This window comes from Streptomyces sp. NPDC031474 (assembly GCF_055581185.1).
The window spans coordinates 111,812-169,482 of sequence record NZ_JBVIJX010000014.1 but is presented as its reverse complement, the minus strand read 5'-3'; the positions used below and the strand labels follow the sequence as shown (position 1 = coordinate 169,482).

Here is a 57,671-nt window from a genome sequence, read left to right as displayed (position 1 = left end):
AAAGCTGGCAGCACGGCCCCGGTCCCCCTGCGCCTCACCCCTGGACCAGGACGACGACTCCCCCCACCAGCAGGAACAGCCCGCCCACGAGGGCGACCCCGGCGAGCACCGCGAGGACGGCCGGCCGCAGGATCAGCACGGAGGAGGCCGTGGCGGCCGCGCTCAACTGCCGACGGCGTAGGCCGAGCGCCCGGATTCCGGCGAGCACTCCGATGAAACCCACGATCAGATACGACATGACGTCAGCCCTCCAGGCCGTTCAGCAGGTCCGCGAGCGCGGCGATCACGGTGGCGGGGTCCCCCTCACAGAGGGGCTCGGCGGCATCAGGTGTCCAGAGCCGAAACCGCCCCGGTGCCTGAAACGCCACCGACGCGAGGATCCTGGAGTCGAACGCGTTCGGCATGAAGAGGAAGTTGTGCCCCAGCCCCGGGAAGAACCTGCTGACCGTCGGGTCGCCCGAGGCCAGTTCGACGACCTCCCGGTACAGCTCCGAGGGGTGACTGCGGACGATCCGCCATTGCGTCGCCAAGGCGTCGCCCCGCTCGTAGGCCAGTTGCAGTTCCGAGAACTCCACGAACGGCCAGCGGGCAGCCATCTCCTCAAGCCCGGTACCGGCGATCCAGGCCTGGGCGGCCCGGGCCACCGCGCCCTTGTCCCGGGTCGCTCCGTGCGCCCACCCCCGGTCGCCCCGGACGAACGTGAGGATGTAGGTCTCGTTGGCGGTGAGCACTGGCACCCGTGACCGGCCGTCGGTGACGGAGACGGGGCCACGTTCCGGACGTTCCCGGGATGTGGTGAACAGGTACGCGGAATCCGCGCCGAGTTCGGCGTTCAGCGCCGCGACCAGTTCGGCGCCGAACGCTGCGTCGGGAAATCCCGTCATGGGGTGTAGTCCTTCATCTGTTCCGTGATGTCCGTGCCGCGCATGAACCACTGAATACCGGACCAGGGGTGGGCCTCGTCGATCCACACGTGGTAGAAGATCCGCCACATCTCCCATTCGGTGCCGCGCACCTTTTCCGGATGGCGTGCGGCCCGCCCGTTTTTCACTGCGTTCTGGAACACGCGAAGCTGACCTGAAGCGAGCCGAGCCCGGCCGGCCGCCCCGCTCAGCCCAGGCGGAGGCGGGCCGCCCGGGCGGCGAGGGCCTGGGCGGCGTCGGTCGGCGACCGCACGGCAGCCGCCAGGTCTTCAGCTGCCGACGGGGCCGGTGTAGGTGCCGGGATGCGTGGCGCCATCCTGGAGCAGGACGCTGCCGCCGGGCCAGGCCAGGGTGGTCGAGGTGGTCTCGTTCGGCGGGGTGATGACGACGGAGGTGGCCTTGAACTCGGTGCCGCTGCCCTGGGTCCACGGCAGGAAGGTGATGGTGAACGTCGCGCTGCCGCCGGCGGCCAGGGTGATCTTCTTGGACGTCGCACTGCTGCGGGTCAGTGACCAGCTTCCCCCGGAGGACTTCAGGTCGACCCCGGGGAAGCCCTGGATGGTGCACGCGGCGGACGTCTTGTTCTTCAGCACCACAGGCAGTTGCTGCTGGTCATCCGAGCTGCTGACCTTGCCGTCGCCGGAGCCGAACGAGAAGCCCAGCCCGGCGGTGTGGCAGCGGTCCGCGCCGGTGCCGTCACCGCTGGCGCCCGTACCGCCGCCGGTGCTGCTGCCCGCGGCACTGCTGCCACTACCGGTGCTGTTGCCACTACCGGTGCTGCTGTCCGCGTCCTTGGTGGCACCCGCGTTCTCGGCCGTGTTGCTGCCGGCGGCAGTGGCCGAGGACGCGGACGTGGATGCGGACGGCTGCCCGCCCGAGGTGTCGTTGCCACTGCCGTTTCCGCAGGCGGTGAGCGTCAGGGCGAGCGCTGACGTGGCGGCGAGTGCGGTGGCAGAGTGGAGCAGACGCATCGTGGTGTTTCTCCGTTGCATAAGGTGCGCTGACGAGCGCGGTGTTGATCACCACAGTATGAGTGAAATCTCAACAGGCCTGTAACCGCAGTGTTCTGATGTCACATCAGATGGTGGCCGCGTACCGGCGGACGAACCTCACCCTGCGGCAGCTCGCCCCGCTGTTCGGTGACAGTGCCCTCGGCACGTGGACCGAGTGAGGGAGAGTGCACGGCTCACGAGGACCGCGTCAGCGATTCCGCCTCGGATGCGGAGGCCGGACAGCCGCCCGGCCTCGCGGATCTGGTCGGGCGTCATGGACCGGGCCAGTTTGATCGCCTGGTGGACTCCGTCGCCGTTGTTCCGGTCGAGCATGGTGAGGAACCATCTGACGGCCTGTACGGGATCCGCCGCGCATCCGATGCCGTCCCGGTATCTGCCGGCCGCGGCGAACATCGCGGGCGCATGTCCCGACTCGGCAGCCTTGACGTACCAGGCGAGGCTCTCTGCGTCGCTGCCCTTTCTGGCCAGTTGGTCGCCGAGCACGGCGCAGGCCTCCGGGATTCCCAGCTCGGCGGCGACCCGCAGCCAGCGGGAGAACTCCCGGAAGTTCCGCATGCCGCCGACGCCCTGATAGCAATTGACGGAGAGATTGAAAGCGGCGTAACCGTCCCCGGCCTCGGCCGCTTTCCGGAACAGGGCATTGGCCCGCACCGGATCGCGTGCCACACCGACGCCGTTGGTCAGCATGAATCCCCATTCACGCATGGCCTCCACCACACCCGCGTCGGCTGCCTCACCGAAGAGACGCGCGGCCCGGCCCAGGTCGCTCCCTCGGTCAAGGAGAACGGCGGCAAGCAGCGCCTTCGCATCAGCGTCGCCGTGGGCGACAGCCGACTCCAACTCGGGGACGAGGGCCGCGATCCGGTCCGCCGCACCCGTGGCTCCACGGCGTTTCGCGTGGAAATACCAGTTCCCCGCACCCACCGAGTCGCCCCGGGCACGAGCCTCTTCCGCCCGCTCGATCAACTCCGCGACGGGGACGCCGGCCGGGTACACACGCCAGTTCAATGCGCTCTCGCCTTTCAGCGGGCCCGACAGTCGAACGAATGCCACAGGCCATCCGGCGCGTGACCACGTGAATCACGGCCCGATCGGAGCCGACTGTCGGTACGCCGGGTGGCGGGGCTCGACTCCGGAACCAGGGTATGCCGTCAGGTTGTGGAGGTCGGCCGCGCTGGGGGTCACGGGGGACGGTCCGTGACGCGGGCGGCCCTGCACGTACCGGTGGGGCGGGGCGTTGGCGGGCGGCGCGGGCGGCGTGAGGGAGACCTCCTCGCCGCCGTCGGGGCCGACGCGGCGGCTCGTTGCCGTACCGCCTCCCCGATTCGCCGTCCGCCTGGAGGAACCGCCGTTCGGTACCGCGTGCAGCCGGTCGGCAGGCTCCGGGGACGGGCCCCCGGACACGTCCGGCTTTGCTCAATGCTGGGTCGCCGCTGGGCAATCCATGGACTGCCGTTCCGGCAACATTCAGTCCATCGTTGCTGCTTGCGTTTTGTGAATTCCCTAGGGTCCCTGAAGGCGCGATCGCCTTCCTTCGAAAAAGGGGACCCATGGACACCCTCCGTTCCGTCCGGGCTCGCGGGATCACCAAATGCTTCGGAGACGTCGTCGCGCTCGACGGCATCGATCTGGATGTGGCGCAGGGTCAGATACACGGTCTGGTCGGGCCGAACGGCGCCGGCAAGACGACGCTGCTCGGCCTCCTGCTGGGCCTGGCCGTCGCCGACGGCGGCCGGCTGGAGATCCTGGGCACGCCCGTCGGGCGGGGCCTCGACGCTCCCGACGGCGTCGCCGGCTTCGTGGACGGGCCCGGCCTCTACCCCTCGCTGACCGCCCGGCAGAACCTCGCCGCGCTGGCCGCGCTGCGCGGCGGCGACGCGCGCACGGCGGGCATCGACGACGTGCTCGACGAGGTCGGGCTCACCGATGTCGCCGACGACCGGACCCGCGGTTTCTCCCTCGGCATGCGCCAGCGGCTCGGGCTCGCCGCCGCCCTGCTCACCAGGCCCCGGCTGCTCGTGCTCGACGAACCCGCCAACGGCCTCGACCCGGCCGGGAAACGACACGTGCACGGTGTCCTCACCCGGCTCGCGGCGGACGGCACCGGCGTGGTGCTCTCCAGCCACCGCATGGACGACCTGGAGGCACTGTGCTCCGAGGTCACCATCCTCGCGACCGGACGGGTCGTCTTCTCGGGCCCGCTCGGCAAGCTGGCCGCCGAAAGCCGTGAACTCGACTACCGGTTGGTGACCTCCGACGCCCGGGCCGCCCACCGGGAGGCCGTCGACACGGCCGGGATCCACGTCGTGGACGACGCCGGGGCCCGGCGCGGCGTCGAGGGGCTCGTCGTGCGCGCGCTGGTGCCCGCCCTCGACGACCTCGTCGTACGGCTCGTCCGCGCGGGCATCGCGGTGCGTGAGCTGACCCCCGTGGTCTCACCGCTGGAGGCCGCGTTCCTCGCCCTCACCGATCAGCAGGAGGCCGGCAGATGACCGCGACCACAGCCGACGAGCGCGTGGACGAGCGCGTCGACGACCGTGCTGCCGCTGCGGGCCGGGCGGTGCGCGTCTCCGTGCCGCGCGTCTACCGCTTCGAGTTGGTCAAGCTGGTCTCCCAGTGGCGGATCCGTCTGCTGGTCCTCGCCTGCTGGATCGCACCGGCGCTCTTCGTCGCCGCGGTGAGCCGGCAGAGCACGCTTCCCACCGACACCCTCTTCGGTCGCTGGATGCACGCCACGGGGTGGGCCGGACCGCTGGTGATGCTCGGTTTCGCGGGCACCTGGGCGCTTCCGCTGCTGACCTCGGTGGTCGCCGGTGACGTGTTCGCCGCCGAGGACCGGCTCGGCACCTGGCGCCATCTGCTGGTGGCGGTCCGCTCGCCGCGGCGGATCTTCGCGGCGAAGGCGCTGGCCGGCCTCACTGTCATCCTGCTGCTCGTGGCGGGGCTTGCCGCGTCCAGCGCGGTCGGCGGGGTCGTGGCGGTCGGCAACCAGCCGCTGGTCGGCCTCGACGGCCACCTGCTGGCGCCGGGGGACGCCGCCGGGAAGGTCCTCCTCGCCTGGCTCTGTGTGCTCGCCCCGACCCTGGCCCTCGCCGCGATCGGGCTGCTCGGGTCGGTGTTGCTGGGACGGTCCCCGATGGGCCTGCTGCTGCCCGCGCTCGTCGCGCTGGCGATGCAGCTCGCCCAGATGCTGCCGCTGCCCGTCGCCGTACGCCTCGCCCTGCCCAGCTACGCCTTCATCGCCTGGAACGGCCTGTTCACCAGCCCCACCCAGCTCGGCCCGCTGCTGATCGGCGTCGCGGTCGGCCTGGCGTGGGCGGTCCTCGCGACCGCGCTGGCCTGTCTGCTGTTCCTGCGGCGGGACTTCACCGACCTGACCTACGACGGTTCCGGGCGCCGCGCGGTCACCGCCGGGCTGCTGCCGGCGGCCGCACTGGTCGCGCTCACGGTCGCGGTCGTCGCCGTGGCGACCCCGTCCTCGGGTTCCGGGATCCGGCAGAGCAAGGTGCAGCGGTCGGTCGCCACGGCCTTCGCGCACCTCTACCGCATGCAGACCGAGCAGCTCCACCGCCCGGCCGTCACGGAGGCGGAGCTGCGGGCCACGGCGGCGTGTACCAAGAGCGACGGCCGGGCCGCCCAGGAGGGGGCGGGCAACGACTGGCGTTGCGTCGTGACCTGGCATCTCCCCGGGGTGTCGGTCACGGGGTCCGCCGTCTACCAGCTCGACATCACCTCGGACGGGCGGTTCGTGGCCGACGGCGACGGACCGAAGGAAGTGAACGGCTACTTCCTGGTGCGGACTTCGACAGGGGACGCACCGAACCCGCTTTGGCAGTTCGACGGCAACGTCGAGCTGCTTGACACCACCTCGAAGGGATAGTCCATGCAGGTAACACGGCAGCGCCGGGTGGGCCAGAAGGAGCAGCTCAACCTCCTCGGCAGACGTGTCGGCCGCCGCACCGTGCTGGTGACGGCGGGCATAGCGGTCGCCCTCGGTGTCACGGGCACCGCGGTCGCCTCGACGTACCGGTTCGGCACCCAGCAGGTCGCCCAGACCACCGCCGACGGCCAGGTCATCTCCAGCGACCAGTACATCAAGCCGTACGGCAGCCGCACCGTCGTCAACGACGGCAAGATCATGTCGTCGGCGGTCAGCCCGGACGGCGCCCACCTCGCGGCCGCGGTCGCCGACGGTGACGCCTCGCTGGTCGTCATGGACCTCGCGACGGGGCAGGTGATGCAGAAGGTCGGCACCAACGCGGCCGACGGCCTGCGCATCAAGAACGGCTCCGTCGGCCAGGAGGGCCCGACGTACTCGCCCGACGGCAAGCAGCTGTGGCTGGGCCAGACCGACGGCTACACCAAGTTCACCGTGGGCGCGGACGGCACCCTGTCCACTCCGGTGACCGTCTCCATCCCGGCCGACGGTGCCAAGCACGCGCTCGTGGGCGCCGCGGTGTTCTCGGCCGACGGCTCCACCGTGTACAGCGCGGTCAACGGCCAGAACCGGGTGGTCGCCATCGACGCGGCGACCGGAACCGTCAAGCAGAGCTGGGCCGTCGGCAACGCCCCGCGTGGCCTCGCCCTGGTCGGCGGCAAGCTGTACGTCAGCAACGAGGGCGGGCGTCCGGCCAAGGCCGGCGACACCACGATCAACTCCTACGGCACCGACGTCCCGGCGAACCCGGACACCGGCGCCACCACCACCGGCACGGTCAGCGTCATCGACGTGGCCGCCCCGGCCGCCGCCGTCGCGAGCATCGACGTCGGTCTGCACCCGACCGCGGTGTACGCGAGCAAGGGCGCGGTGTTCGTCACCAACACCGCCGACAACAGCGTGTCGGTCATCGACACCGCCAAGGGCAAGGTCGTACAGACCATCGCCACCCAGCCGTGGCCCGAGGCGTCGGTCGGCTACGAGCCCAACGCGGTGACGCTCACCGGCGACGGCCGTCTGCTGGTGACGCTGGGCCGCGCCAACGCGGTCGCCGTCTACCGCTACACCTCCCCGCAGCAGCCCGCCCGCTACGTCGGGCTGCTCCCCACCGACTACTTCCCCTCGGAGATCACCACCGTCGGCAAGAAGGTGGTCGTCTCCAACACCCGCGGCATCGACGCCCGCCGTCCCACCACCAGCGCCGGGCACGGCACCCACGACACGACGTCGAGCCTGACGCAGTTCACGCTGCCCGCCGACAGCGTCATCAGGTCCCAGACGGCGAAGGTCTTCAGGCAGAACGGCTGGACGCACGGCTCGGTCCTGACCGCCAAGGGCAGGAGTCACGCCAGGGCGCTGCCGGTCCCGGTGCGCCTCGGCGACCCCTCGACGATCAAGCACGTCTTCCTGCTCGTCAAGGAGAACCGGACCTACGACCAGGTCTTCGGCGACATGCCGCAGGGCAACGGCGACTCCTCGCTCACGACGTTCGGCGAGAACGTGACGCCCAACCAGCACGCGCTGGCGGAGCAGTTCGGTCTCTACGACAACTTCTACGACGTCGGCACGAATTCCGCCGAGGGCCACAACTGGCTGATGCAGTCGGACAACCCGGAGTACACGGAGTCCTCGGCGGGCGAGTACCAGCGCAGTTACGACACCGAGAACGACGCCCTCGGCCACCAGAAGTCCGGCTTCATCTGGACCGGTGCGCAGGCGGCCGGCAAGTCCGTCAAGGACTTCGGCGAGTTCCAGTCGCTGGAGACCAAGCCGGCCGGCGCGACCTGGCAGAACCTGTACTGCGACAGCAAGAACATGGCCGCGACCGGGGCGCAGACCCAGTACCCCATCAAGACCGGTTCGGCGATCCCGTCGCTGAACAAGGTGTCGGTGCAGGGCTTCCCGCTGTTCGACCTCGACGTCCCGGACATCTACAAGGAACAGATCTGGCAGCAGGACTTCGAGAAGAACGGTCCGGCGAACCTGAACATGTTCTGGTTCTCCAACGACCACACCGGCGGCCCGGCGAACGCGTCCGCCGAGGTCGCGGACAACGACCTCGCGGTCGGCCGGATGGTCGACCAGATCTCCCACAGCAAGTACTGGAAGGACTCGGCGATCTTCGTCGTCGAGGACGACTCCCAGAACGGCCTCGACCACGTCGACGGCCACCGTGCCCCGGTCCAGGTCATCAGCCCGTACGCCAAGCACGGCGCCGTCGACAACCGCTACTACTCGCAGATCACCATGGTCCGCACCATCGAGCAGATCCTCGGGATGCACCCGATGAACCAGCTCGACAGCGCGGCCACCCCGATGTACGGCGCGTTCACCCCGAAGGCGAACACGACCCCGTTCACCGCGGTGCCCAACCGGACCTCCCTGACCCTCGGTGTCAGCCCCCAGCCCACCTGCGGCTCGGACACCCCGGCGCCCCAGGACAGCAAGGCCGCGGCCGCGCCGACGTCCGCCGCGGTGCCGCAGGCGCAGCAGCAGCTCGCGGCGCAGTGGAAGGCCTGGGCGAAGCAGCAGCGGCTGACCGGTCCGAAGGCCGTGCCCGACTACGCCAACCCCACGCAGATGAACCGCTACACCTGGTACCAGACGCACGACTGGACCAAGCCGTACCCCGGTGACAAGAAGGTCTACGCACCGGCCGACGTGCCGGGCGCCTACCTCCCGTCGCCGGACTCCGACGGCTGACATGGCGTGACCTTTTCAAGGGGCCCCTGGCCGGCGTCACCGTCGGCGAGGGGCCCCTTGCCCGGGAAGCGGTCCGGGCGGGTGAACATCGGGCGCTGCGCCGTCCCACCGGGCAGGGCCGGGGATAACACCAGGAGGGAGCGGCGGTCGGCAAGGGCCGCCGGCACCCCGATCCGGAGGATGAGTCATGCCGTTGAACAGATACGGGGTGCTGGCCGCCCGCGCCGTGGACCGGCGCCGGGAGGGGTCCAGTGACACCCCGCACTACCAGATCCACCTCACCGACGAGGCCGGCACCCACTACCGGGCCGCGGTCAACGTCGAGTCCCAGCAGGCTCCCTCGGAGCTGCTCTACGTGGCCGACGACGACTTCCGACACCCGCTGACGGAGCTGCTGCCACCCGCGGGGAGCGGATGGACCGACCTGCCGTCGCAGCCGGGCACCGCCAGCCTGGACTTCATCCGTGGCAACCTCTTCGACCCCGCCTCGATGCGGACCCTCCCGCCCGATCTCGTGGGCGCCGACAACGACCTGGCCGACCTGCTCGACCACTATGTGCAGCGGGCCATCGCCGACCCCACCGCCGCCGTCTACGCCTTCGGGCAACGGTGGGGGCCCGAGGAGGGCGCGGACGACAAGGTGTTCGGGTTCCGGACCGGCAACGGCGTCCACGACATCCATATGAACCAGGGCAGCAGCGGGCGCTTCCGCTCCGACAACGGAGTCTTTCAGGACGGAGCCCTGCTGCTGCGTCTGCCCGCCGAAAACCGCTGGGTCGCCGTCTTCCTGGCCTTCCAGTCCCAGGCCTGGCACACCGACGACACCACCGGACACCCCATCGTCACCGCGCCGCACCGCCCCGGCCACCACGAGGAGCCGGTGCGGATCATGGCCGCGCTGGTCAATCCCGTCGGCCCCGAGCCGGAGGCCGAGACCATCACCGTCCTCAACGCCTCCCCCGCCCCGGTCGACCTCCGCGGGTGGCTCCTCGCCGACCAGAACCAGCAGACCCTCCCGCTGCCCACCGGCCCGCTCCCGCCCGGCGCCACCCTCACCGTCCCGGCCGGCAACGGATTCCACCTCGGCAACCGCGGCGGCACCATCACCCTCCTCAGCCCCGACGGCCTCAAGGTCCACGGCGTCTCCTACACCGCACAACAGGCCCAGCGCGAGGGCCGATCCATCACCTTCTGACGCCCCGTCGGCGCCCAGCTGGGCGCCGCCCGCGTGTCCTGATCCACCGTGGAGGACCCGCGTCCGGCCGTCCGAGTCCGGCGCGCCGGATCAGCGGCCGGGCAGCGGGCGGACGGTGAGGATCTGCTGCGCGTGCCCCACGGGGCCGCCGATGTCGACCCCGTGGCCGTGGGCCGCTCGTTCGAGGTGCTCATCGACCCTACGAGACCTTCCTCAGCCGGCGCGTCATGACCATCCCGCGGATCAAGAACATCACCTCGCACTTCACGATGAAAGCGGTGAAGACGAGCTGACGGGCCGGACTGGCGGACGGTCTGACGGGTCATGCCAGCGGGTCGAGGAACGTCAGTACGGAGGCGTCCTCCTCGATCAGCGGGACGAGGGCGGCGTTGAACGGGCCGCCGTACGGGGCGTTCAGGTGCGCCTGGAAGGCGTCCTCGTCCCGGTACACCTCGAAGATCCAGAAGGCGCGCGGGTGGGCCGCCTTGGTGTAGACGTCGAAGGCGATGTTGCCCTCTTCCTCGCGCACCTTCAGGGCGTAGTCGCCGATCATGCGGGCGACCTCGTCCTGTGCTCCCTCACGGGCGGTGAACTCGGCGAGCAGGGTCTTCTTCACGGTCTCGTGTCCTTCTCGGTCGTGACGAGCCAGGTCGATGTCATCGTTGACTTGTGTCATCGATGACATCGAGTCGCCCGATGATGGACGCAACCCGGCCGACGCGTCAACGGTTCGGGCGGGACCGCCCGGCTCGAACCGCCCGGCACGAACCGCCCGGCACGAACCGCCCGCCCCGTCAGACGCCGCCGGCGATCGTGAGCTCCTCCAGCTGGTCGCGCCACGGCGGGTTGGGGCCGGCGACGGAGCAGGTCAGGGCCGCGACCCGGGCGCCGAACCGGCAGGCTTCCGCGACGTCGTCGAGGCGCACTTCCGTCAGCCGCCCGCCGAGGAGTCCGCGGGCGCCGAGGCGGTGCAGCAGTCCGGCGGTGAAGGAGTCGCCCGCGCCGACCGTGTCGACGACCCGGGTGGCCACCGCGGGCACCTGCACCCGTTCGCCGTCGAGCGAGGCCAGGGCGCCGTCGGCGCCCCGCGTGATCACGACGAGCCGCGCCCCGGCCGCGTGCCAGCTGTCGCACGCCTCCTCGGGCGAGACGCCCGGCAGCAGCAGCGCCAGGTCGTCCTCGCTCAGCCGCAGGATGTCGGCGAGAGCGCACCAGCGCGCCAGCCGGGCGCGGTAGACCTCGGGGCGCACCAGCAGCGGCCGGACGTTGGGATCGATGCTGACGGTGGCCCCCGGAGCCGCTGCCGCCAGGAACTCCTCCACCACCGGCCCGCCGGGCTCGCGGACCAGCGCCAGGGAACCGGTGTGCACACAGGCCGATTCGGACAGATCCACCCGCGCCAGTTCCTCGGCCGTCCACTGCCAGTCGGCCGTGTTCTGCGCGTGGAACGAGAACTGGGCCTGCCCGTCGGCGTCCAGCTCCGCCACGGCCAGTGTGCTGGGCTCGGCGGCGGCGACGGCGTACGACAGGTCGACGCCGGACGCGTCCAGGTGGGCCCGGAACAGGCGGCCGAAGACGTCGCCGGACAGGCGCGCGAGGAAGCGGGCCGGCGTGCCGAGCCGGGCCAGGGACACCGCCGTGTTCGCAGGTCCGCCGCCCGGCAGCACCCTCAGGGCGAGTTCATTGGAGGCGTCCGCCGGTTCGGTGAAGGCGTCCGCGACGCACTCTCCCAGGACGGTGATCTGACGCGGGCTCATGTGCTGCTCCCTCTCGGAAGGGCTCGGAAGGCTCGGAACGGACCGGGTGCACCGGATGGACGGATGGACCGGATGGGCCGGACAACAGGGCGGCGCGGCGACACCGGCGGTGACCGGCCGCGCGGAGTCGGTGGCTACGGACGTTGCCGATTTGTGACGAGTGGAAGGCATTGACGTTGCCGGGATCCGGAGTCCATCATCCTCGCCAGGCAGTGTCAACGATGACATAAGTCAACGATGACACCCCGGGGCGGCAACGCTCTGATCCCAACCCCGTGCCGCCCGCTATCCCACAGGAGTCGATCATGTCTCGCACCACTCGCCTGTCCTCCTCCCTCCTCAGAGCCGCAGCGGTCACGGGCGTCGCGGCACTCACCCTGACGGCCTGCGGGTCCGGCTCCGGTTCGGGCTCCTCGAGCACCGGCTCGGGCGAGGTCAAGGTCGGTCTGATCACCAAGACCGACACCAACCCGTTCTTCGTGAAGATGAAGGAGGGCGCGGAGAAGGCCGCCAAGGAGAACGGCGTCCAACTCTCCACCGCGGCAGGCAAGTTCGACGGCGACAACGCCGGGCAGGTCACCGCCATCGAGAACATGGTCGCCGCCGGGGTGAAGGGCATCCTGATCACCCCCAGCGACTCCAAGGCGATCGTGCCCGCGATCGAGAAGGCGAAGGCCAAGGGTGTCCTGGTCATCGCCCTGGACACGCCGACCGAGCCGCAGAGCGCGGTCGACGCCCTCTTCGCCACCGACAACCTCAAGGCCGGCGAGCTGATCGGCGAGTACGCCAAGGCCGCCATGAAGGGCAAGACGGCGAAGATAGCCGCTCTCGACCTGGCGCCGGGCGTCTCCGTGGGCGTCCAGCGGCACGACGGTTTCCTGAAGGGCTTCGGCGCCACCGACAAGGACGTCGTCTGCGCCCAGGACACCGGCGGTGACCAGGCCAAGGGTCAGACCGCGATGGAGAACTGTCTTCAGAAGTCGCCCGACATCAACGTCGTCTACACCATCAACGAGCCGGCCGCGCTGGGCGCGTACACCGCGCTGAAGGCCAAGGGCCGGGAGAAGGACGTGCTGATCGTCTCCGTCGACGGCGGCTGCACCGGCACCCAGGCCGTCAAGGACGGCAAGATCGCGGCGACCTCGCAGCAGTATCCCCTGAAGATGGCCGCCGAGGGCGTCAACGCCGTCGTGACGTACGCCAAGAGCGGCAAAAAGGCGTCCGGTTACACCGACACCGGCGTCACGCTGATCACCGACAAGGCGCAGGCCGGGGTCACGTCGAAGGACACCGCCTTCGGCCTGGAGAACTGCTGGGGCTAGGGCCTGTCCGGCGGATCATGCCGCAGACGTGGGGCTTGGCACGCACATCTGCGGCGTTGTCGTCGGTTGCCGACGCTCCGCGTCGACGCCCTCCTCCGCCTTGCAGCTGCACGCACCAAGCCCCACTCGCCAGCGTCGATGAGGCACCGCCCGTTTCCTGCGACCTGATCCGCCGGACAGGCCCAGGGCGTGTTTCGCCCCGGGCGCTCGGCGGGATGTGCCGCGACATGCCGTCGTTCTTCCGCGGCGCCGTCGTGGCCGGTCGCGCCCGCGCGGCGGAGCCGCATGTTCGGCACAGCCCCGCACCCCTACAGGGCGCTGCCGAACCGCCGCCCGACCGCCTTGGACGCCCCCAAGGACCGTACGAAACGTCTCTCCCTCTCAGCGGGGCGGCCGCCCCGACTTCTCCCCGACCCGGGGCCGGCCGCCCCCTTGTCTTCCGACAAGGACTTCGCATGACAGCCACGACCACGCCCCCGAGCACGTCCTCGCCCTATGCCGAGCTCAAAGCGCCGTCCACGGCCCGCAGACTGCTGACCGCGCCGACCACCGGCCCCCTGGTCGCCCTCCTCCTGGCCTGCGCCTTCTTCTCCTTCTCCTCCGACCAGTTCCTGACCGGCGGGAACTTCTCGCTGATCGTGCAGCAGGTCATGGTCGTGGGCACCCTCGCCATCGGACAGACCCTGATCATCCTCACCGCGGGCATCGACCTGTCGTGCGGCGCCGTGATGGCCTTCGGCAGCATCGTGATCGCCAAGATGGCCGCCGAGGGCTCCCTGCCCCCGCTGCTCGCCATCGCCCTGGGCATCGCCGTCTGCGGCGGCTTCGGACTGCTCAACGGGCTGCTGGTGCAGAAGATCCCGCTGCCGCCGTTCATCGTCACCCTCGGCATGCTCAACGTGGCGTTCGCGCTGACCCACATCTACTCCGCGGAGCAGACGGTCACCAGCCTGCCCGGCCCGCTGACGGCCCTCGGGGAGACCTTCCCGCTGGGCCACACGGACATCACCTACGGCTCCCTGGTCACCATCGCCCTGTTCCTCCTCCTCGCCTACACCCTCAGCAGCACCGGCTGGGGCCGGCACGTCTACGCCCTGGGCAACAGCGCCGAGGCCGCCCGCCTCAACGGCATCCGCACCTCCCGCCTCACCATCGGCATCTACACCGTGGCCGGACTGCTGTACGGCATCGCCGCCCTGCTGCTCATCTCCCGCACCGGAGTCGGCGACCCGCAGGCCGGGCAGACCGACAACCTCGACAGCATCACCGCGGTGGTCCTCGGCGGCACCAGCCTCTTCGGCGGCCGCGGCTCGGTCCTGGGCACCTTCATCGGCGTCCTCATCGTCGGCGTGTTCCGCAACGGCCTGCAGTTGATGGGCGTCGCCTCCATCTACCAGACCCTGATCACCGGCGTCCTGGTGATCCTCGCGGTGACCGTCGACCAGATCTCCCGGAAGAAGGCCCGATGACCGCCACCTCCTCCCCCACGCCCGTGCTGCAGGCCCGCGGTCTGGTCAAGCGCTACGGTCACGTCACCGCCATCGACGGCGCCGACTTCGACCTGCTGCCCGGCGAGGTCCTCGCCGTCATCGGCGACAACGGCGCCGGCAAGACCAGCCTGATCAAGGCGCTCACCGGCGCGGTGGTCCCGGACGCCGGCGAGATCCGGCTCAACGGCGAGCCCATCACCTTCTCCGGTCCGCAGAGCGCCCGCGCCCACGGCATCGAGACGGTGTATCAGGACCTCGCCGTGGCCGCCTCCATGGACATCGCCTCCAACGTGTTCCTCGGGCGCGAGCTGCGCCGGCCGGGCGTCCTCGGCAGTGTCTTCCGCATGCTGGACAAGAAGCGCATGCGTCAGGAGGCCGCCGAGCACATGGCCGACCTGAAGATCGGGCTGCGCTCGCTGACGCAGTCGGTGGAGACGCTCTCCGGCGGACAGCGCCAGGCCGTCGCGGTCGCCCGCTCCGTCGCATGGGCCCGCAGCGTCGTCGTCATGGACGAACCGACCGCCGCCCTCGGCGTGAAGGAGTCCGGCCAGGTGCTGGACCTCATCCGCCGCGTCCGCGACCAGGGCATGCCGGTCGTGCTGATCAGCCACAACATGCCCCATGTCTTCGAGATCGCCGACCGGATCCACGTCCACCGGCTGGGCCGGCGCGCCGCCCTGATCAAGCCGTCCGACTACTCCATGGCCGAGGTGGTCGCCATCATGACCGGGGCGCTCAGCATCGACGAGGCCGGAGATACTGTCGTAGCGGATTCGGAGGCCGCGAAGGCCGCCGGAGTCCAGGCCACCTGACAGCACAACCCGACTCTCGCAGTTTCCGGCCGAGGCCGCGGCCGGAACCGAGAGCCCTCAGGAGACGGTTTCCTCCATGGCAGCGAACCGCCGCCCTACCCTGGCCGACGTCGCCCGCGAAGTCGGCGTCAGCGCCAAGACGGTGTCCCGAGTCCTCAACGAGGACGGACCCGCCTCCGCGCAGACGAGGGAACAGGTGCTGGCCGCAGTGGCCAAGCTCGGCTTCCAGCCGAACCTCATGGCCCGCAACATCCGCGTCGGCGGCCCGGACACCACCATCGGCCTGGTCATTCCCGACCTCGCCAACCCCTTCTTCGGGGCCGTGGCCCGCGCCATCGAGGACACCGTCCGCGAACGCGGACTGACCCTGCTGATGGGCTCCTCGGCGGACGACCCGGCACGTGAACGCGCCCTGACGGACAAGTTCCTCGCCCGCCGCGTCAGCATGCTGATGGTCGTCCCGTCCGTCGGCGCCGACCACTCCCACCTGAAGCCCCACCGTACGGCGGGACTTCCCGTGATCTTCCTCGACCGACCCGGGGTCGGTCTCGTCACGGACAGCATCGTCAGCTCCAACCGTGCCGGAGCCCACGACGGCGTCGCCCATCTCGTCGCGCACGGACACCGGCGCATCGGCTTCGTCGGTGATCTGCCCCCGAAGCTGTACACCCGCCGGGAGCGGCTGGCCGGCTACCGCTCGGCGCTCCAGGAGGCCGACATCCCCTACGACCGCTCGCTCGTCACCAACGCCCACGACCAGCAGGGCGCCGAGACCGCGACCGCCCAACTCCTCGGCCTGGCCGATCCGCCGACCGCCCTGTTCGCCGGGAACAACATCATGGCGCTGGGCATAGTCGCCGAACTGGCCCGCAGCAGGCGCAAGCACGTGGCGCTCGTCTCCTTCGACGACGTGTCGCTCGCCGAGGCGCTCGAGCCGGCTCTGACGGTCGTCGCCCAGGACGCGGAGGCACTCGGCAGGGCCGCCGCGACGACCGCGCTGACCCGGCTCGACGGCGACCGCTCCCGCGCCCGTACCCTCACCGTCCCCACCCGTCTGATCGTCCGAGGCTCGGGCGAGCTTCCCGTCCCCGCGCCGCAGGAGGCGCTTCAGGAGGCGCTGACCTGAGCGGCGCAGGGGGCGGCGGTCCACGCGGGCTCCGGGGCTCGCGGTGAAGTCCCGGGGCTCGAGGTGCAGGAGAACCCTGGTTTCCATAGTGTGTTAATCGCAGTTTTTCCGGGGTGTTTGTCTCCCCCGGCGGGGGGTGTGGCGACAGTCACCCGTCACCGCATGAATCACCGCACCGTCAGGAGACGTGATGGCCTCCCTTGACGTGCTCCCTGGCCTAAAGTCCAGGGATTCCGGCCTGAGTCGTCTGTCCCTTCCGGGGGCTTCCTGCTTCAACGCGCTGTGCGGGCACGTGTGCCCGTCTTACCGGCGCTCCACAGGCGTTTGGCGTCTCCACCCGTCCGGTGGCGACGATTCGGCGTCCTTCGAAGAGGACGTTGCGTGCTGCGTTGTGGTCGCGGTCGTGCACGGTGCCGCATACGCTGCACGTCCATTCCCGGACGTGCAGGGGCTTGGGGCCGTCCCTGAATCCGCAGGCCGAGCAGACCTGAGAGGACGGGAAGGCGCGGTCCACCTTGGCGAAGGTGCGGCCGTGCAGAGCCGCCTTGTACTCCAGCATGCCGACGAACGCGGACCATCCCGCATCGTGCACGGACTTGGCGAGCCGGGTACGCCCGAGACCGGACACCGCGAGGCTTTCCACGTACACCGCTTGGTTGTCGCGAATGATCTGTGTGGATGCCTTGTGGTGGAAGTCCCGGCGCCGGTCCGTCACCTTGGCGTGCTGGCGTGCGACCTTGATACGGGCCTTGGCCCGGTTCTTCGATCCCTTGGCCTTGCGCGACAGCTCCCGCTGATTTCGGCGCACCACACTAGTTCTGGAAGAGTACTTCCGGATTGTTCGGCGAGGGGCCGTCCAGCAGCGGACTGTGGATCCTCTTCAGCGTCTGGTCGAAGAACGCTGTCACGTACTCGCGGGTGATCATCACCCCGCGTTCCGGGGAGAGGGGCGGCGTCGGGAACCCGGCCTCCTCCAGAAGCAGGTCCAGGTCGCTGAAGCTGAAGTGGTCGGCGCCGGCGACCGTCAGCCACTTCTTGTAGCCGCCGAGGGCGGCCCAGGTCTGCCCCCACGTGGTGTCGTGGCCGCCGACCGGGTGGTTGTCGGCCGCACCCAGCATGAGGAACGGCCGGTTGATCTGGCCGGGCATCGGGGCCGGGTGGAAGGCGCCGTCCATGTTCACTCCGGCCCGTACTCGCGGGTCGGCGATCATCGTGGCGGCCGCCGCCGCTCCGCCGAGGGAGTGTCCGGCCATGCCGATCTCGTGCTTGTCGATGAGGTGTGCCAGGCGCCACGCGGTATTGCCATGCGTCAACTGGTCGATCACGAAGGACACGTCCAGTGCGCGGCTGGCGGCGACGGAGTCGAAGTCGAGCGCCGGGTCATCGCAGATCGCGCACGGCGGCGTCTGGCCGTTCGCCAGCGTCTCGCCGCTGTCCTCGTAGGTGTGGCCGACGAGCGCGACGACGTAGCCGTGACTGGCCAGGTCGGTCGCGAGTGAGGTGAGCACCATGCGCGGGTCCTCGTACGCGGGTGAGAGGACCGCCAGCGGATACTTGCCCCTCTGCGGCCGCGCGCCGTCGAAGGCGTGAGTGGTGACGCTGGAAAGGTTCTGCGGGGTGACGCCGGAGCTCGCCGGCAACTTCCGGCGCTGGAGGGATCCGGCTGCCTCGGCGAGGGTCATATAAGGGGCCGGAGTCCCGGTCCCGGGGACGGCCGGGTAGACCATCGTGACGGTCAGTTGGCGGGGGCCGGATGACGGCACCCACGGGTCGGGACGGCTCGCGTCGGTGAGGTGGATGACGTCCTCGCCGGCGGCGTAGGGGCCGATCGGCGCGGGGAGCGTGCCTTGGAAGGACCGCGTGTGTGCGGTGGCCGTGGCCGGTGCGGTGTCTGCCGGCGTGCTCACCCGCTGAGCGGATACCAACCCTCCGCGATCGCTTCGGGGCACCGCCCCCGCCGAGGCGGCTCCGGCCGTCACCGTCGTAGCGGCCAGGCCGGCCAGGACCATCCCGGTGCTCAGCCAACGAAACGCGGAACGTGAACTGCGTTCTGGGTATGGGGAATTCATGTCGCCGACGCTACGTACGACCGCACCCGCCTACAGCCCGGTCAGCAGGTGCATCCGCCCTGGGGCAATCCCTACCACCATCCCGGGTGCGCGCCTGACGAACCTCCCGTCAACCCCCGAAGGACTTCCGGAGCCGACCACTAAGGTGCACGTCAGAGCAGCCTTGAGATGCATTCATCCCCGGCGTGAACGACTCCGTTGGGAAAGGCGTGATTCGAGCAGTGCCGTGTCGTTCGTCTTGTCGATGGCACATTCCCCAACGGAGTCGTTCACGCCGGGGCTTTCTGCAAGACTCCCGGTAAAGCCGTCGCTCGGGCTGTCCCGGTGTACGCGTTCGCCGGCATCCGCATCGTCAACGGGGCCGCCGGACTGCTCGCACCCGAACTGCTCATCCGGCGCCTCGACCCCGACCGTGAGCCGCCCAGTCCGGCGGCCGTGTACGCGTTCCGGCTCGGGATCCGTACGATCCTGCTCGGCCTCGATCTGCTGACCCACCGCGACGAGCGGTTGCGGGAGAGCCTGCGCGACGGCGTCCTGATCCACGGCAGTGACACCGCGACGGCGGCCACGCTGGGTCTGAGCGGCCGGGTCGCGCCGCGTACCGCGGCGCTGACCACGCTGATCTCGGCCACCAACACGGTCCTGGCCGGCGTCGCGCTCGCCAACCCGGTGAAGGGGAAGCCGACATGACGGAGAAGCCGCACCACGGCGGGGGCCCGCTCGGCCTGGACAGCGTGTACAGCCGGCTGCTCGTCGGCGGGCTAGGGCCTGTCCGGCGGATCATGCCGCAGACGCGGGGGATGGCACGCCCTCCTGCGACTTGATCCGCCGGACAGGCCCTAAGCGCCCGGACAACGTGGCGGACCGAACGTGGTGCAGGTCCGCGACATCCACGGCGGCCTGACGATGGAGTGACCGTACGTCCGGGTCACGTCCACGCCGCCGGCCTGCCGGTCCGGCCGGTTGTCTCACTCGTCCTCTCCGGCGTTCCTGCTCGGCAGGAACGTCTGGCGTGCCCAGAGGCCGAGCAGCGCCGTCCCGCCGACCCACAGCGGCACGGGGTCGCTGGCAAGAGGCGCCAACGCGTATCCCAGCGCCGTCACCGTGCACACGGTCAGGGGAATGAACGCCGCGGCGCCTTCCATCCCGGACCGCAGCGCCGGCCGGCCGGCGCCCAGGACGCTCGCCCCGCCGGGCACCCAGGCGGCGACTGCGACGATCAGCAGTCCTGCGGTGTCGCAGCCGTCTGCCAGCAGGGACGTCCCCTCGGGGCCGTGCGGTCCGACCATCCACAGTCGCACGGTGTCGCCGATCAGCATGAGGGACAGTCCGACGATCGTCACCCACACCGTGGCCTGCTGGTCGCTCCGTACGAGGCGGCGCAGGGCGAGCAGAAAACTGAGGAACACGACTTCCGCAGTCCACAGGACGCCCACCATCCCCGTCTCGGGCCGCCAGCCGTCACCGGCCCTCCCCAGGAGCACCCATCCCGAAAGGAACACGGCCCCGGTCGTGACGGTCCCGTCCAGCAGGCGCCGCAGCCACGCGTGCCTACCGGTGCCGGCATCGGCCGCGACCACCAGACCGGCCATCCCCAACCCGACGGCGACCGTCACTCCGGTGACCACCGCCAGACCGACCAGGCTTCGTGAGTCCAGCCCCGGTGCCGGTCGATCCGACAGGACGGCGATCGCGCCCCGGTAGACCCCGCCGGCGGCCGCGGAACCCGCCAACAGCAGCAGCCGTGTCCGTACCCGTCCGCACGCGCCCCCGACCCGGATCAGCAGGGAGACCGTCAGCACCCAGCAGCCGACGGACGGTCCGATCGACATCATCCGCACCGCCCGGCGCTCGCCCGCCCACCACCCTGGGCGGCCCTGGTCCAACGGCAGCCACTCGTCCGGACTCCGAGCAGGTCCGGCGCCTTCCCCAACCTCAGCATGACGCCGACCGTACGAGACTCACCACCGCCGCCGAGCGGAAAGCCGGATGATTCACTCGGGCTGTGGATGTCGGCCGCGGGAAGGTTTGCCTTTCCACCGGGCGGAGCAGGTGTGTGCGGTCCGTCGGGTCGAATCGGCGCCGCGCGGCTCTCCGATCGGCCGGTGACAGCGTGTGCCGAGTTTTACGGAGACCCGATGGAACGACGTCAGCTGGAATACTTCATCGCCGTGGTCGAGCACGGCGGATTCACAGCCGCGGCCATTGCGCTTCATGTCGCCCAGCCCTCGCTGTCCCATGCGATCCGCACCCTGGAGCGGGAATTCGGCGGAAAACTGTTTCACCGCCTGCCGCACGGCGTCGTACTCACCGCGGCGGGCGAGGCGCTGGTCCAGCCGGCGCGGCAGGTCCTGCGCGACCTGTCCACGGCCCGTTCCCTGGTCTGTGAAGTCCTCGGGCTGAGCGGCGGCCGGCTCGACATCGTGTCCCAGACGACCCTTTCGGTCGATCCGCTCGCCGGCCTGCTGGGGCGTTTCCATCGCGCGCATCCGAAGGTCTCCGTGCGCGTGGTCGACCCGGAGCAGGGCCCTGCGGTGGCGCACATGGTGGCGGCCGGTCAGTGTGAACTCGGCCTGGTGGACGCCTCGGTGCCCACGGCGGAGCTCCACGGTATCGACCTGCCGGAGCAGGAGATGCACATCGTGCTGCCCCCGGACCACCCGTATCCGCCGGGCGACACCATCACCTCGCGCGAACTGGCCGCACTGGACCTGATCGTGACCCCGCCGGGCACCGAAACCCGGGCGGCGGTGGACGACGTGTGCACCGCGCTGGGCGTCGCGCCGCGGATCGTGGTGGAGACCGCGCACCGCGCGATGATCGTGCCGCTGATCCTGTCCGGCGTGGGCGCCTCACTGCTGCCCGCCTCCATGGCCCGGGACGCCGCGCTGCGCGGGGCCCGCATGCTGTCCAACCGTCCGCGGCTGCTGCGCCACGGCCGGCTGGTGTGGCGGTCGGGCCCGCTGTCCCCCGCCGCCCAGGCGTTCGTGGACCTCACGGCCGCACCCGCCCTGGACTGACGCCGGGACGCCGGGCACGCCGGAGACCGGCACCCCCAGCGGGCATAGAAAATTTCTACCGCCTTCATTCAAAACCGGTTCCGGGGGATTCAAGGCGCCTTGTTGACCGGCGTCAGCGGTGACTGACACCTTTACCGCACCGCAGGCACGGGGTTTCCCGGACCGCTGAAGTGCAGCCGCATTACGCCGGCAATTCGGCCTTGCCAAGAACGTGTGACATTTCCCCGCCGGCCACCGTGGGACGGGCACCGTATCGGAGAAATACATGACTGAGTTCGACGCCGGACGACACATACTCCCGCGGCCGGACACGAGCCGGCCGCCGACCACGGCGATGGACGTCCACGACCAGCAGAGCCCCTTCACCCCCATCGGCCCGGTCCCTCCCCCCGAGGGCGCCCCGAACGTGGTGATCCTGCTGGTCGACGACCTCGGGTTCGGTACGTCCAGTTCGTTCGGCGGCCCGTGCGAGATGCCGACCGCGCAGCGGCTCGCCGAGAACGGGCTGCGCTACACCCGCTTCCATGTGACGGCCCTGTGCTCGCCGACCCGGCAGGCCCTGCTGACCGGCCGCAACCATCACTCGGTGGGCATGGGCGGTACCACCGAGATGACCACCGCGGCCCCCGGCTACAACGGATTCCGGCCGCGCAGCGCGGCGACCATGGCCCAGATCCTGCAAGGCAACGGCTACAGCACGGCCGCCTTCGGCAAATGGCACCAGACCCCGCCGCGGGAGATCAGCGCGGTGGGGCCGTTCGACCGCTGGCCGACCGGGGAAGGGTTCGACACGTTCTACGGGTTCATGGGCGCCGAGATGAACCACTGGTATCCGTTGCTGTACCAGGGCACGACCCCGGTCGAACCGGATCGCCGGCCCGAGGACGGCTACCACCTCTCCGAGGACCTCGTCGACCACGCCATCGACTGGGTCCGCACCCAGCGCACGCTGACCCCGGGCCGTCCGTTCTTCACCTACCTCGCGCTCGGCGCCGCGCACGCGCCCCTGCACGTGGGCCGGGAGTGGAGGGACAAGTACCGCGGCCGCTTCGACCACGGCTGGGACCGTCAGCGCGAACTGACCCTGGAGCGGCAGAAGGAACTCGGCGTCGTGCCCCGGGACGCGGAACTCGCGAGCTGGGCGGAGGGCGTTCCGCACTGGGACGAGCTCACCGCCAACCAGCGCCTGCTGTCGGCCAGGTTCATGGAGACGTTCGCCGGGTTCACCGAACACGCCGACGCGCAGGTCGGCAGGTTCATCGACGCGCTCGACGAACTCGGCGAGCTGGACGACACCCTGATCCTCTACATCCTCGGCGACAACGGCGCGTCGGGCGAGGGCGGCATCGAAGGGACGATCGTCGAGCACCGGCTCGGACACGGCGTGGTGGACGACCCGGACGAGATGATCGAGCACCTCGACGAGATCGGCGGCCCGTACAGCTATCCGATCGCCCCGGCGGGATGGGCGCTGGCGCTCAACACCCCCTACCAGTGGACCAAGCAGGTCGCCTCGCACTTCGGCGGCACCCGGGACGGCATGATCCTGCACTGGCCGCGGGGGGTCTTCGAACGCGGCGGACTGCGCCACCAGTTCTCGCATGTGATCGACGTACTGCCGACGATCCTGGACTGTGCGGGGATCCCGGCGCCGTTCAGCGTCGACGGGGTGACGCAGCAGCCCCTGGAGGGGACGAGCATGTGGCGCACGCTGGCCGATCCCCGGGCGCCCGAGTTCCACCGCACGCAGTACTTCGAGATGTGCGGCAACCGGGGCATCTACCACGAGGGGTGGATGGCGGTCACCCGGCACGGCATCCCGTGGGAGATGGTGCCGGACGGGAACCGGCCGTTCGCCGACGACGTCTGGGAGCTCTACGACTTGGACAAGGACTGGAGTCAGGCCCACGACCTGGCCGCCGAACACCCCGACAGACTGCGCCGGCTGCAGGATCTGTTCCTGATCGAAGCGGCCAAGTACCAGGTCTTCCCGCTGGACGACCGTGTCACCGAACGGGAGAACCCCGCCGTGGCCGGACGCATCGATCTGCTCGGCGACCGGACGTCCGTGACCTACGGCGGCGGAATGCGGCGCTTCACGGAGGAGACCACGCCCAACATCAAGAACCGCTCGCACAGCATCACCGCCGACATCGACGTGCCGCGGACGACCGCGCAGGGCGTGCTCATCGCGCAGGGGGGCCGGTTCGGCGGCTGGTCCCTGTACGTCACCGACGGAAGACCGGCCTACGTCTACAACTACTTCGGGATGAGCCTGTACACCGTGCGCGGCGACCGGCCCCTGACACCGGGACGGCACGAGGTGCGGCTGGAGTTCGACTACGACGGCGGAGGGCTCGGCAAGGGCGGGACCGCCGTGCTCCTGGTGGACGGCGAACGGCAGGCCACCGGACGGGTCGAGCAGACCATCCCGTACTACTTCTCGTTCGACGAGACGCTCGACGTCGGAGTGGACCTGAGCACGCCGGTGACCGACGACTACCCCGTCCTCGACAACGAGTTCACGGGAACCGTCCGTACCGTGCGCATCGACCTGGACACGTCGGCCGCCGAACCGTCCGCGTTCGACGGCGGGCTGCACCGGCGCGTCATGGGGGCCCAGTGAGCTGCTGCACGCCGTCTGGCGGCCGGGCGGCGGACCGGCCGCCGTCCCCGCGGGCCGGTGTCCGCCCGGCGTCCACCGAGGGCATGGTGGCCGTTCCCGCGGGCGAGTTCCTCATGGGCAGCGAGGACGCGCTCGCCTACCCCGCCGACCGGGAAGGCCCGGTGCGAACGGTGTACGTCGACGGCTTCTGGATGGACGCCTGCACGGTCTCCAACGCGCAGTTCGCGCGCTTCGCCGCCGAAACCGGGTATCGCTCGACCGCCGAGCGGGCCGGCTGGTCGTTCGTCTTCGCCGGTCTGCTCCCGGACGACTTCCCGCCGACCCGGGGGGTGGTGGGCGCTCCGTGGTGGCGTCAGGTCGAGGGCGCCGACTGGCGCCGCCCCGAGGGACCGCACTCCACCTGGCAGGACCGGGCGGATCATCCGGTCGTCCATGTCGACTTCGACGACGCCCGCGCCTACTGCGCCTGGGCCGGCAAGCGCCTGCCCACCGAGGCCGAATGGGAGCGCGCCGCCCGAGGGGGACTGCACGGCAAGGTGTTCCCCTGGGGCGACGAGCGCGAACCGGGCGGTCGCCCCCGGATGAACGTGTGGCAGGGCGACTTCCCGAACCGGCACCCGACCGCCGACGGCTGGTACGGCACCTGTCCCGTCGACGCCTACGAGCCGGGCGGCTTCGGCCTGTACAACGCCACGGGCAACGTCTGGGAATGGTGCGAGGACCGGTTCTCGCCGTCGCGCGACGAGCAGCGGCGGGTCACCAAGGGCGGCTCGTACCTGTGCCACGCCTCCTACTGCCGCCGCTACCGGGTCGCCGCCAGGCAGGGCCTGGTCCCGGACTCGGCAACCGGCAACGTGGGATTCCGCTGCGCTGTCGACATGGCTTGATCCCGATCCGATCACTCAGGCAACGGCGCGACGCGTCGACCCACAAGGAGCACAACCATGGCGAATCAGGCAAGCCGGTGGCGCGTCGGTGCGGCGGGCATGGCCGTACTCGGTCTCACCCTGACCGCCTGCGGCGGAGCGAAGGTGGGCAGCGGCTCCGCCGCGGCGGACAACAGCTCCGGACAGTGCGGCACCTTCAACCTCGCGGTCAACCCCTGGGTGGGCTACGAGGCGGACGCGGCGGTCGTCGGCTACGTCGCGGAGCACGAACTCGGCTGCACAGTGGAGAAGAAGGACCTGAAGGCGGAGATCGGCTGGCAGGGATTCGAGACGGGCGAGGTCGACGCCATCCTGGAGAACTGGGGCCACGACGATCTGCGGAAGAAGTACATCAGCGAGCAGAAGACCGCCGTCGATCTCGGTCAGACCGGCAACAGGGGAATCATCGGCTGGTACCTCCCGCCGTGGATCGTGAAGAAGTACCCGGACATCACGGACTGGAAGAACCTCAACACGTACGCGTCCCGTTTCAAGACCTCCGAGTCGGGCGGCAAGGGCCAGCTCCTCGACGGCGACCCGTCGTACCAGACCAACGACGAGGCGCTGGTGAAGAACCTGAAGCTGGACTTCAAGGTGGTGTACGCGGGCAGCGAGACCGCGCTCATCCAGGCCTTCCGGGACGCCGAGCGGAACAAGAAGTGGGTGATCGGCTACTTCTACGAGCCGCAGTGGTTCCTCTCGGAGGTACCGCTGGTCAAGATCGCCCTGCCCCCGCACACGCCGGGCTGTGACGCCGATCCGGCGAAGGTCGCCTGCGACTACCCGGTGTTCGACCTGGACAAGATCGTCAGCACCCGGTTCGCGAAGTCCGGCAGTCCGGCCTACGACCTGGTGAAGAACTTCGAGTGGACCAACGACGACCAGAACACGGTGGCGAAGTACATCGCGTTGGACAAGATGTCGCCGGAGGCAGCGGCGAAGAAGTGGGTCGAGGCGAACCCCGCCAAGGTCAGGACCTGGCTCGGCCGGAACAAGTCCTGAAACACCCCCGGGCGTGGCCGGTGAAAGCACTCGTCAACTGAGGTTCCCCGCCCGGCAGTTTCAGCAGATGCCAATCGCGCCCGAACCGTTGACGCGTCGGCCGGGTTGCGCCCATCATCGGGCCACTCGATGTCAACGATGACACAAGTCAACGATGACACCGCTGGTCGGTGGCGTGGACGACGACACCGACCAGTACGTCACCTTTCGGTCCGTCCGCGCCGGGACCGCACGCTCCGCCGCGTGGACGGCCGCAGCACAGGAGGCCTCATGAGCTCTGTACGCGTGTCCCGGCATGCCCGCACCCGGATGATCGCCGCGGTGGCGACCGTCTGCGCCCTGTCCGCGACCCCGCTCGCCCCTCGGGCCGTCGCCGCCGACACCCCTCCGTACTCCGAGACCTATCGGCCCCAGTTCCACTTCACCCCGGCCCAGAACTGGATGAACGACCCCAACGGTCTCATCTTCTACAAGGGCGAGTACCACCTGTTCTTCCAGTACAACCCGTCCGGCAACAGCTGGGGCAACATGTCCTGGGGCCACGCGGTCAGCACCGACCTCGTGCACTGGAAGCAACTCCCGGTGGCCATCCCGCAGGACGACCAGGAGATGATCTTCTCCGGCGCCGTGGTGCTGGACAGGGACAACACCACCGGCTTCGGGACCAGGAAGAACCCTCCGCTCGTCGCCGTCTACACCAGCGCGCAAAAGGCCTCCGGCAGGCAGCAGCAGGCCCTTGCCTACAGCACCGACGGCGGCACCACCTGGACCAAGTACCACGACAACCCGGTGCTCGACATCGGCTCGAACAACTTCCGCGACCCCAAGGTCTTCTGGTACGCCCCCACCCGACGCTGGCTGATGGCGGTCTCCCTCGCCGACCAGCACAAGATCTCCTTCTACAGCTCGGCCGACCTCAAGCACTGGACCCACCAGAGCGACTTCGGCCCGGCCGGCGCGACCGGCGGGGTGTGGGAGTGCCCGGACCTCTTCCCGCTCCCGGTCGACGGCGATCCGAAGAAGACGAAGTGGGTGCTGGCCGTCAACCTCAACCCGGGCGGCATCGCGGGCGGTTCCGGCGCCCAGTACTTCGTCGGCGACTTCGACGGCGAGAAGTTCACCTCCGACGACTCCGGCGCCACGTACACCCCGCCGAGCGGGACCGTGATGCAGGGTTTCGAGTCCGGCTCGTTCGGCGACTGGACGGCCACCGGAACCGCGTTCGGCAGCGCGCCGGCGGCCGGGCCCGTGGACGGCCAGCAGACCGTCACCGGCTTCGAGGGCCAGGCCTTCGCCAACAGCTTCCACGGCGGCGACGCCCCCACCGGCACGCTGACCTCGCCCGCGTTCACGGTGACCGGCGACTACCTCAACTTCAAGGTCGGCGGCGGCAACCACCCCCACCGGCCCGGCTCCGTCCTGGGCGACCAGCCGGCGCCCACCGGTGAAACCCTCGCAGACTTCGAGGGCAGGACCTACACCAGCCCCATCGGCGACTGGACCACCACCGGCGACGCCTTCGGCGCCGGACCGGCCCAGGGCACCCTCCCCGACCAGGGCCAGGTCTCCGGCTACCTCGGCAACGGCCTGGTCAACAGCTTCCTGAACGGCGACGCCTCCATCGGAACCCTCACCTCCCCCGCCTTCACCATCGACAGGAAGTATCTGGACTTCCTCATCGGCGGCGGCTACCACCCCGCGAGCTCCGACGCCCCCACCGCGGTGCAGCTCGTCGTGGACGGCAAGGTGGTGCGCTCCGCCACCGGGTCCAACGGCGAAGCCCTGAATTGGGCGTCGTGGGACCTGTCCGACCTACAGGGCAAGCAGGCCCGGATCAAGGTCGTGGACGACAACACGGGCGGCTGGGGCCACCTCAACCTCGACCAGGTCGTCCTCTCCGACACCCAGGCGAAGCCCTCCTCCACCGAGACCGCCGTCAACCTGCTGGTCGACGGCAAGGTCGTCCGCAGTGCCACCGGAGACGACTCCGAGAACCTCGACTGGGCCTCCTTCAACACCATGGCCTACAAGGGCAAAACGGCCCGGATCCAGATCGTGGACGCCAACTCCGGCGGCTGGGGACATGTCCTCGCCGACCAGTTCACCACCGCCGACAAGCCGGCCCTGAACACCACCCGGCGCGCCCACTGGCTCGACTACGGCGCGGACTTCTACGCCGCCAACACGTGGACCGACGCGCCCGGCGGCCGCCGCGTCATGATCGCCTGGATGAACAACTGGAACTACGGGCAGGCCATCCCCACCAGCCCCTGGCGCAGCGCCGACTCCTTCCCCCGCCGGCTCTCCCTGCAGACCGTGAACGGCGAGGTCCGGTTGATCCAGCAGCCGGTCCGCGAACTGACCGGCCTGCGCGGCGCCGGCACCCGGGTGCCCAGCACGCGCCTCGCGAACACCACCGCCCCGCTCGCGGTGCACGGCAGCAGCCTGGAGCTCCAGGCCGACGTCACCCCCGGCACCGCCGACCGCTTCGGCCTGGACGTCCGCACCGGCGGCGGGCAGCGCACCCGCATCGGCTACGACACCGCCACCGGCGAGGTCTACATCGACCGCACCGCCTCCGGCGCGACCGACTTCGACCCCGCCTTCTCCGGCGTCCAGCGCGCGCCCCTCGCGCTGCACGGCGGGCGGCTGAGCCTGCACGTCCTCGTCGACGCCTCGTCCGTCGAGGTCTACGCCCAGAACGCGCGCGGCGAACAGGTGACCCTCACCGACCAGATCTTCCCCGACCCCTCCAGCACCGGCGTCGACGCCTTCGCCGAAGGCGGCACCACCACCCTCGACCACATGCAGGCGTGGCAGCTGAAGTCCGTCTGGCGGTGAGGTCACCGGTCCGCCGGCTCGGGCTCCCGCGCGTCGGCGAGGGGCTGGGCTGCGCAGGTGATGCGGACGACGCCGTCGGCATGCCGCTCCGCCTCGCCCCGTACGCCGAAGACGCCTCGGAGGACGTCGGGCGTGAGGACCTCCAGGACAGGCCCCGCCGCCAACACCGCTCCCTCGTGCAGGACGGCCAGGATGGTGATGTCAGTGCTGCGGATCAGTTCCAGGAGTTCGAAGCGGGCGCGGATGTCCAGTGGTTGGTGAGTTCGTTGAGGACGAGGAGTCGAGGACGAGGAGTCGGGGGCGCTGGGCGAGGGTGCGGGCGAGGAGGAGGCGCCGGCGTTCGCGGCCGGAGAGGGTGGCGTGGTCGCGGTGGGCGAAGGGGGTGACTCCGCAGCGGGCGACGGCCTCGGCCACGGCCTCGCGGTCCTCGGCGCCGTCGCGGCCCGTCAGGCCGTGGTGGGGTGTGCGGCCGAGGGCGACGATCTCGGTGACCGTGAGGCCGGTGGTGGCGGCATCGGTGCGCGCCCTGCTGCCCCTGCTCTGGGACACCGGCCACGAGGTGCTGGTCTTCGCGGAGTTGACGGACCGAGGCGTCGCTGGGGACGACGAACTCTGCGGATGTGCGGCGTCAGCGGGAGTGGCCGAGCTGGGTGGGGGCCAGGTCGAGCATGTCGGCGAAGAAGTCGGCTGTACGGCGCAGGGAAACGCTGCCGCTGGTGGCGATGTGCCTGGGCGTGATGATGCGGGGCCGCTTTCGTGCGTCCAGGGGCGAACGTTCTACGGCCTCCGCGTGTAGCTTCACGGAGGCCGTATGTTCCCGGAACCGACCGGGAGTAGCGTTCTGATTGTCGAGGTCAGAACGGAGCCAGCATGCCGCACCCAACGCGCGCCAGCACCGGCGGAATCGGGACCCGAATCCAAAAAGTCGCCGCCCTGCGCGGCTACTCACTCAGGGAACTCGGCCGCCGCGCCAACGTCTCCCCCGCCATGCTCTCCCGCATCATCAACGGCCAGCGCCAGGCCAGCCCCTCCATCGTCTCCGCCGTCGCCCGCGCCCTGTCGGTGAGCATCTCGGTCCTGCACGGCCAGCCCTACATTCACCAGCTCCAGGCCGACCAGCTCGACCGGCTGATAACACCGATCAGCATGGCCTTGGACGACTGGGACATCCCCCTCGGAGAGGGCGACCCTCCGCCCCGACCCCTGGACGACCTGCGGGCCGCCGTGACCGAGCTGGAACGCAAGCGCGCCAAGGCCGAGTACATCGGAATCGCCCACGAACTTCCCTCTCTCCTCGCCGAGGTCAACGCCCACGTCCTCACCCAGAGCCCCGGCCACACCCTCGAACAGGCGGCATGGCTGCAAGCCGAACTGTGCCGCACCGTGTACGTGGTCGGCCGTCAGATCGGGTTCATGGACCTGGCCCGCCTTGCGCTCTCCCGCATGGGCGTCGCAGCCCCGCAGTCCGGCGACCCACGGCAGGTGGCCATCGAACGGTGGGATCGGGCACAGCTGATGGCTGACGCCGCACGCCACGACCGGGGGATCCTCCTCGTACAGCAGGCGCTGAAGGATCTCGACGACGACGGGCAGCAGACGACGAAAGCGGTCCGCGGCGCGCTGCACCTGAAAGCCGCGATCCTCTCCAGCCGCCGCGGAGACACCGCCGGCGCGGACGAGTGGCTGACGGCGGCCGGGGAGATCGCCGAAGAGACCGGCGAGACCCGCGACTACGGGCTCGTGTTCGGGCCCGTCAACGTCGTCATTCATGCCATGTCCGCGTCCAGCGACCGCGACAAGCATGCGCGGGCGTTGGAGAAGGCCCGCAAGGTGCGCCTGCCGGACGACTACCCCGAGGCACGGGCAGGGCACTACTGGGTTGACCGGGCCCGAGCGGAGACGTGGACGGCCCGGCACGAGGACGCGTTCAAGTCGCTTGGGCAGGCACGGAAGGCGGCACCGCAGCAGACCCGGTATCACCCGGGCGTGCATGAGACAGTGGCGACGCTGCTGCGGGCGCGGACGCGGGCGCCGGGGGATCTGCTGGAGTTCGCGAACTGGTGCGGCGTGTAGCGCCCGAACCAACGCAGGTCAAGGGGTTGGGTGTTGCCAACCTGTCAACGCCAGCCCCTTGCTTGGTCGGCACGATGTGACGGTACCCACATTGTCTGTACATGGAGCCGACCATGCCAAGCCGCAAGCCGACGACGAATTCGCCCATGCCCCGCAAGGACAACGTGGCCTGGTGCGCCTGGCATGGGGCATACAGCAACACAGCGCGCCCGGTCCGGGACACGAGCGGGGCGCGGCTGTTCGCCTGTCAGTCCTGCCGCGACATCTACGACCTGGCGCCGATCGCGGACCAGCCGTGACCGACACCCTGTCTGCCGAATGCACGGTCGCCCGTACCCCGGGCTACAGGGACCTGCACGACCAGTGCCGCCAGACCCGCGACATCCCTTTGCCCCACTCCACCGGCATCGTGCTCGTACCGCGCTGCCGCTGCACCTGCCACGGGAGCACACGATGACGAAGACCAGCAGCCCCGTCGACCGCCTGTTCCCGCCCCGCCCGCCACAGCCCTCACCCGGCTGCTGCATCTGCGCAGACCTGAACCAGCGGCGGGCCGCGGCAGCGTCCGACGGCGACCACTCCCGGGTGTCGGACTGCAATATCGGGCTCCGCTCCCACGGCAAGCACGGGCAGGGCAATACCTGACTCCTCACAGACTTCCCGCCCGCCCCGCATCCCGTGCTGTTGGGGGCGGTGCGGGGACCGCGGCCCCGGCCGGCGTCCCCCGTCAAAGCGCCGATGCTCCACCCCTGGGACCGGGGTGAAGCAGCGTCCCTGACGCCCACTGGCTCGTCCGATCAGCCGGCGGGACGTTGCCCCGAACACTGGGGACGGGATATCGGCCCTACGAGCCACCGCGAAGGCATCGCTCCGGGCCGCCCTCGTGCGTCAGTCCGTTCTGATGCTGTCCAGCACGTCCAGCCTCGCGGCCCGGCGGGCCGGCCACAGCGCCGCCAGCAGACCCACCAGGGCCGCACCGGCGACGTACGCGGCGAGTTGCGCGTACGGGATGACGGTCGTGAGTCCGGTCATCGCACCGCTCAGCAGCCGGACGCCGGCCCAGGCCAGGAAGCTGCCGATGGCGATGCCCAGTGCCGCGCCGAACGACGCGATCAGGACCGACTCCAGGCGGACCATCCGTCTCACCGCACTGCGGGGCAGTCCGACCGCCCTGAGCATGCCTATCTCGCGCTTCCGCTCCAGTACGGCCATGGCGAGGGTGTTGACCACGCCCAGGGTCGCAATGATCAGGGACAGGGCGAGCAGTGCGTACATGGCGTCCAGTAGCAGGTTGATCTGCGAACTGAAGTGGTCCCGCATCTGCTGTTTGGTGCGGACGTTGATGAGCGGGTTGTCGCCGGTGGCGTCCTTGAGCGCCTGCTGCAGTGACGCTGTGGCCCCGGTGACCCCTTTGACCAGGACCGTGCTGTAGAACGGGGCGGTGGTGTGCGGGCTCAGCACCGACCGGCTCATCAGCACGGATCCGAGTACCTCGCTGTTGCGGTAGACCCCGCCGACCGTCAACCGGCCGCTGCTGCCGTCCGGATAGGTCACCGGGACCGTACTGCCGACGGTCCACCCGTCGTTGACGGCGTGGTCCCGGTCGACCAGGATCCGGCCCCGCCGGAGGGCCATGGTGGAGCCGCTGACCATGTTCGGGACGAGCAACCGGTCGAAGCTCTTCGCGTCGACGCCGGTGACGGGAAGGTCCTTGCCGCCCGCACGGAGGCGCTGGTCGTCCAGTGCGCTGTACGCGGCCACGCCCGGGGTCCTGGCGATCGCGGGCAGCAGCGTCGGAGCGACCGGCAGACTGAGCAGCGCGCTGACCGCGTAGTCGGCCTTCATGTTCTGGGTGACCTGCTGGTCGACGGCGTGGGTGACGGATGCGCCGAGGACCGTCAACGCGCTGATCAAGGTGATACCGACGGTGAGTGCCGAGGCGGTCGCGGCGGTACGTCGCGGGTTGCGCACCGCGTTCTGCCGGGCCAGTGTGCCGGAGATCCCGAACAGCCAGGTGCAGAGCGGGCCGACCAGCGCGATCGCCGGCCGGGACAGCGCGGGGGTGAGAACGAACACTCCGACCAGCGTGCTCACCGCACCACCCGCGACCAGCAGGTTGCCGGCCGAGCCACCCCTGACGGCCCCCCAGAGGACCAGTGCCAGGCCGACTCCGGCCAGGGCGACGCCGATGCTGTTGCGCACGACGAGGCTTTTGTGGCTGGCCGGGGTGTCGCCGCTGCGCATCGCGGCGACCGGGGCCACTCGGGAGGCACGCAGACCGGGCAGCAGAGCCGCGAGGGCGGTGACCACGGTCCCGGTGAGCAGGGTGACGAGAACGGTGGTGGGCGAGACGACCAGCGTGCTGGTGGAGACATGGCCGCCCATGGAGCCCATCAGGGCCTGGAGTGCGGCACCGATCCCGATGCCCGTGACCAGGCCGGCCACCGAGGCGCTGACACCCACGAGCAGGGCTTCCAGCAGCACCGAGTCGGTGATCTGGCGGCGACTGGCGCCGATGGCCCGCAGCAGGGCCAGCTCGCGGGTGCGCTGTGCGATCAGCATGGTGAAGGTGTTGACGATGAGGAAGACGCCGACGAACAGGGCGATCCCGGCGAAGGCCAGCAGTATGTTCCTCATCCCGGACAGGTCGCTGCGCGTCTTTGCGGCCATGTCCGCGTTGAGCCGGGCGCCGGTCTTCACCGTGATGTTCCCGCTGTGCGGGACGACCGGCAGGATTTCACCGCGCAGCTCGTTCTGGCTGGTGCCGGGCGTCGCGACGACCTGGATGCTGTCGTACTGGCCCGGTTCGAGGTAGAGGCGCTGCGCGGTGGCGGTGTCGAACAGGACGAGCGAGCCGCCTGCCCTGACCTGCGGGTCGTCGGTGGTGAAGATGCCGGTGACGGTCATCTCCAGCACGGGCCCGTTGACGGCCGCCCGCACGGTGTCGCCGACCTTGAAGTCGTTGTCGCTCGCGGTCCTGCGATCGATGGCGATCATGCCTGCCGAGGTCGGTCCGGCGCCCTGTGCCATCGGGTACTCGGGGTCCTGTCCGTCGGCGGAGGGAACCCAGTTGGCGCCCCGGGTGTTGCCGCGGCTGCCGATGAGGTTGCCGTGCGGGTCGGAGAGCCCGGCGAAGCCGGTGACGGTGCCGCGGGCCGAGCGCGTTCCCGGCAGGGCGGCGATCCTGCGCACCGTGGACTCGGTCAGCGGGCTCCGGGCGCCGGTGTGCTGTCCGGCCGCCGAGTCCGAGTCCGGGTCCGTGCTCACGGCGGTGTCGGTGACCTGGGCCGAGATCCGTGAGTAGCTGTCGGAGACGCTGTCCTTGACGGACTGTCCGATGGAGTCGGAGAAGATCAGGGTTCCGGCGACGAAGGCGGTGCCCAGGAGCACAGCCAGCATCGTCATCAGCAGACGGCCTTTGTGGGCCCGCACATTGCGAAGCGCGGTGCGATACATGGTGGTCGGCTCCTCTTCAGATGGTGCGGGCCACGGCGTCAAGACGACGCATGCGGTCCAGGACGCTGTCCGCGGTCGGGGCCGGCAGGTCGTCGACGATGCGGCCGTCCGCGAGGAACACCACGCGGTCCGCGTACGAGGCGGCGATCGGGTCGTGGGTGACCATCACCACGGTCTGTCCGAGGTCGCGCACGCAGTCGCGGAGGAAGGCGAGGATCTGCGCGCCGGAACGCGAGTCCAGGTTGCCGGTGGGCTCGTCAGCGAAAACGATCTCCGGTTTGGAGGCCAGGGCACGGGCGCAGGCCACCCGCTGCTGCTGGCCGCCCGAGAGCTGGGACGGTCGATGGCCGAGGCGGTCGGCCAGGCCGACGGCCGCCACCACCCGGTCCAGCCACGCCTGGTCGGGCTTTCGTCCGGCGATGGCCAGGGGGAGAGTGATGTTCTCCAGCGCGGTGAGCGTCGCCAGCAGGTTGAACGACTGGAAGACGAACCCGATCCGGTCCCGGCGCAGCGTGGTGAGCCGCTTGTCGTCGAGGCCACCGAGTTCGGTGTCGCCGATCCGGGCAGAGCCCGCGGTGACCGGTTCCAGGCCGGCCATGCAGTGCATCAGTGTGGACTTGCCGGAGCCGGACGGGCCCATGATGGCGGTGAACTGCCCCCGCAGGAACTCGACACCGAGGTTGTCCAGGGCAGTGACGTGGGTCCCGCCCTCGCCGTAGACCTTGCTGAGGCCGACAGCGGACGCTGCTGCTGTGAGGGAATCGTCGGTCACCAGGGTTCTCCAGTCGTCAGGGGCTCTCAAGGTGACGGGCGGCCGGCGCCCGGCGCATCTGCCTGGAGGCATACGCCGCAGGGCCGATGCCCCGCCCTCCCCGCGCGCCTACGCTCAAGCCATGCGTCCTGATCCGAGGCCCCCGCTGCCGGCACGGCTACGGCCGAGGCACCGGCTCGCGCTGGAGCTCGCGGGTTCCATCGCGTACGGCCTGTCGGCCTGGGGTCTGCCGGTCCACGGCACCGGCCTTCGGCTCGTGGCGGCGGCCGCCGCAGCCTTACTGCTCACCGCGGCCTGGGCAGTCGGCCGGCACTGTCCGCTCGCCGCCTTCGGCGCGGCCTTGACGGCCTTCTGGCTGACGCCGCTGGCCGAAGTCCCGCCGGGCGGGACGCTCGGATTCCTGGCGTTGGGGCCGATGGCATGGGCTCTGTACCTCGTGGCCGCCGACTGCCGCATCCGTACGGCGGCGGTCGTGCTCGTGCTCTCCCTCTCCGGTGCGGTGGCCACCGCACTGCCGGACTTCGCGCACCGCGGCGGGATCGTCCCCTTCGGGCTGGTTTTCGTCACCGCCTGGACGACCGGCTACGCGGTTCGGCAACGGCGCGGGTATGCGCGGGAACTGCTCGCGCAGACCATCGCCCAGGAACGGTTGCGGATCGCCCGGGAGCTGCACGACGTGGTGGCCCACGGCATGAGCGTGATCACCGTCCAGGCGGGCTACGGCCACCTGGTGATCGACGACCGGCCCGACCGAGCCCGCGCCGCGCTCGACGTCATCGAGACCACGAGCCGCGAGACGACCACCGAGATGCGGCGGCTGCTCGGCGTTCTGCGTACGGAGGACACCGCCCCCGCGCTCGTCCCGGCCCCCGGGCTGGCCGACCTGGACCGGTTGCTGGCATCGACGGCCGAAGCGGGCGTACAGGTCGAGCTGGCGATCACCGGCAACCCGCGCGCCCTGCCCGTCGTGATCGACACAGCGGCGTACCGAATCGTCCAGGAGGCCCTCACCAACGTGGTGAGGCACGCCGAAACCTCCCGCGCCGGCGCCCGTATCGGCTACGGGCCGGACGAACTGCTCATCGAGATCACCGACCAGGGGCGGGGCCGCCCGGGCCACATGGGACCAGGACATGGCCTCATCGGCATGCGGGAACGGGCCGCCATGTGCGGGGGCGACTTCCGGGCCGGGCCGGTGCCCGGGGGCGGTTTCCAGGTCCGCGTCCAACTGCCGCTCACCGCGCGGGACTTCACCGGAAGCCGCGCATGACGGTCCGCGTCGTCGTGGCGGACGACCAGGCCCTGGTACGCGCCGGCCTGTGCGGCATCATCGGCACCGCACCGGACCTGGCCGTGGTCGGCGAGGCGGCCACCGGCACCGAAGCCGTCGCCCTCGCCCTCGGCCTCGACACGCACCCCGACGTCGTCCTCATGGACGTCCGGATGCCCGACATGGACGGCATCGAGGCCAGTCGGCTCATCACCGCCGCCGGCACCGTACGGGTACTCATGCTCACCACCTTCGACCTGGACGAATACGTCTACGGTGCGCTGCGCGCCGGAGCCAGCGGCTTCCTGCTCAAGGACGCCCCGCCGGCGGATCTGCTCGCCGCCATCCGGGTGGTCGCCGCCGGGGACGCACTGCTCGCCCCAGGCATCACCAGGCGGCTGATCAAGGAGTTCGCCGCCCGGTCCGCCCCCGCACCCACGCTGCCGACAGGCATCACCAAACGCGAACGCGAAGTCCTTGTCCTGGTCGCCGAGGGCCTGTCCAACTCCGAGATCGCCCGGCGCCTGCACATCACGCACGGAACCGCCAAGACCCACGTGGGACACCTCCTGACCAAACTCGGGGCCCGCGACCGTGTGCAGTTGGTGGTCCTCGCCCACCGCACCGGCCTCGCCGACGGGAGCCCATAGGGCTGCCAACCGAAAGAGCCGGGTTAGTCTGCCGGAATGGAGACCGTCGAGCGGTCGCCCGCCGTCGGCGTGGGGCAGTGAACGGCTTCGCGGGGCACGTGTGGGCCCTCTCCCTCGTCGCGGCGGTCTGCGCGCTGATCACGGTCCATCTGCTGGCCGTACGCAGGACCGCCGGTTCCTCCCTCACGGGAGCCGTCGTGCTCACGCTGGCCGTCGCCGCGTTCCCCGCCGTACGCGGTGAACCGCCGCACTACGTGGCGGGGGTCGCGCTGACGGCCGGTGGGGTGCTGGCGGTCGTCTGGGCGACGGGCCGCTCCCGCCGGCAGCGGTCGGCCCGCCGGTCCGCGCTGGCGGACTACGAGGCCGGCACGGCGGCGGTCCCGCTGTTCGCGGCGCTGGCGGAACGGGACCGGCTGGCGGCGGAGCTGCACGACGTGGCCGCGCATCGGCTGACCGGGATCGTGGTGGCCGCGGGCGCCGCGCTCAGGCTCGTCGACCGGGAACGGACCGGTGACGCGCTGCGCCACGCCGACGAGGCGGGCCGGGAGGCCGTCCGCGAACTGGAGCGCCTCACCGAGCTGGACGCGACCGCGGCCGGCTTCACCGAGGTCGACGCGCTGGCCGCCGCGCACGCGGTGGACTACCGGCGCACGGTAGACCAGGCACCGGCGGGCAGTGCGGAAGCGACGTACCGGGTCGTCCGGGAGGCGTTGACCAACGCGGCCCGCTACGCCGAGGGCGCGACCGTGCGCGTCCGGATCGAGCCGACGGACGACCGGGACAAGCCCGTACGGGCCGGCGGCGATCACCTGTTCGTCGTCACCGTCACCGACGACGGCGGTACGGCCGTCGAGCCGGGCCTCGGGACCGGGCGCGGTCTCGCGGGGCTGGCGGCCACGGTCACCGCCACGGGCGGGACGTTCCGCGCGGGACCCGTGGGGCACGGCCGTCGAGCGGGCTGGAGCGTGCGGGCCTCGCTGCCCGCGGCGACGGTCCTCCCCCTCCGCCGGTGGCCCCTGTGGCGTGGGACGGCCGCGCTCGACTACGCGCTGGTGGCCCTGGCGATCGCGCTGTCGCTCGGTGCGAGCCTGCTGTCCGCCGACGTCCCGGCCCCGTTCGGCGGCCTGCTGCCCGCGCTGGTGACCGTCGTGCTGTCGGGCCTGCACGCCGTGCCGCTGGCCTGGCGCTCACGGGCGCCCGGCCGCGCGCTCGCGGCGGTGCTGTCGGCGCTGCTGCTGTGGTGGGCCTGCGACCGGACGGGCTGGACCCAGCCGCCGGTGAGCGACGTCTTCCTGGTGTACGGGTGGGTCGAGCTGACGCTCGTCCACAGCGTCGGAGTGCGTCTGCCGTGGCGCCGAGGCCTGTTCGCGCCGCTCGCCGTGGCCGCCGTGGGCGGGCTCGCGCTGGCCAGCGGCAGCGGCATCACCGGCAGCCGTACGGCGGCCTGGGCCGTACTGGCGGGCGTACTGGCCCTCCCCGCCCTCGCCGTCTGGTCGTGGGGGCGCCGGACCGCCCGGCGGCATGAGCGGCGGTGGGCCGCGGACGCCCGGCGGCGGGTCCTGCTCGACGGGGACGCCGACGCGGCGGTGTCCGCGCAGCGTCTGCTGTTCGCCACCGGGCTGCGGGACACGGCGCTCCGGCACGCGCGGGCGGTCGTCGCCGCGGCGGAGGAGGGGGACCTGCGGGCCGTGCGGGAAGAGGCCCGCGCCGGACTCACCGCTCTGCGGGACCTGCTGTCCGGGCTGCGCGCGGAGGACGCCGCCGACGACGCCCCTCCGCCCACCGTCTCCGGGATCACCGCGCTGGCCGCGCGCCACGGCGCCGTCGTCCGGTACGTCGGAGCACGCCGTCCGCTGCCCGCCGCCGTGGAGGTCTTCGCGTACCGGACCGCCTCCGCGCTCATGGCCGTGGGCGTCACCCTCACCGTGCGCACGCTCCCCGACGGCGTGGAGGTCTGCGGTCCGGCACCCGCCGTTCCCGCGGTGGAGCGGCGGCTGCGCGCCCTCGCGGACGCCGCCGGCGGTACCCTCTCGACGACCGACCGCGGTGCGGTACGCGTGTGGCTCCCGGAGGCGTTCCCATGGCGATCAGAGTGACCGTCGCGGACGACCAGGCCGTCGTACGGGCCGGGATCGCGGCGATCCTCGACGCGGAAGCAGACCTGTGCGTCGTCGGGCAGGCGGCGGACGGCGACACGGCGGTCGAACTCGCCCTGTCGGCGCGGCCGGACGTCGCGCTGATGGATGTCCGCATGCCGGGGATCGGCGGGCTCGCGGCGACCGCCGCGATCACCGAACGCAGCCCCGCGACCCGTGTTCTGGTGCTCACCACCTTCGGTCTCGACGAGTACCTGTTCGCCGCGCTGCGCGCCGGGGCCGCCGGTTTCCTGCTCAAGGACGCCGAGCCGGAGCGGGTGATCGACGCGGTACGGGTGGTCCACGGGGGCGCCGCGCTGCTCGATCCGGCGGTGACCCGCAGGCTGATCGACCGGTTCGCGGACGGGCCCGGTCCGCTCGACACGGCCCGGCTCGACCTGCTCACCCCGCGCGAGACGGAGGTGCTGCGGCAGGTCGCGCGGGGGCTGTCCAACGCGGAGATCGCGGCGGTGCTGGGGGTGAGTCCGCCCACCGTGAAGGACCACGTCTCCGTCCTCCTCGGCAAGCTCGGCGTACGCGACCGGGTGCAGGCGACGATCGCCGCGTACGAGACGGGGCTGATCCGGCCCGGCAGCGGGCCGTGAGGTGACGTGAGGTGAGTGGCACCCCGCCGCGAGGTGGGGGTGACCCCCCGCCGCAGGGCGGCCCTCGGACGCGGCGGGACCGTCCCTGAGCTGGACGGATCGCCCGCGCCGGCTTCCTAGCCTCGAAGGCATGTCACGCATACTTCTCCACCGTGTCGCCGGCGGGGTCCTGCTGTTCCTGGCGCTCTTGCTGACCCCTGCCGTGGCGGTGGCCGGTTTCCTCGCCGCGGCGTTCGTCACCGCGAGCGTGCCGGTCCTGGTCATCGTCGGTCTCGTCTGCGGCGCCCTGGCCGGCGGGCTGCTGGGCCGGGCGGCGTTCGCCCTGTTCGGCCTCGACCGCCGCCCGGCCCTGCGGGCGTCCGCGTTCCTCACGGTCGGCCTGACCGCGGCCGTCGCCGTCCTCGCCGCCGTCACCGTCCTCCGTCCGATGCCCACCACGACGGCCGCCCCCGCCCCGCCCGGCGTGCGGTTCTGGGATCTGCCGACCGGTTCACGCATCGCCTACGTCCACGCCCCCGCCGCGGGCAAGGCCAGACCGACCCCGGTGATCTTCCTGCACGGCGGTCCCGGCACCCCCGGCGAGGGCGTCCCCACCGGGGGCCGTGAACTCGCGGCGGACGGCTTCGACGTCTACTCCTACGACCAGCTCGGCGCCGGCCGCTCCACCCGGCTGCGGGACGTCACCGGATACACCGTCGCCCGCCAGGTCGCCGACCTGGAAGCGATCCGGCGCACCCTCGGCGCCGACCGGATCATCCTGGTCGGCCAGTCCTGGGGCGGATCACTCACCGCCCAGTACCTGGCCGCCCATGGCGAGCACGTCGCCAAAGCGGTCTTCACCTCGCCGGGCGCGCTGTGGGGCCGTCAATACCCCGGCTCCAAGGCCGGGGAACCCTGGAACCGCCTCTCCCCCGCACAGAAGACCCGGCTCGACCGGCTGAACAGCGCACCCCGCATCATCGCGGCGAGCCTGCTCCTCCAGATCAACCCCGGCGCCGCGCACGCGCTGGTCGGCGACCGCGAGGTCGACCACTGGATGCACGAAGTCGCCCTCCAGGGAAAAGACAGCACCTCGTGCGAGGACGCTCCGCCGACCACGGCGCACGACAACCCTCAGGGCTTCTACAGCAACCAGATGACCGTCAGGGACTTCGAGCAGCTTCCCGACCCCCGGCCCCGTCTGCGCACCCTGCGCGTCCCCTCTCTGATCATGCGAGGGGAGTGCGACTTCATCAAGCCCGCCGTGACCGCCGAGTACCAACACGCCCTCGCGGGCTCCGAGTTGGTGACCGTCAAGGGAGCCGGACACTCCATCTCGGGCGAACAGCCCGGCCGCTACACCGTGCTGCTGCGGGCGTTCCTCCTGGACGAACCGCTGCCGACGGGCACCGGCTGAGTCCGGAACGGCCGGTCGGGTTGGGGGGAGCTTCGTACGGGCCGTGTGAGCCGCGGTCCCAGGCACGGCCCGGTCTACTCCGTCGGACTCTCGGTCCCCTCCAGGCCCGGGGCCAGCAGGACGGCCGTGTCCCCGGGCCGGGGAGAGGGCGTGCTGCCTCCCGTGACCGGGTCGAGGCGGCCGTCCCTCCGCACGAGGAACAGCAGATCGCTGCCGGGCCGCGGGGCGTCGCCGGCGGGCTGCCTCACCACGGCTGCCCCGTCCTGGTATCTGCGGGAGAACGTCGGCCAGGTCAGATCCGGGCCGAACAGCACCTCGCCGCCGATGAACGGCGCCACCGCACCGTGGCTGTCGGCCGGTGCGGTGAGGCGGTGGACCGTGCCCTCCACGCTGCCTCGCAGAATCACCGCCGCCAGTGCGTTGAAGTCGTCCTCGGCGGTGAGGAAGTACACCGCCGTGATGCCCTCCAGCTCGGCGGCCCCACCCGTGGCGGCGCCCAGCAGCTCACCGGGCGCAAGCTCGATCCCGGCCCGCCGGATGCGTTCGCGCTGTTCCTCTTCCCCTGCCCACATCAGCACCTCCAGCCCTGCCGCCTTCAGGGTCACGCCCAGGTCGACCACCCAGGGGTCGCCGCCGACCAGCAGGGGCCGTGAGCAGGAGGGGCGCACGACGCCCAGGCGCCGGGCGACGGGCGCAGCGGTCAGACCGTAGAGCGTCACGGTCGCGACGATGACCACGAACGTGGCCGGAAGGATCTTCGACGCGCCTCCGATCCCCTTGGCCACCAGGCCGGCCGAGAACGTCGAAGCGGTGGCGGCCGCGACGATGCCGCGCGGCGCCATCCAGCCGATGAGGCCCCGCTCGCCGCGTGTCAGGTCGGTGCCGAGGGTGGACACAACGGCGACCAGCGGCCGGACGGCCAGCACCAGAAGGGCGGCGAGCCCGAGTGCGGGCAGCCCTACATGGCGCAGCGACTGCGGGGTGACGGTGGCCGAGATCGAGACGAAGAGCAGGCCGAGGATCAGGCTGACCAGGGTCTCGAAGAACGGCCGACGCGCGGGTACGTCCATGCCGGAGAGGTTGGCGACGGCCAGGCCCATCACCACGGCGGCGATGAGTCCCGTGTCGTCGCGCAGGACATCGCACAGCGCCGCCACACCGATCACCGCGGCAAGCTGCGCCGTGGTGCCGAGGACCTCGCCGAGGTGCAGCACCCGGAACAGCGTCCACAGCAGAGCCGCCCCGACCGCTCCTCCGGCGGCTCCGATTCCCATGCTGGCCAGGAACTCCAGCGTCCCATCGCCGAGGTGGTGGCCCGAGCTCGCGGCGACCGCGTGGAAGACCAGTGCTCCCAGGACACCGCCGACCGGGTCGATGAGGGAGCCTTCCCAGATCAGGATGCGCTGGAGCCGGTCCTTCGGCCGCACGAAGCCGAGCAGCGGTCCGACCACCGTCGGCCCGGAGACCACGAGGATCGCGCCGGTCATGAGCGCCGCCCGTGCGGACATGCCCAGCAGCGGTGCGGCGAGAAGCGCGCCGAGCAGCCCGGTGATCAGGACACCGATCCAGATCAGCCGGACCACGACGCGGCGGGTGTGTCCCTTCAGCCTCGCCAGGTCCAGTCCGAGGCCGGCGTCGTAGAGGATCACGGCGACGGCGAGCGACACCAGCGGGGAGAACGCCGCCCCCAGCAGCCGTTCGGGGTCGACGTCGTCGATCAGCGCGCCGGCGGCGAAGCCGACCGGCAGCAGGACGATGAGGGCGGGGATGCGCAGACGACTGGCCAGGATCTGCGACCCGACGGCCAGGACCACGATCAGGCCCACGCCGATGAGTACCTGGTTCGTCGTCACGAGCGGCCGTTTCGACGGGTGGTGGCGGGACGGGTCGGTGCTCCTGCCGGTTGGCTGCGCGGCCGGGCGGGTCGGACCTTGGCTGAGTGCCGCGGGAATGCCGGGGACCGTGGCGGCGCCGTCACTCTCCCCACCGCGTGATCCCCCAGCGGACGGTGTGCTGCTCGCCGGGGCCGAGGCTGACGAGCCCGGTGCCGCTGCGGAAGGCGTCCGGCGGGCAGGTCATCGGCTCGATGGCGACCGCGCGACGGCGCTCTCCCGGCGGGAGGGTGTCGCCGGTGTAGAGCTGTACGTAGTCGGCGCCTTCACCGAGCCACACGTCCGTGCCGAACGCACCCGACGGGTGGGCCAGGCGCACAACGGCGCGACCGTCCGCGTCCCGGTCGAGGTCGCCGAAAGGGGTGTCCAGCCGGAGCGCACCGACAGCTTGTGGTGTACGCAGGTCGTACTCGGTCCCGGCGACCGGCTCGGCTCCCACCGGCAGGCCGCGCTCATCGGTGCGCAGCCATGTCCGTGCGGGGACGGTCAGCACCGCCTGGTCGACGACCGCGGTGCCCGCGGTGACGTAGGGGTGCTGGCCGAAGCCGTAGGGTGCGGCGCTCGCGTCCAGGTTGCGCGCGGTGACGGCGACGTGGAGCCCGCTCTCGTTCAGCGCGTACTCGGCGCGGACGTGGAGGTGGAACGGGTAGCCCGGCTGCGGCCACAGCGGAACCTCCAGGACGGCGCGGCTGTCGCTCGCCTCCACGACCCGCCACGCGACCCACCGGAGCAGCCCGTGGATGGCGTTGCCGCCGGCCGGTTCGGTGAGCGGCAGCTGCAGATCCTGTCCGTCCCACGGGTACCGGCCGTCGCGGATCCGGTTGGGCCACGGCACCAGGATCTGGCCACGCCCGCCGGTGATCCGGTCCTGTTCGGCGAATCCGTCGACCACGGTGCGCTCACCGGCCACGTATGACCGTAGAGCCGCGCCCAGCTCGACGATGACGGCACGGTGCGTGCCGTGACGGAGGGTCAGTTGCCGTCCGGTGCGGCTCTCCTGCATGTGTGGCCTCCTCAGACCTCCCGTCCGCGTCCTCGGACGCCGACGCCTGCCCGGCGATTCCGCCGGCGGGAACGTGTTGCGCTTGACCGGGTCGCAGTAGCAGGCGACCGTCATCGTCACCCGCTGTCCGAGCGCGCGCCGCGATTGCCGATGTACCGCCAGACGGCCCGTTGGAATCTGATCATCAGTACGCCCACCAGGATCAACAGCACGATGTTGAGCAGGAGTTGGACCAGGGATCCGCGCGCCTCGCTCCAGCTGGAGAACGCGCAGGAGACGCCGATGTCGGCGGCGGCCGGGATGGTGGTGACCGAGATGAAGACGCCGAGCAGCGCGCTCGTCCTGGCCTGGGTCAGGGACATGATCCCGACGATGCCGGCCAGCACCGCGACGACGACGGAGAAGAAGTTGGGGGCGTCGATCAGCGTGGAGACCGGCCTGATGCCCAGCTCGAATGCCTTGGGTTGAAGGTCGAGACCCCGGATCGCCCACGAGAACAGGAAGGTCACCAGGACGGCCAGCAGGAATCCCACGGTCAGGGCGAACACTCCCTGCCGGATCCTGGTGCCGTTGCCGCGGTCGATGCCCAGCGCGACGCTGGTGATGGCGCCGTACTCCGGTCCGACGACCATCGCCGCGACGATGAGGATCTGGGAGTTGGTGATGATGCCCACCGCTCCGATGACGCCTGCGATGGCCAGGTAGACGTAGAAGCTCGGCAGGTAGGTGCCCTCGGCGCGAATGCGCGCTTCGACCTCCTCCCAGACCGGCGCGTGCGCGAGCGCCCCGAGTTGCTGGCGCTCGGCTTCGGCCGCGGTGCCGGAAAAGGCCATCTCCACCGGCTCGATGACGATGGATCCGCGGTGGTCGAGTTCCAGCTCGCGCAGACCGCGCAGCACGGTGTTGGCCGCACCCGCCAGGATGTCGCACTCGATCGCGTCGCCGTCGGGGTTGTGCGCCAGTTCGCCGAGGACGACCAGGTTGAAGACATAGCGGTCGTCGGTCAGCAGCCCGATCGCCCGGGGGGTGAGATCCGGGGGGCTCACCAGCCGGACGTGGATCATCTCCATGCACAACCTCCATCGCTCGGCCGACGGACCCACCCAGGCGCCACGGTGCCCGAGCGCCGGACCCTCTCACCTGTGACCGACCGACTCCGTTCAGTAACTCCCGATGAGCTGGGGTCGGCAAGCCGGGTGCGGTACTCGAGGCGAGCCGTCGTCGACGGCTTCCGACGGGCAAGGGCCACCCGAGTGGCCGATAGTGGAAGCAGGGGGATCTTCCACTTCCCGAGGCTTCGGAGCAGCTATGGACCGCTACCCTCCCATCGCCGAACACGGCCTGGTGGGCGACCTGCAGACCGCCGCGCTCGTCTCGTCACAGGGGGTCGTGGACTGGTTCGCGGCTCCCCGGTTCGACTCGCCCAGCATCTTCGCCGCGCTGCTCGACCACGACGGCGGCGGGTACCTGCGGCTGGCCCCCGAGCACCCCGACGCGACCTGCAAGCAGCTCTACTACCCCGACACGGCCATTCTGGTGACCAGGTTCATGTCACCGGACGGGGTGGGCGAGGTGGTCGACTTCATGCCCCCGGACCGGACCCGCACCGCCACCGACCGGCACACCCTGATACGCGTCGTGCGCACCGTGCGGGGGACCGTCGACTTCACGCTCGAATGCCGGCCGCGCTTCGACTACGGCCGGGCCGAGCACCAGCTGGAGCTCGGCGAGAACACCGGCCTGTTCCGGTCCCCGGGGCTGGACGCGCACCTGCAGACCTCCTTCCCGCTGGAGCGGGACGGCCAGGACGTCCGCGGCAGGGTGACGCTGAAGGCCGGCGAGTCGGGCGGCGCCGTGTTCACCGTCTGCGCGTCCGGCGGCGCGGCACCCGCACCCCTCACGGTCGACGGAATCACCGCACAGCTCGATGACACCGGCCTCTTCTGGCAGAACTGGTTGCGCCAGTCCCGCTATCGCGGCCGCTGGCCCGAGCTGGTGCACCGTTCGGTCATCACCCTCAAGCTCCTCACCTACGCCCCCACCGGCGCCCTCGTCGCGGCGGCCACCATGGGCCTGCCCGAGCAGGTCGGCGGAGAGCGCAACTGGGACTACCGGTTCACCTGGGTACGCGACGGCGCGCTGTCCGTGCGGGCCATGCTGGACCTCGGCTTCGTCGAGGAGGCCACCGCCTTCGTCCACTGGCTCGTCGCCAGGCTGCAGGAGCGCGAGGGCAAGGAGGAAGAGCCGCTCCAGACGATGTACCGGATCGACGGCAACGCCGACCTGCCGGAGGAGACACTCGACCACTTCGAGGGCTACCGCGGCTCCTCCCCTGTCCGCATCGGCAACGGAGCCGCCGACCAGCTCCAGCTGGACATCTACGGCGAGGCCCTCTACGCCGTGTCCCAGGGCCGCGAGATAGCGCAGCAGAACACGTACCGGGGTTGGAAGACGATGGCCAGGCTGCTGGACTGGCTCGCCGACCACTGGGACCGGCCGGACGAGGGCATCTGGGAGACCCGGGGCGGCCGCCAGGACTTCACCTACAGCCGCTTGATGTGCTGGGTCGCCTTCGACCACGGGCTGAGCCTGGCCGAGGACTACCGCAGGCCCGCCGACGTGGCGAAGTGGCGCGGCGCCAGGGACGCCATCTTCGAACAGGTCATGGAACGCGGCTGGAGCGAGCAGCAGGGCGCCTTCGTCCAGCACTACGGCGGCGACGTCCTGGACGCCTCCCTGCTGCTCATGCCGAGGGTCCGGTTCATCGCCCCCAAAGACCCGGCCTGGCTCTCCACGCTCGACGCGATGGACCGCAAGCTCGTCTCCGACAGTCTCGTCTACCGCTACGACCCTGCGGCATCACCGGACGGGCTGCGCGGCTCGGAGGGCACCTTCAGTCTGTGCACCTTCCTCTACGTCGACGCGCTGGCCCAGGCGGGACGGCTGGCCCAGGCCCGCTACACCTTCGAGAAGATGCAGACCTACGCCAACCATGTCGGGCTCTTCGCCGAGGAGGTCGGTCCGACCGGGGAGCAACTGGGCAACTTCCCGCAGGCGTTCACCCATCTGTCACTCATCATGGCGGCCACCACCCTCGACCAGGCACTCGACGCGGAGAACGGGCGCTGACCCATGGTCACGCGCGCCCGTCCGGCAGAACCGCCACGGCTGACCGAGGACGAGTTCGGCGTGCTGTACCGGCGTCTGCACGCGCGCTCCGCCTGGGCCGCGGGTGAGCGGGGCGCTCTGGACGCCCTCACACCCGCCCGGGTGCTGGCCGCGGCCCGCGAGGTGCGGACCGGCCGGACGGTGACGCTCGCCGCGCCGGTGGAGACGCGGGCCGGGCCGGACAATCCGGAGCCCGCGAAGCACCGGATGAAAGGGCAGCAGGGCGAAGTCGCCTCCAGCGGGCTCCACTTCGCGATGGACAGCTTCACGATGAACGTGCACGGTGACGCCGACAGTCACATCGACGCCCTGTGCCACGTGATCTACGAAGGCACCCTGCACGGCGGCGTGTCCGCGAGCAGCGTCACGGCGGACGGGGCCACGACGCTCTCCATCGAGGCGGCTCACGACGGGATCGTCGGACGCGGGGTGCTGCTGGACATCCCGCGGCTGCGTGGCGTGCCGTGGCTCGAACCGGGTGATCACGTGACCGCCGACGACCTCGCCGCGGCCGAGACGGCCCAGCACCTCCGCGTGGGCGAGGGCGACCTCCTCCTCGTCCGCGTCGGCCACCGCCGACGGCGCGCCGAACTCGGACCGTGGCAGGCGGCACGTGAGCGCGCCGGGCTCCACCCGTCCGCGCTGGAGTTCCTTGCCGACCGGCGGGTCTGCGTGCTGGGCGGCGACGGGAACAACGACACGGCCCCGAGTTCCACGGAGGGCGTCGACTTCCCCGTGCATGTCCTGGCGGTCCACGCGATGGGCCTTCACCTGCTGGACTACCTGCAGTTCGAGGACCTGGCGCCGGTCTGTGAGGCGGAGGGACGCTGGTCCTTCCTCTGCGTCATCGCTCCGCTGAGGCTGCCGGACGCCACCGGCTCGCCGGTCAACCCGATCGCCGTCCTGTGACCCCGGCGCCCACGGTCGTGGTGGTCATGGGCGTCTCGGGGTCGGGCAAGTCCACCGTGGGACTGCTGCTCGCGCAGCGGCTCATGGTGCCGTTCCTGGAAGCGGACGACGTCCACCCGGCCGCGAACCGCGCCAAGATGGCGGCGGGTCGCCCACTCGACGAGGAGGACCGCCGACCGTGGCTACTGGCCATCGCCGAATGGATCCGGGAGGCGACCGACACCGGCCGGGGCGGGGTGGTGGCGTGCTCGGCCCTCAGGCGCACGTACCGGGAGCTGTTCCGTGGCGCGGGAGCGGGCGTGTGGTTCCTGTACCTGGCACTCGACCGCGCGACCGCCGGCCGACGGGTCGCAGGCCGTTCGGACCATTTCATGCCAGCCCGGCTGGTGGACTCCCAGTACGCCGCCCTCGAACCGCTGCGGTCGGACGAACCCGGCCTGACCGTCGACGCGGTGGCCGACCCGCAGACCATCGTCGACCGGGCGGTGCGCGCCGTCCGGGACCCAACGTGACTGCACACCTGTTCGACTTGATCGGGTCGCCGTCACACGACCCACCCGATAGTTTGGCAATTGGCGCCGAATGCCCCGCTTGTCTGAATGTCTGTCCGGAGCAGCACAGCCCGGAGGCCCCCGGACGGACGTTACGGCCAGAACAGCCGACGACTCCTAGAACGGGACCCTCTCATGGCCGACGATCAGCACTACGACGTCATCATCATCGGTACGGGTGCGGGCGGCGGTACGCTCGCCCACCGACTGGCCCCCAGCGGCAAGCGGGTCCTGATCCTGGAACGCGGCGGCTACCTGCCACGGGAGCGGGACAACTGGGACTCCACCGCCGTCTTCGTCAAGGGCAAATACCGTGCCCCGGAGTTCTGGTACGACAAGCACGGCAGACAGTTCCCGCCGGAGGTGAACTACTACGTCGGGGGGAACACCAAGTTCTACGGCGCCGCGCTCTTCCGGCTGCGGCCCGAGGACTTCGGCGAACTACGCCACCACGGCGGCATCTCCCCGGCCTGGCCGATCCGCTACGAGGACCTGGAGCCGTACTACACCCAGGCCGAACACCTCTATCTGGTGCACGGCCGGCACGGCGAGGACCCCACCGGAGGACCGACCAGCGCGCAGTACGCATACCCGCCGGTCGAGCACGAGGCGCGTATCCAGCAGCTCAGCGACGATCTGGGGAAGGCCGGCCTGCATCCCTTCCACCTGCCGATCGGCGTGAACCTCGCCCAGGACGAGCACGGCCGGGCCACCCATGACAGCGCCTGCATCCGCTGCGACCGGGTCGACGGCTTCCCCTGCCTGGTGGGCGCGAAGTCCGACGCACAGGTGATCTGTGTCGACCCGGCGCTCCGTTACGACAACGTCACGATGGTGACCGACGCCCATGTGCGGCGCCTGGAGACCGACCCGACCGGACGCACCGTCACCAGGGTCGTCGCCGAACTCAGGAACGGAGCAACCGAGGGATTCAGCGCCGACATCGTGGTGGTCGCCGCCGGCGCGGTCAACTCCGCCGTCCTGCTGCTGCGTTCGGCCAACGACAAGCACCCCGGGGGCCTGGCCAACAGCTCGGACGTGGTGGGTCGCCACTACATGCGTCACAACAACCTGGCGCTGATGGCGGTGTCGAAGGAACCCAACCCCACCAGCTTCCAGAAGACCCTGGCACTGAACGACTGGTACCTGGGCGCGGACGACTGGGAGTATCCGCTCGGCGGCATCCAGATGCTCGGCAAGTCGGACTCCGACCAGATCCACGGCGAGGCGCCGCGCTGGGCCGGCGCCGCCATGCCCGACATGCCCTTCGAGGTACTGGCGCACCACGCCGTCGACTTCTGGCTGTGCGGGGAGGATCTTCCGCTGCCCGAGAGCCGGGTCACCCTCGACAAGGACGACGCCATCCACCTGACCCTCGACGAGAAGAACAACATCGCCGGGCTGAAGCGCCTCCAGCACAAACTGAAGGGGATGCTCGGGCACCTGGGCATGCACGAGCACCACCTGCTGGATCACAGCATCTACCTGCACAAGGGCATGCCCATCGGCGCCACCGCGCACCAGGCCGGCACCGTGCGGTTCGGCGACGACCCGCGGAGTTCGGCCCTCGACGTCAACTGCAAGGCGCACGACCTCGACAACCTCTACGTCGTGGACACCAGCTTCTTCCCCAGCATCGGCGCCGTGAACCCGTCACTGACCGCCATCGCCAACGCCCTGCGTGTCGGCGACCACATCTCCGACCGGCTGAGGTGACGGGGACACCGTCGCCGCGCACCACGGCTGAACGCCGCTACAGGGTGTCGCCGGGCGTTCTGGCAGCCCGCGTGTCGGCGTCGGTGAGCTCCTCCAACTCACCCATCGTGTCGAGCCGGTAGAGCAGCACCAGTGCCGGGCCGACCAGGACGATCGCGATGGCCGTGACGATCACCAGCCAGCGCAGGGTGTGAGCGGCACCGGCCGCTTGGGCCACCGTCAGCGAGGTGGGCAGCACGTAGGGCCGCTGCGCGCAGCCCCAGGCGCCGACGACCAGGGCGACGCTCGCCACCGAGGTGTAGCGGGTCCAGCCGTGGGACCGGCGCAGCAGAAGCAGCACCGTGGCCAGTCCGCAGACTGCCGCCAGGATGATCAGCAGCAGGCCGAGGCCCCCGGTGAGGCCGTCCCAGACGTACCGGGCGTCGTTGTGGGTGACGGGCAGGGCGATGAGTGCGAGGACGACGATCACGGCGAAGGCGATCAGCGCCCGCAGGCGGAAGTAGTCGGCGAGGTCGTCGGCGCCGTACCGCAGGGCGTCGGAGCAGAGGAAGACCGCCCCGAGGAACGCGGTGGCGGCGATGGCCAGCAGACCCACGAGGACGGAGGTTCCATTGGCCCAGGCGTCCGCGGAGGCGGTCGTGCCGACCTTGACCCGCCCGGAGGCGATGCCGCCGAGCACGGCCCCGAGGAAGAACGGCGTGAGCAGCGACGAGACGGCGAACACCGCGCCGTAGATCCGTCGTTGGGCCAGGCGGCGGGTCGGCTTGCGCAGGGCGAACCCGGCGCCGCGGAGGACCAGGCCGACGGCAGCGAGGGCGAGCGGCAGCCACATCGCGGAGAAGACGGCCTGGAACATCGTCGGGAAACCGGTCCACATGACGACCAGGACGAAGATCAACCAGACGTTGTTGGCCTCCCAGACCGGCGCCATGGCCTGGTCGATCAGCCAGCGGGGCCGCTTGCCGCGCTCCGCACCGCCGGCCACCAGGTCCCAGAAGCCCGCGCCGTAGTCGGTCCCTCCGGCGCAGGCGTAGGCGGCGATCGCGATCACCAGCACCCAGGCGATGAAGTCGGCCATCACGACGCACCTCCGGGGGTGTGGCCGGACCCGCCACGGGGCGCGGCCCCCGTGGCTGCGGGCTCGGGCTCGCTCGTGGGCCCGTAGGGGGTGTCGGCCTCCGGGGGCAGATCGCGGCGCGCTGTGAGCATGCCCTCGTCGGCGATGCGCCAGCGGGTGCGCATCTTCAGCACGACGGCGAGGAACGCCCCGAAGACGGCCACGTACACGGCCATGACGATGCCGAGCATCGCCCACAGCGATCCGGCGCGCGTGCCGGTCACCGCCTCCGAGACCGTCATGTGGTGGTAGACGATCCAGGGTTGGCGGCCGACCTCCGTGGTGATCCACCCGCACTCGACGGTGACCAGGCACGCGACTCCGGCGAGCGCGGCGCAGCGGTAGAACCAGCGGCTGGCGGGGTTGTCCCGATGCCGCCACCAGGACCAGGCGTACCAGAGCGCGAGCAGGATCAGCACGCTGCCGATGGTGACCATGATGTCGAAGGCCCAGTGCGCGATCGTGGCCTGGACGACGGTGGGGCGGTCGGAGGCCGGCACCGACGTCAGCCCGGTCACCTGGGTGCTGGGCTTGAAGCCGGCGAGGATCGAGTCCAGTTGGGGGATCTTCAGTCCGCCCGAGATCGTCCCGTCACTGTTCAGCCGTCCGAACATGTACTCCGGTACGTGGGTGTCGGTCTTCCAGACGATCTCCATGGCGGCGAACTTGACCTGCTGCTTGTGGAAGACGGCGCGGGCGGCGGAGTCGCCGAGCATGAACTGGACCGGAGTGAGGATCGCGGCAACCGTGAACGGCACGGTGAAGCCCAGCCGGTGGTAGCGGTCGCGGCGCCCGCGCAGCCAGCCGACCGCGTACACGCCGGCGACCACGTAGCCGGCGGTCAGGAGCATCGCGACCACGAAATGCCAGTACTGCGGGCCGAACATCGGTGTGAAGATCGCCTGTCGCACGTCGACGTCGCCGGGTTTGCCCTGGGCGTCCAGACTGAACCCCTGCGGTGTGTTCATCCACGAGTTGACCGCGATGATGCCGAACGCTCCCATCAGGGCGGCCAGCGGCAGCGGTACGGCGAGCCAGAAGTGGGTCCAGGGCTTGAGCCGGCGCCAGCCATAGAGGTAGATCGCGATCAGGACGGCCTCAAGGAAGAACGCCCACGCCTCGACGCCGAACCCGAGGCCGAAGACATCTCCCCAGCGGCCCATCATGCCGGGCCACAGCAGGCCGAACTCGAAGGACAGCACGGTGCCGGTGATGATGCCGATGGCGAACTGGACGGCCATCACCGCCGACCAGCGCCGGGCGAGCTGAAGGGCGACGGGGTCGTCGCGGCGGAGCGCCCGGTGGTGCATGAGCAGCGTGATGAACGGCAGTGCGACGCCGAACGGGACCAGCAGGATGTGCGAGGCCAGGGTGAAGGCCATCAGCTCGCGCGCGGGCAGGAGTTGGGTGGGGGTGCTGTTCGCCAGAAGGGCAGCGGTGCTGAGCATGTGCGCCTCGAAAATCTGCCCTGCGCGCGGGGGTGGCGGGGCTGAGGAGGGACAGAATGCGGACGGGGACAGGATGCGGAGGGACGCCCGTGGAAGGGCGGCCGACCGAGGCCCGTCCTCAGGGAGGCGGCGGGGGCGCCTTCGGCGCGGGCTCCCGGCCGGCCGGAGCAGCTGTGTCGGACAGGATGAAGGCGCGTTCGCGGCGCGAGCTGGTGGCGAAGGCGACGGACCAGCTGAGCACCGCTCCCAGCCTGCTGCGGAAGCCGGTGAGGAAGGCCAGGTGGATGAAGAGCCAGGCCAGCCAGCCGGACAAGCCCGACAGATGCAGCGGTCCGGCCTTGACGACGGCCCGGCCGCGGGCGATGTAGGCGGCGCTGCCGAGATCCACGTACTTGAAGGGCTTCGGCGCCTTCGTCCTGCCTTCCACGGCGTGGCGCACACTCCGGCCCGCGTACGCACCCGACTGCATGGCGACCTCGGCCAGGCCGGGCAGACGGTTCAGGCTCATCACGTCACCGGTGACGCGGATCTCCGGGTGGCCGGGGACGGTGAGGTCGGGTTCGACGAGGATGCGACCGGCCCGGTCCTGTTTGGCGCCGGTTGCCCGGGCCAGCGCGCCGGCGATCGGCGGGGCCTCGACGCCCGCCGTCCACAGCACGGTGCGTGCGCCGAACCGGGTGGTCCTGCCGTCGTGGTCTTGTACCGTCAGGCCGTGCGCGTCGATGTCGGTGACCATCGTGCCCAGGTGGAGCTCGACACCGAGGTGCCGCAGGGTCCGGACCGCACGGTGAGCCAGCCGAGGGCCGAACGCACCCAGCACCGCGTCGGACCCCTCGAAAAGCAGCACCCGGGCGTTGGCGGAATCAATCTGCTGAAACTCCCGGTCGAGCGTGTGTCCGGCGATCTCCCGAATCTGTCCCGCGAGTTCGACACCGGTCGGCCCGCCGCCGACGAGCGCGAAGGTGAGCCACTGCTGCCGTTCCCGGTCGTTCGCCGCCGTTTCGGCCATCTCGAACGCCCGGTAGATCCGTCGGCGGATGTCCAGCGCGTCGTCCAGGGTCTTCATGCCGGGGGCGTGCGCGGCGAACTCGTCGTGCCCGAAGTAGGACTGGCGCATGCCCACCGCGACGATCAGATCGTCGTAGGGCAGCTGAACGATTCCGCCCCCGGGGCGCCGGGCGTGCACCAGCCGGGCGCCGGCATCCACGTCGGTGGCCTCGGCGAGCACACACCTCACGTTGTGGTGGCGCCGAAGGACCCCGCGCAGCGGTTGCGCGATCTGCCCCTCGGACAGGATCCCGGACGCGCACTGGTACAGCAGCGGTTGGAAGAGGTGGTGGGCACGGCGGTCGACCACGGTCACCGCCACCGGTGACCGCCGCAGCGCACGGGCGGCGAACAGCCCCGCGAACCCCCCGCCGAGGATCACCACCCGGCGGGGCGTGACATGGTCCTGCATCGGAGATCAGCCTCCGGTGGCGAAGCCGGGGAAGAGCGTCATTCCGCCGTCGACGTAGAGGGTGGTGCCGACGACGTAGTCGAGCAGGTCGGACGCCATGGCGACGACGGCGTTGGCGATGTCGTCCGGGTCGCCCACGCGGCGGTACGGGATCAGCCGCAGGAGGTCGGCCTCGGCCTCGGGGGTGGACCAGGCGTCGCGGTTGATCGGCGTGCGGATGGCGCCGGGCGCGACGGCGTTGACCCTGATCCGCTTGGGTGCCAGCTCCTGGGCGAGGGTCTGCATCAGCATGCCCACCCCGCCCTTGGAGGAGGCGTAGTTCACATGGCCCGACCACGGGACGATCTGGTGGACCGAGCTCATGCAGATGATCTTTCCCGCCGAACGGGAGACCTCCTCCACCACGCCGCGCCGGATGAACTCCTTGGCGGCCTCCCGCGCGCACAGGAACTGGCCGGTCAGGTTGACGTCGATGACCTTCTGCCACTCGGCGAGCGTCATCTCCGTCACGGCTGCGTCCCGCTGGAGGCCGGCGTTGGCCACCATGATGTCGATGGTGCCGAACTCCTCGACCATCCGCGCGACCATGGCGGTCACCTGGTCCTCGTCGGACACGTCGGCCTCGTGGGCGTAGGCGCGGACGCCGAAGCTCTCGATCTCCTTCACGACGTTCTCTGCCTCGTGCGCGCCGACGACGTAGTTCACCACGACGTCCGCTCCGGCCCGGCCCAGGGCAACGGCGGTCGCCAGGCCGATGCCCGAGTTGGCACCGGTCACCAGCGCCTTCTGACCTCTGAGAAGCTGCGCGGACACCGCTCCGCGGTTCTCGTTGGCGTTTCCTGCCACCACAATCTCTCCTTCTGCGTTTCGGACGGCCGCCCTCACCATCCGGACGACGCACAGCAGAGGGTCTGGACGTCGGCCGGCTCGCCAGGACAGACACAGGAGCCGTCGCACACCCGGCCCCCAGACGAAAGCACCCCGCGCCGCGGGTGGGACGGACCGGCGCGCAACCCAGCCGTACTTCGGCCGGGCACGTCACACCGTCGGGCTACGACCCGCCCGGCTGCAGGGTGGACGACACAGGTCACAGGCGGATGATGACCAGGGCCGTGTCGTCGGTGTTGCCGGTGGACGGGAGGAGATCGGCCAGGAGGGCGTCGGCCAGGGCCTCGGGGCCGGCTCGCCCATGACGGATGAGGGAGTCGCCGAGGCGGGCCAAGCCGGTGTCGATGTCCTCGTAACGGCGCTCGATCAGGCCATCGGTGTACAGGACCAGGGTGGCGCCCTCGGTGAAGGCCGTACGGACCTCCGGCCGCGGGACGTGGTCGGGGCGCGCGCCGAGAGGCGGATCGGTGGCCTGGTCGAGGAAGGTCACCGTGCCGTCGGGGTGAAGCAGGGCGGGTGGAGGATGGCCCGCGCTGCTGTAGGTGATGGTGTGGGTGTCCCAGTCGATGAAGATCTTCACCACGGTGGTCGACTCGGCTCCGTCGACATGGCGGGCGTACAGGCCGAGGGCCTCCAGGGCCTGGGCGGGGCCGTCGGCGACGCGGGCGGCGGCGCTCAGCGCGCTGCGCAGTTGTCCCATGACGCATGCCGCGCTCAGTCCGTGGCCGACGACGTCGCCGACGGCGACCGCGATGCGGTCGCCGGGCAGGTCGACCAGGTCGTACCAGTCGCCGCACACGTTCAACGTGCCGACAGCGGGCTTGTAGCGGACGGCTGCCCGGTGGTGCCCGACCGGCATGGGAGCGGGCAGCATTGCCTCCTGCAGGGCCAGGGCGACCTCGCGGTCACGCGCATGAGCCCGGCGCAGGCGTTCGTTGACCTCCTGCAGCTCGCGGGCACGGGTGTAGAGCTCGGCCTCCAGCACCCGGGCTTGGCTGCTGTCGCTGCCGGGGCCGCCGCGGGCGCGGATGAGTTCGGTGACCTCCTCCACCCGGTGCACGATCAGCACCACGTGCCCGTCGGGGCCGAGGACGGGTGCGTTGACCGGGCTCCAGAAGTGCTCCACCCAGTGGCCGGGCCGCTCGCGATCCTCGATGTCGTAGCGCAGCAGCGCCATGGTGTCGCGCTCGCCGGTGGCCACCACGCGCAGCATCGACGCCTGGGTCTCGCGCATGCCGGCCGCGGCCGGTTCATTGGGGTTCTCGGGAAAGACGTCGAAGATGTAGCGGCCCAGCAGCTGCTCGCGGCTTCGCCCGGTCAACCTGAGGAAGTCCTCGTTGGCGTCGGCGTACACCAGCTCGGGGGTGAGCAGTGCCACCATGCCGGGCAGGGCGTGGAAGACCGCCGCGTAATCGATCTGCGCTTTCCTCATGTGCTGAACCGCCTCGGCGCCGACCGTCACTGTGCGGCTTCACGATAGGAGCGAACGCGCCACGGAGCCGGGCCACAGCTCCAACGGGCTCCCGGCAGTCACCTGGGCGGCCCCGTCATGGGTGGGACGTACGGGGTGCCGGTCACTGACGCGCCGTGGCGCTTCGCGCCGCGGTCGCCCACGCCGGACGCCAATACTTGGCTAGCCACATGTTTGCTGTTACGTTGATTATGTGTCCAGCCACCTAAATGGGTGGTGACACGAGAGGAGTCGTCATGAGAGCCATCCTGTTCGACCGTTTCGGCGGCACGGAAGTACTGCACGAGGCGGACATCGCGGTCCCGCAGCCCGGCCCCGGGCAGATCCGCGTCCGCGTCAAGGCGGCCGGGCTGAACGCGCTGGACGGCAAGATCCGCTCCGGGGCCATGGAGGCCGCGTTCCCCACGCCGCTCCCCGCCGTCCCCGGTGGCGAGCTCGCCGGCGTGGTGGACGCCCTGGGTGAGGGCGTGCAGGACGTGCAGGTGGGCGACGAGGTGCTGGGCTGGTCGGACACCGGCTCGTACGCCGAGTACGCGCTGGCCACCACCGTCGTCCCCAAGGCCGCCGGCCTCGACTGGCAGCACGCGGCCGCGCTGCCGGTGGCCGCCGAGACGGCCGAGCGGGTCCTGGACCTGCTCGGCGTCACCGCCGGGGAGACCGTGCTGATGCACGGCGCGGCCGGAGCGGTCGGCACCCTGGCGGTCCAGCTGGCCACAGCCCGCGGAGCGCGTGTCATCGGCACCGCCGGCCCCGCCAACCAGGACTACCTCACCTCGCTCGGCGCCACCGCGACCCTCTACGGCGAGGGCCTGGTCGAGCGGGTCCGGGCACTCGCCCCCGACGGCGTGGACGCGGTGTTCGACCTGGCCGGGAAGGGAGCCCTGGAGGACTCCATCGCCCTGCGGGGCGGCACCGGGCGCATCGTCACCA

47 protein-coding genes and 2 pseudogenes (1 of these 49 cut by a window edge) are annotated in these 57,671 nt (G+C 70.8%); 27 read left to right on the top strand and 22 right to left on the bottom strand.

All coding sequences use genetic code 11. The features are described from left to right. Positions 1–34: 34 nt before the first annotated feature. The 5 genes from ACZ5SK_RS29415 to ACZ5SK_RS29395 all read right to left on the bottom strand — a co-directional run bounded on the left by ACZ5SK_RS29415 (position 35) and on the right by ACZ5SK_RS29395 (position 2,944). The gene (locus tag ACZ5SK_RS29415; RefSeq protein WP_334580373.1) at positions 35–238 is read right to left on the bottom strand and encodes a hypothetical protein; all 204 of its coding nucleotides are present in this window, start codon (positions 236–238) and stop codon (positions 35–37) included. Positions 239–242: 4 nt separating this feature from the next. Next, positions 243–884 carry a hypothetical protein gene (locus ACZ5SK_RS29410; RefSeq protein ID WP_468155592.1) on the bottom strand — a complete coding sequence of 214 codons (642 nt, stop codon included), beginning with the start codon at positions 882–884 and terminating at the stop codon, positions 243–245. Beyond that, positions 881–1,066, bottom strand: coding sequence for a hypothetical protein (locus ACZ5SK_RS29405; protein ID WP_468576704.1), 186 nt, complete (start codon positions 1,064–1,066; stop codon positions 881–883). Before ACZ5SK_RS29405 ends, ACZ5SK_RS29410 begins: the two co-directional genes overlap by 4 nt. Before the next feature lie 126 nt (positions 1,067–1,192). Further along, positions 1,193–1,894, bottom strand: a complete 702-nt coding sequence (locus tag ACZ5SK_RS29400) for a DUF4232 domain-containing protein (protein ID WP_334580370.1) — start codon at positions 1,892–1,894, stop codon at positions 1,193–1,195. Between the two features lie 138 nt (positions 1,895–2,032). After that, entirely contained in the window at positions 2,033–2,944 is a 912-nt protein-coding gene (locus ACZ5SK_RS29395) for a tetratricopeptide repeat protein (RefSeq protein ID WP_468576703.1), read from the bottom strand. 542 nt (positions 2,945–3,486) lie between these two features. Here ACZ5SK_RS29395 and ACZ5SK_RS29390 point away from each other — a divergent pair. The 4 genes from ACZ5SK_RS29390 (at position 3,487) to ACZ5SK_RS29375 (ending at position 9,771) form a co-directional block, all read left to right on the top strand. After that, complete coding sequence (locus ACZ5SK_RS29390) at positions 3,487–4,428, top strand: ABC transporter ATP-binding protein (protein ID WP_334580368.1); 942 nt, start codon at positions 3,487–3,489, stop codon at positions 4,426–4,428. Further along, positions 4,425–5,816, top strand: coding sequence for an ABC transporter permease (locus ACZ5SK_RS29385; RefSeq protein WP_334580367.1), 1,392 nt, complete (start codon positions 4,425–4,427; stop codon positions 5,814–5,816). Before ACZ5SK_RS29390 ends, ACZ5SK_RS29385 begins: the two co-directional genes overlap by 4 nt. A 3-nt stretch (positions 5,817–5,819) precedes the next feature. Next, positions 5,820–8,576, top strand: coding sequence for an alkaline phosphatase family protein (locus ACZ5SK_RS29380; RefSeq protein WP_361703336.1), 2,757 nt, complete (start codon positions 5,820–5,822; stop codon positions 8,574–8,576). Positions 8,577–8,763: 187 nt separating this feature from the next. Then, complete coding sequence (locus ACZ5SK_RS29375; RefSeq protein ID WP_334580365.1) at positions 8,764–9,771, top strand: DUF2278 family protein; 1,008 nt, start codon at positions 8,764–8,766, stop codon at positions 9,769–9,771. Positions 9,772–10,093: 322 nt separating this feature from the next. On the opposite strand, the gene ACZ5SK_RS29370 is transcribed toward ACZ5SK_RS29375, so the two are convergent. Both ACZ5SK_RS29370 and ACZ5SK_RS29365 read right to left on the bottom strand, forming a co-directional pair. Further along, on the bottom strand, positions 10,094–10,387 hold the full coding sequence (locus tag ACZ5SK_RS29370; protein WP_334580364.1) for a putative quinol monooxygenase: 294 nt from the start codon (positions 10,385–10,387) through the stop codon (positions 10,094–10,096). 178 nt (positions 10,388–10,565) lie between these two features. Next, positions 10,566–11,528, bottom strand: a complete 963-nt coding sequence (locus ACZ5SK_RS29365) for a carbohydrate kinase family protein (protein WP_334580363.1) — start codon at positions 11,526–11,528, stop codon at positions 10,566–10,568. 305 nt (positions 11,529–11,833) lie between these two features. Between ACZ5SK_RS29365 and ACZ5SK_RS29360 the strand changes: the two genes are divergently transcribed. The 4 genes from ACZ5SK_RS29360 (at position 11,834) to ACZ5SK_RS29345 (ending at position 16,278) form a co-directional block, all read left to right on the top strand. After that, entirely contained in the window at positions 11,834–12,850 is a 1,017-nt protein-coding gene (locus tag ACZ5SK_RS29360) for a substrate-binding domain-containing protein (protein ID WP_468576702.1), read from the top strand. A gap of 455 nt (positions 12,851–13,305) precedes the next feature. Beyond that, positions 13,306–14,319, top strand: a complete 1,014-nt coding sequence (locus ACZ5SK_RS29355; protein ID WP_361703343.1) for an ABC transporter permease — start codon at positions 13,306–13,308, stop codon at positions 14,317–14,319. Then, on the top strand, positions 14,316–15,152 hold the full coding sequence (locus ACZ5SK_RS29350; protein WP_079662531.1) for an ATP-binding cassette domain-containing protein: 837 nt from the start codon (positions 14,316–14,318) through the stop codon (positions 15,150–15,152). The genes ACZ5SK_RS29355 and ACZ5SK_RS29350 overlap by 4 nt, the downstream gene beginning before the upstream one ends. A gap of 76 nt (positions 15,153–15,228) precedes the next feature. Further along, positions 15,229–16,278, top strand: coding sequence for a LacI family DNA-binding transcriptional regulator (locus tag ACZ5SK_RS29345; protein ID WP_468576701.1), 1,050 nt, complete (start codon positions 15,229–15,231; stop codon positions 16,276–16,278). Between the two features lie 217 nt (positions 16,279–16,495). Here the strand turns inward: ACZ5SK_RS29345 and ACZ5SK_RS29340 are convergent. Beyond that, positions 16,496–17,086, bottom strand: a pseudogene (locus tag ACZ5SK_RS29340) (RNA-guided endonuclease TnpB family protein); the annotation flags it as partial. 4 nt (positions 17,087–17,090) lie between these two features. Further along, a complete protein-coding gene (locus ACZ5SK_RS29335) occupies positions 17,091–18,185 on the bottom strand; it encodes an alpha/beta hydrolase family protein (RefSeq protein WP_334580358.1) in 1,095 nt (364 codons plus the stop codon). A 486-nt stretch (positions 18,186–18,671) separates the two neighbouring features. Here ACZ5SK_RS29335 and ACZ5SK_RS29330 point away from each other — a divergent pair, with 486 nt between their 5' ends. Beyond that, positions 18,672–19,037 carry a hypothetical protein gene (locus ACZ5SK_RS29330; RefSeq protein WP_334580357.1) on the top strand — a complete coding sequence of 122 codons (366 nt, stop codon included), beginning with the start codon at positions 18,672–18,674 and terminating at the stop codon, positions 19,035–19,037. Positions 19,038–19,315: 278 nt separating this feature from the next. Here the strand turns inward: ACZ5SK_RS29330 and ACZ5SK_RS29325 are convergent, their stop codons facing one another. Further along, the gene (locus ACZ5SK_RS29325; protein WP_334580356.1) at positions 19,316–20,179 is read right to left on the bottom strand and encodes a hypothetical protein; all 864 of its coding nucleotides are present in this window, start codon (positions 20,177–20,179) and stop codon (positions 19,316–19,318) included. Positions 20,180–20,485: 306 nt separating this feature from the next. On the opposite strand from ACZ5SK_RS29325, the gene ACZ5SK_RS29320 reads away from it, so the two are divergent. From ACZ5SK_RS29320 to ACZ5SK_RS29300, 5 genes are all read left to right on the top strand, one after another. Next, positions 20,486–21,367 carry a LysR family transcriptional regulator gene (locus tag ACZ5SK_RS29320; protein ID WP_334580355.1) on the top strand — a complete coding sequence of 294 codons (882 nt, stop codon included), beginning with the start codon at positions 20,486–20,488 and terminating at the stop codon, positions 21,365–21,367. Between the two features lie 265 nt (positions 21,368–21,632). Continuing rightward, complete coding sequence (locus tag ACZ5SK_RS29315) at positions 21,633–23,993, top strand: arylsulfatase (protein ID WP_334580353.1); 2,361 nt, start codon at positions 21,633–21,635, stop codon at positions 23,991–23,993. A gap of 83 nt (positions 23,994–24,076) precedes the next feature. After that, positions 24,077–24,880, top strand: coding sequence for a formylglycine-generating enzyme family protein (locus tag ACZ5SK_RS29310; RefSeq protein ID WP_334581370.1), 804 nt, complete (start codon positions 24,077–24,079; stop codon positions 24,878–24,880). Positions 24,881–24,937: 57 nt separating this feature from the next. After that, on the top strand, positions 24,938–25,921 hold the full coding sequence (locus ACZ5SK_RS29305) for an ABC transporter substrate-binding protein (RefSeq protein WP_334580352.1): 984 nt from the start codon (positions 24,938–24,940) through the stop codon (positions 25,919–25,921). Positions 25,922–26,191: 270 nt separating this feature from the next. Beyond that, positions 26,192–28,762 carry a GH32 C-terminal domain-containing protein gene (locus ACZ5SK_RS29300; RefSeq protein ID WP_468415396.1) on the top strand — a complete coding sequence of 857 codons (2,571 nt, stop codon included), beginning with the start codon at positions 26,192–26,194 and terminating at the stop codon, positions 28,760–28,762. A 2-nt stretch (positions 28,763–28,764) separates the two neighbouring features. Here ACZ5SK_RS29300 and ACZ5SK_RS29295 read toward each other — a convergent pair. Beyond that, positions 28,765–29,272 (bottom strand): annotated as a pseudogene (locus tag ACZ5SK_RS29295) (ATP-binding cassette domain-containing protein); the annotation flags it as partial. Between the two features lie 118 nt (positions 29,273–29,390). Beyond that, entirely contained in the window at positions 29,391–29,564 is a 174-nt protein-coding gene (locus ACZ5SK_RS29290) for a hypothetical protein (protein ID WP_334580350.1), read from the bottom strand. Positions 29,565–29,632: 68 nt separating this feature from the next. On the opposite strand from ACZ5SK_RS29290, the gene ACZ5SK_RS29285 reads away from it, so the two are divergent. From ACZ5SK_RS29285 to ACZ5SK_RS29275, 3 genes are all read left to right on the top strand, one after another. Beyond that, a complete protein-coding gene (locus ACZ5SK_RS29285) occupies positions 29,633–30,835 on the top strand; it encodes a helix-turn-helix domain-containing protein (RefSeq protein WP_334580349.1) in 1,203 nt (400 codons plus the stop codon). Positions 30,836–30,948: 113 nt separating this feature from the next. Next, positions 30,949–31,134, top strand: a complete 186-nt coding sequence (locus ACZ5SK_RS29280) for a hypothetical protein (RefSeq protein ID WP_334580347.1) — start codon at positions 30,949–30,951, stop codon at positions 31,132–31,134. Between the two features lie 154 nt (positions 31,135–31,288). Beyond that, positions 31,289–31,480: a hypothetical protein gene (locus tag ACZ5SK_RS29275; protein ID WP_334580345.1), complete on the top strand. Its 192-nt coding sequence runs from the start codon at positions 31,289–31,291 to the stop codon at positions 31,478–31,480. A 243-nt stretch (positions 31,481–31,723) separates the two neighbouring features. Here ACZ5SK_RS29275 and ACZ5SK_RS29270 read toward each other — a convergent pair whose 3' ends face one another. Both ACZ5SK_RS29270 and ACZ5SK_RS29265 read right to left on the bottom strand, forming a co-directional pair. Further along, a complete protein-coding gene (locus tag ACZ5SK_RS29270; RefSeq protein ID WP_468576700.1) occupies positions 31,724–34,291 on the bottom strand; it encodes an ABC transporter permease in 2,568 nt (855 codons plus the stop codon). Between the two features lie 16 nt (positions 34,292–34,307). Beyond that, entirely contained in the window at positions 34,308–35,063 is a 756-nt protein-coding gene (locus tag ACZ5SK_RS29265) for an ABC transporter ATP-binding protein (RefSeq protein WP_468576699.1), read from the bottom strand. A gap of 121 nt (positions 35,064–35,184) precedes the next feature. Here ACZ5SK_RS29265 and ACZ5SK_RS29260 point away from each other — a divergent pair, with 121 nt between their 5' ends. The 5 genes from ACZ5SK_RS29260 (at position 35,185) to ACZ5SK_RS29240 (ending at position 41,119) form a co-directional block, all read left to right on the top strand. After that, the gene (locus tag ACZ5SK_RS29260) at positions 35,185–36,333 is read left to right on the top strand and encodes a sensor histidine kinase (protein WP_361703366.1); all 1,149 of its coding nucleotides are present in this window, start codon (positions 35,185–35,187) and stop codon (positions 36,331–36,333) included. After that, positions 36,330–36,983 (top strand): response regulator transcription factor, encoded by a 654-nt coding sequence (locus tag ACZ5SK_RS29255; RefSeq protein WP_334580339.1) that lies wholly within the window; start codon positions 36,330–36,332, stop codon positions 36,981–36,983. The genes ACZ5SK_RS29260 and ACZ5SK_RS29255 overlap by 4 nt, the downstream gene beginning before the upstream one ends. Before the next feature lie 77 nt (positions 36,984–37,060). After that, positions 37,061–39,079 carry a sensor histidine kinase gene (locus ACZ5SK_RS29250; RefSeq protein WP_468576698.1) on the top strand — a complete coding sequence of 673 codons (2,019 nt, stop codon included), beginning with the start codon at positions 37,061–37,063 and terminating at the stop codon, positions 39,077–39,079. Beyond that, entirely contained in the window at positions 39,064–39,723 is a 660-nt protein-coding gene (locus ACZ5SK_RS29245) for a response regulator transcription factor (protein WP_334580336.1), read from the top strand. The genes ACZ5SK_RS29250 and ACZ5SK_RS29245 overlap by 16 nt, the downstream gene beginning before the upstream one ends. Before the next feature lie 130 nt (positions 39,724–39,853). Then, a complete protein-coding gene (locus ACZ5SK_RS29240) occupies positions 39,854–41,119 on the top strand; it encodes an alpha/beta fold hydrolase (protein ID WP_468576697.1) in 1,266 nt (421 codons plus the stop codon). 74 nt (positions 41,120–41,193) lie between these two features. On the opposite strand, the gene ACZ5SK_RS29235 is transcribed toward ACZ5SK_RS29240, so the two are convergent. The 3 genes from ACZ5SK_RS29235 to ACZ5SK_RS29225 all read right to left on the bottom strand — a co-directional run bounded on the left by ACZ5SK_RS29235 (position 41,194) and on the right by ACZ5SK_RS29225 (position 45,084). Continuing rightward, on the bottom strand, positions 41,194–42,972 hold the full coding sequence (locus tag ACZ5SK_RS29235) for a cation:proton antiporter (RefSeq protein ID WP_468576696.1): 1,779 nt from the start codon (positions 42,970–42,972) through the stop codon (positions 41,194–41,196). Between the two features lie 121 nt (positions 42,973–43,093). Then, positions 43,094–44,014, bottom strand: coding sequence for an aldose 1-epimerase family protein (locus ACZ5SK_RS29230; protein ID WP_334580333.1), 921 nt, complete (start codon positions 44,012–44,014; stop codon positions 43,094–43,096). Between the two features lie 116 nt (positions 44,015–44,130). Beyond that, on the bottom strand, positions 44,131–45,084 hold the full coding sequence (locus tag ACZ5SK_RS29225) for a DUF389 domain-containing protein (protein ID WP_334580332.1): 954 nt from the start codon (positions 45,082–45,084) through the stop codon (positions 44,131–44,133). Between the two features lie 238 nt (positions 45,085–45,322). Between ACZ5SK_RS29225 and ACZ5SK_RS29220 the strand changes: the two genes are divergently transcribed. The 4 genes from ACZ5SK_RS29220 (at position 45,323) to ACZ5SK_RS29205 (ending at position 50,358) form a co-directional block, all read left to right on the top strand. Further along, complete coding sequence (locus ACZ5SK_RS29220) at positions 45,323–47,143, top strand: glycoside hydrolase family 15 protein (protein ID WP_334580331.1); 1,821 nt, start codon at positions 45,323–45,325, stop codon at positions 47,141–47,143. Positions 47,144–47,146: 3 nt separating this feature from the next. Continuing rightward, on the top strand, positions 47,147–48,091 hold the full coding sequence (locus ACZ5SK_RS29215) for a cyclase family protein (protein ID WP_468155582.1): 945 nt from the start codon (positions 47,147–47,149) through the stop codon (positions 48,089–48,091). Next, entirely contained in the window at positions 48,088–48,603 is a 516-nt protein-coding gene (locus ACZ5SK_RS29210; RefSeq protein ID WP_468576695.1) for a gluconokinase, read from the top strand. The genes ACZ5SK_RS29215 and ACZ5SK_RS29210 overlap by 4 nt, the downstream gene beginning before the upstream one ends. A gap of 174 nt (positions 48,604–48,777) precedes the next feature. Then, complete coding sequence (locus ACZ5SK_RS29205) at positions 48,778–50,358, top strand: GMC oxidoreductase (RefSeq protein ID WP_468576694.1); 1,581 nt, start codon at positions 48,778–48,780, stop codon at positions 50,356–50,358. 37 nt (positions 50,359–50,395) lie between these two features. Here ACZ5SK_RS29205 and ACZ5SK_RS29200 read toward each other — a convergent pair whose 3' ends face one another. From ACZ5SK_RS29200 to ACZ5SK_RS29180, 5 genes are all read right to left on the bottom strand, one after another. Next, on the bottom strand, positions 50,396–51,436 hold the full coding sequence (locus ACZ5SK_RS29200) for a cytochrome d ubiquinol oxidase subunit II (protein WP_361703384.1): 1,041 nt from the start codon (positions 51,434–51,436) through the stop codon (positions 50,396–50,398). After that, positions 51,436–52,923, bottom strand: coding sequence for a cytochrome ubiquinol oxidase subunit I (locus ACZ5SK_RS29195; RefSeq protein WP_334580325.1), 1,488 nt, complete (start codon positions 52,921–52,923; stop codon positions 51,436–51,438). The genes ACZ5SK_RS29200 and ACZ5SK_RS29195 overlap by 1 nt, the downstream gene beginning before the upstream one ends. Before the next feature lie 118 nt (positions 52,924–53,041). Next, positions 53,042–54,382, bottom strand: a complete 1,341-nt coding sequence (locus ACZ5SK_RS29190) for an NAD(P)/FAD-dependent oxidoreductase (protein WP_334580323.1) — start codon at positions 54,380–54,382, stop codon at positions 53,042–53,044. Positions 54,383–54,388: 6 nt separating this feature from the next. Further along, positions 54,389–55,228 (bottom strand): SDR family oxidoreductase, encoded by an 840-nt coding sequence (locus tag ACZ5SK_RS29185; protein WP_457494252.1) that lies wholly within the window; start codon positions 55,226–55,228, stop codon positions 54,389–54,391. A 241-nt stretch (positions 55,229–55,469) separates the two neighbouring features. Then, the gene (locus ACZ5SK_RS29180) at positions 55,470–56,702 is read right to left on the bottom strand and encodes a PP2C family protein-serine/threonine phosphatase (protein WP_334580321.1); all 1,233 of its coding nucleotides are present in this window, start codon (positions 56,700–56,702) and stop codon (positions 55,470–55,472) included. Positions 56,703–56,977: 275 nt separating this feature from the next. Between ACZ5SK_RS29180 and ACZ5SK_RS29175 the strand changes: the two genes are divergently transcribed. Then, positions 56,978–57,671, top strand: partial view of an NADP-dependent oxidoreductase gene (locus ACZ5SK_RS29175; protein ID WP_468576693.1) — the 5' portion only. The gene runs 212 nt beyond the window's last position; 694 of the gene's 906 nt are visible here — the first part of the coding sequence; the start codon lies at positions 56,978–56,980; its stop codon lies beyond the right edge, outside the window.

Bases quoted from the DNA above. Each gene is read 5' to 3' on its own strand.
- ACZ5SK_RS29415 (WP_334580373.1), bottom strand. From the start codon at position 238: ATGTCGTATCTGATCGTGGGTTTCATCGGAGTGCTCGCCGGAATCCGG.
- ACZ5SK_RS29410 (WP_468155592.1), bottom strand. From the start codon at position 884: ATGACGGGATTTCCCGACGCAGCGTTCGGCGCCGAACTGGTCGCGGCG.
- ACZ5SK_RS29400 (WP_334580370.1), bottom strand. From the start codon at position 1,894: ATGCGTCTGCTCCACTCTGCCACCGCACTCGCCGCCACGTCAGCGCTC.
- ACZ5SK_RS29390 (WP_334580368.1), top strand. From the start codon at position 3,487: ATGGACACCCTCCGTTCCGTCCGGGCTCGCGGGATCACCAAATGCTTC.
- ACZ5SK_RS29385 (WP_334580367.1), top strand. From the start codon at position 4,425: ATGACCGCGACCACAGCCGACGAGCGCGTGGACGAGCGCGTCGACGAC.
- ACZ5SK_RS29380 (WP_361703336.1), top strand. From the start codon at position 5,820: ATGCAGGTAACACGGCAGCGCCGGGTGGGCCAGAAGGAGCAGCTCAAC.
- ACZ5SK_RS29375 (WP_334580365.1), top strand. From the start codon at position 8,764: ATGCCGTTGAACAGATACGGGGTGCTGGCCGCCCGCGCCGTGGACCGG.
- ACZ5SK_RS29365 (WP_334580363.1), bottom strand. From the start codon at position 11,528: ATGAGCCCGCGTCAGATCACCGTCCTGGGAGAGTGCGTCGCGGACGCC.
- ACZ5SK_RS29360 (WP_468576702.1), top strand. From the start codon at position 11,834: ATGTCTCGCACCACTCGCCTGTCCTCCTCCCTCCTCAGAGCCGCAGCG.
- ACZ5SK_RS29355 (WP_361703343.1), top strand. From the start codon at position 13,306: ATGACAGCCACGACCACGCCCCCGAGCACGTCCTCGCCCTATGCCGAG.
- ACZ5SK_RS29350 (WP_079662531.1), top strand. From the start codon at position 14,316: ATGACCGCCACCTCCTCCCCCACGCCCGTGCTGCAGGCCCGCGGTCTG.
- ACZ5SK_RS29345 (WP_468576701.1), top strand. From the start codon at position 15,229: ATGGCAGCGAACCGCCGCCCTACCCTGGCCGACGTCGCCCGCGAAGTC.
- ACZ5SK_RS29325 (WP_334580356.1), bottom strand. From the start codon at position 20,179: ATGTCGATCGGACCGTCCGTCGGCTGCTGGGTGCTGACGGTCTCCCTG.
- ACZ5SK_RS29320 (WP_334580355.1), top strand. From the start codon at position 20,486: ATGGAACGACGTCAGCTGGAATACTTCATCGCCGTGGTCGAGCACGGC.
- ACZ5SK_RS29315 (WP_334580353.1), top strand. From the start codon at position 21,633: ATGACTGAGTTCGACGCCGGACGACACATACTCCCGCGGCCGGACACG.
- ACZ5SK_RS29310 (WP_334581370.1), top strand. From the start codon at position 24,077: ATGGTGGCCGTTCCCGCGGGCGAGTTCCTCATGGGCAGCGAGGACGCG.
- ACZ5SK_RS29305 (WP_334580352.1), top strand. From the start codon at position 24,938: ATGGCGAATCAGGCAAGCCGGTGGCGCGTCGGTGCGGCGGGCATGGCC.
- ACZ5SK_RS29300 (WP_468415396.1), top strand. From the start codon at position 26,192: ATGAGCTCTGTACGCGTGTCCCGGCATGCCCGCACCCGGATGATCGCC.
- ACZ5SK_RS29285 (WP_334580349.1), top strand. From the start codon at position 29,633: ATGCCGCACCCAACGCGCGCCAGCACCGGCGGAATCGGGACCCGAATC.
- ACZ5SK_RS29280 (WP_334580347.1), top strand. From the start codon at position 30,949: ATGCCAAGCCGCAAGCCGACGACGAATTCGCCCATGCCCCGCAAGGAC.
- ACZ5SK_RS29275 (WP_334580345.1), top strand. From the start codon at position 31,289: ATGACGAAGACCAGCAGCCCCGTCGACCGCCTGTTCCCGCCCCGCCCG.
- ACZ5SK_RS29270 (WP_468576700.1), bottom strand. From the start codon at position 34,291: ATGTATCGCACCGCGCTTCGCAATGTGCGGGCCCACAAAGGCCGTCTG.
- ACZ5SK_RS29260 (WP_361703366.1), top strand. From the start codon at position 35,185: ATGCGTCCTGATCCGAGGCCCCCGCTGCCGGCACGGCTACGGCCGAGG.
- ACZ5SK_RS29255 (WP_334580339.1), top strand. From the start codon at position 36,330: ATGACGGTCCGCGTCGTCGTGGCGGACGACCAGGCCCTGGTACGCGCC.
- ACZ5SK_RS29245 (WP_334580336.1), top strand. From the start codon at position 39,064: ATGGCGATCAGAGTGACCGTCGCGGACGACCAGGCCGTCGTACGGGCC.
- ACZ5SK_RS29240 (WP_468576697.1), top strand. From the start codon at position 39,854: ATGTCACGCATACTTCTCCACCGTGTCGCCGGCGGGGTCCTGCTGTTC.
- ACZ5SK_RS29230 (WP_334580333.1), bottom strand. From the start codon at position 44,014: ATGCAGGAGAGCCGCACCGGACGGCAACTGACCCTCCGTCACGGCACG.
- ACZ5SK_RS29225 (WP_334580332.1), bottom strand. From the start codon at position 45,084: ATGGAGATGATCCACGTCCGGCTGGTGAGCCCCCCGGATCTCACCCCC.
- ACZ5SK_RS29220 (WP_334580331.1), top strand. From the start codon at position 45,323: ATGGACCGCTACCCTCCCATCGCCGAACACGGCCTGGTGGGCGACCTG.
- ACZ5SK_RS29215 (WP_468155582.1), top strand. From the start codon at position 47,147: ATGGTCACGCGCGCCCGTCCGGCAGAACCGCCACGGCTGACCGAGGAC.
- ACZ5SK_RS29205 (WP_468576694.1), top strand. From the start codon at position 48,778: ATGGCCGACGATCAGCACTACGACGTCATCATCATCGGTACGGGTGCG.
- ACZ5SK_RS29200 (WP_361703384.1), bottom strand. From the start codon at position 51,436: ATGGCCGACTTCATCGCCTGGGTGCTGGTGATCGCGATCGCCGCCTAC.
- ACZ5SK_RS29195 (WP_334580325.1), bottom strand. From the start codon at position 52,923: ATGCTCAGCACCGCTGCCCTTCTGGCGAACAGCACCCCCACCCAACTC.
- ACZ5SK_RS29190 (WP_334580323.1), bottom strand. From the start codon at position 54,382: ATGCAGGACCATGTCACGCCCCGCCGGGTGGTGATCCTCGGCGGGGGG.
- ACZ5SK_RS29180 (WP_334580321.1), bottom strand. From the start codon at position 56,702: ATGAGGAAAGCGCAGATCGATTACGCGGCGGTCTTCCACGCCCTGCCC.